Source organism: Pyxidicoccus caerfyrddinensis, assembly GCF_010894405.1.
In the GTDB taxonomy this organism is placed as follows: domain Bacteria; phylum Myxococcota; class Myxococcia; order Myxococcales; family Myxococcaceae; genus Myxococcus; species Myxococcus caerfyrddinensis.
Genome location: NZ_JAAIYA010000029.1, coordinates 115,343 through 170,911 on the forward strand (window position 1 = coordinate 115,343; position 55,569 = coordinate 170,911).

The 55,569-nt window shown below is 68.9% G+C and carries 51 protein-coding genes, 1 tRNA gene and 1 pseudogene (2 of these 53 only partly in view); 26 read left to right on the forward strand and 27 right to left on the reverse strand.

From position 1 onward, the window contains the following. Nucleotides 1–990: the 5' portion of a trypsin-like peptidase domain-containing protein gene (locus G4D86_RS43760; protein WP_164000842.1), read on the reverse strand. 357 nt of this gene lie to the left of the window's left edge; the window shows 990 of its 1,347 coding nt (coding positions 1–990); it begins with the start codon at nt 988–990; its stop codon lies beyond the left edge, outside the window. A 249-nt stretch (nt 991–1,239) separates the two neighbouring features. On the opposite strand from G4D86_RS43760, the gene G4D86_RS43765 reads away from it, so the two are divergent. Continuing rightward, on the forward strand, nt 1,240–2,253 hold the full coding sequence (locus tag G4D86_RS43765; protein WP_164000844.1) for an ATP-binding response regulator: 1,014 nt from the start codon (nt 1,240–1,242) through the stop codon (nt 2,251–2,253). 9 nt (nt 2,254–2,262) lie between these two features. Here the strand turns inward: G4D86_RS43765 and G4D86_RS43770 are convergent, their stop codons facing one another. Both G4D86_RS43770 and G4D86_RS43775 read right to left on the reverse strand, forming a co-directional pair. Next, nucleotides 2,263–3,300 carry an agmatinase family protein gene (locus G4D86_RS43770; protein ID WP_164000846.1) on the reverse strand — a complete coding sequence of 346 codons (1,038 nt, stop codon included), beginning with the start codon at nt 3,298–3,300 and terminating at the stop codon, nt 2,263–2,265. A gap of 92 nt (nt 3,301–3,392) precedes the next feature. Beyond that, on the reverse strand, nt 3,393–4,382 hold the full coding sequence (locus G4D86_RS43775; RefSeq protein WP_164000848.1) for an NAD(P)H-quinone oxidoreductase: 990 nt from the start codon (nt 4,380–4,382) through the stop codon (nt 3,393–3,395). An 88-nt stretch (nt 4,383–4,470) separates the two neighbouring features. Here G4D86_RS43775 and G4D86_RS43780 point away from each other — a divergent pair, with 88 nt between their 5' ends. From G4D86_RS43780 to G4D86_RS43790, 3 genes are read left to right on the forward strand one after another with little or no spacing between them, the layout of a single operon-like run. Further along, complete coding sequence (locus G4D86_RS43780; RefSeq protein WP_164000850.1) at nt 4,471–4,680, forward strand: DNA gyrase inhibitor YacG; 210 nt, start codon at nt 4,471–4,473, stop codon at nt 4,678–4,680. After that, complete coding sequence (locus G4D86_RS43785) at nt 4,677–5,408, forward strand: tyrosine-protein phosphatase (protein ID WP_164000852.1); 732 nt, start codon at nt 4,677–4,679, stop codon at nt 5,406–5,408. Before G4D86_RS43780 ends, G4D86_RS43785 begins: the two co-directional genes overlap by 4 nt. A 17-nt stretch (nt 5,409–5,425) precedes the next feature. Further along, nucleotides 5,426–6,493 carry a lysylphosphatidylglycerol synthase transmembrane domain-containing protein gene (locus G4D86_RS43790; protein WP_164000855.1) on the forward strand — a complete coding sequence of 356 codons (1,068 nt, stop codon included), beginning with the start codon at nt 5,426–5,428 and terminating at the stop codon, nt 6,491–6,493. A 73-nt stretch (nt 6,494–6,566) separates the two neighbouring features. Here G4D86_RS43790 and G4D86_RS43795 read toward each other — a convergent pair whose 3' ends face one another. The 3 genes from G4D86_RS43795 to G4D86_RS43800 form a co-directional block, all read right to left on the reverse strand. Then, nucleotides 6,567–7,034: a hypothetical protein gene (locus G4D86_RS43795; protein WP_164000856.1), complete on the reverse strand. Its 468-nt coding sequence runs from the start codon at nt 7,032–7,034 to the stop codon at nt 6,567–6,569. 84 nt (nt 7,035–7,118) lie between these two features. After that, nucleotides 7,119–7,289, reverse strand: a complete 171-nt coding sequence (locus G4D86_RS52375) for a hypothetical protein (protein ID WP_205520334.1) — start codon at nt 7,287–7,289, stop codon at nt 7,119–7,121. After that, the gene (locus tag G4D86_RS43800; RefSeq protein WP_164000858.1) at nt 7,286–7,543 is read right to left on the reverse strand and encodes a ribbon-helix-helix domain-containing protein; all 258 of its coding nucleotides are present in this window, start codon (nt 7,541–7,543) and stop codon (nt 7,286–7,288) included. Before G4D86_RS43800 ends, G4D86_RS52375 begins: the two co-directional genes overlap by 4 nt. Before the next feature lie 180 nt (nt 7,544–7,723). Between G4D86_RS43800 and G4D86_RS43805 the strand changes: the two genes are divergently transcribed. After that, entirely contained in the window at nt 7,724–9,973 is a 2,250-nt protein-coding gene (locus G4D86_RS43805; protein WP_164000859.1) for a TonB-dependent receptor plug domain-containing protein, read from the forward strand. Further along, nucleotides 9,973–10,353, forward strand: a complete 381-nt coding sequence (locus G4D86_RS43810; protein WP_164000862.1) for a hypothetical protein — start codon at nt 9,973–9,975, stop codon at nt 10,351–10,353. The genes G4D86_RS43805 and G4D86_RS43810 overlap by 1 nt, the downstream gene beginning before the upstream one ends. Before the next feature lie 33 nt (nt 10,354–10,386). On the opposite strand, the gene G4D86_RS43815 is transcribed toward G4D86_RS43810, so the two are convergent. Further along, complete coding sequence (locus G4D86_RS43815) at nt 10,387–11,664, reverse strand: hypothetical protein (protein ID WP_164000864.1); 1,278 nt, start codon at nt 11,662–11,664, stop codon at nt 10,387–10,389. A gap of 454 nt (nt 11,665–12,118) precedes the next feature. Beyond that, nucleotides 12,119–15,004: a YncE family protein gene (locus tag G4D86_RS43820; RefSeq protein WP_164000865.1), complete on the reverse strand. Its 2,886-nt coding sequence runs from the start codon at nt 15,002–15,004 to the stop codon at nt 12,119–12,121. Between the two features lie 298 nt (nt 15,005–15,302). Between G4D86_RS43820 and G4D86_RS43825 the strand changes: the two genes are divergently transcribed. Then, entirely contained in the window at nt 15,303–18,077 is a 2,775-nt protein-coding gene (locus G4D86_RS43825; RefSeq protein WP_164000868.1) for a winged helix-turn-helix domain-containing protein, read from the forward strand. Between the two features lie 188 nt (nt 18,078–18,265). Here G4D86_RS43825 and G4D86_RS43830 read toward each other — a convergent pair. From G4D86_RS43830 to G4D86_RS43840, 3 genes and pseudogenes are all read right to left on the reverse strand, one after another. After that, a pseudogene (locus tag G4D86_RS43830) lies at nt 18,266–18,445 on the reverse strand (IS5/IS1182 family transposase); the annotation flags it as partial. After that, nucleotides 18,444–20,096, reverse strand: coding sequence for an AAA family ATPase (locus tag G4D86_RS54180; RefSeq protein ID WP_164000870.1), 1,653 nt, complete (start codon nt 20,094–20,096; stop codon nt 18,444–18,446). The pseudogene G4D86_RS43830 and the gene G4D86_RS54180, both read right to left, overlap by 2 nt. A gap of 453 nt (nt 20,097–20,549) precedes the next feature. Continuing rightward, on the reverse strand, nt 20,550–21,398 hold the full coding sequence (locus tag G4D86_RS43840; RefSeq protein WP_164000872.1) for a hypothetical protein: 849 nt from the start codon (nt 21,396–21,398) through the stop codon (nt 20,550–20,552). A 592-nt stretch (nt 21,399–21,990) separates the two neighbouring features. Here G4D86_RS43840 and G4D86_RS43845 point away from each other — a divergent pair. From G4D86_RS43845 to G4D86_RS43855, 3 genes are all read left to right on the forward strand, one after another. Next, nucleotides 21,991–22,899: a DUF2381 family protein gene (locus G4D86_RS43845; RefSeq protein WP_164000874.1), complete on the forward strand. Its 909-nt coding sequence runs from the start codon at nt 21,991–21,993 to the stop codon at nt 22,897–22,899. Next, on the forward strand, nt 22,896–24,680 hold the full coding sequence (locus tag G4D86_RS43850) for a serine/threonine protein kinase (protein ID WP_164000876.1): 1,785 nt from the start codon (nt 22,896–22,898) through the stop codon (nt 24,678–24,680). The genes G4D86_RS43845 and G4D86_RS43850 overlap by 4 nt, the downstream gene beginning before the upstream one ends. A 181-nt stretch (nt 24,681–24,861) precedes the next feature. Then, on the forward strand, nt 24,862–26,016 hold the full coding sequence (locus G4D86_RS43855; RefSeq protein WP_164000878.1) for a serine/threonine protein kinase: 1,155 nt from the start codon (nt 24,862–24,864) through the stop codon (nt 26,014–26,016). Nucleotides 26,017–26,321: 305 nt separating this feature from the next. On the opposite strand, the gene G4D86_RS54040 is transcribed toward G4D86_RS43855, so the two are convergent. The 11 genes from G4D86_RS54040 to G4D86_RS43905 form a co-directional block, all read right to left on the reverse strand. Beyond that, nucleotides 26,322–26,444: a hypothetical protein gene (locus G4D86_RS54040; RefSeq protein WP_275899224.1), complete on the reverse strand. Its 123-nt coding sequence runs from the start codon at nt 26,442–26,444 to the stop codon at nt 26,322–26,324. Between the two features lie 510 nt (nt 26,445–26,954). Further along, nucleotides 26,955–27,028, reverse strand: a tRNA-Ile gene (locus G4D86_RS43860). A 348-nt stretch (nt 27,029–27,376) separates the two neighbouring features. Next, complete coding sequence (gene mnhG / locus G4D86_RS43865; RefSeq protein ID WP_164000880.1) at nt 27,377–27,733, reverse strand: monovalent cation/H(+) antiporter subunit G; 357 nt, start codon at nt 27,731–27,733, stop codon at nt 27,377–27,379. Continuing rightward, on the reverse strand, nt 27,730–28,008 hold the full coding sequence (locus G4D86_RS43870; protein ID WP_164000882.1) for a K+/H+ antiporter subunit F: 279 nt from the start codon (nt 28,006–28,008) through the stop codon (nt 27,730–27,732). Before G4D86_RS43870 ends, mnhG begins: the two co-directional genes overlap by 4 nt. Next, on the reverse strand, nt 28,005–28,493 hold the full coding sequence (locus G4D86_RS43875; protein WP_164000884.1) for a Na+/H+ antiporter subunit E: 489 nt from the start codon (nt 28,491–28,493) through the stop codon (nt 28,005–28,007). Before G4D86_RS43875 ends, G4D86_RS43870 begins: the two co-directional genes overlap by 4 nt. Beyond that, on the reverse strand, nt 28,490–30,130 hold the full coding sequence (locus tag G4D86_RS43880) for a monovalent cation/H+ antiporter subunit D (protein ID WP_164000887.1): 1,641 nt from the start codon (nt 30,128–30,130) through the stop codon (nt 28,490–28,492). The genes G4D86_RS43875 and G4D86_RS43880 overlap by 4 nt, the downstream gene beginning before the upstream one ends. Then, nucleotides 30,127–30,465, reverse strand: a complete 339-nt coding sequence (locus tag G4D86_RS43885) for a Na+/H+ antiporter subunit C (RefSeq protein WP_164000889.1) — start codon at nt 30,463–30,465, stop codon at nt 30,127–30,129. Before G4D86_RS43885 ends, G4D86_RS43880 begins: the two co-directional genes overlap by 4 nt. Beyond that, on the reverse strand, nt 30,465–33,356 hold the full coding sequence (locus G4D86_RS43890; RefSeq protein WP_164000891.1) for a monovalent cation/H+ antiporter subunit A: 2,892 nt from the start codon (nt 33,354–33,356) through the stop codon (nt 30,465–30,467). The genes G4D86_RS43885 and G4D86_RS43890 overlap by 1 nt, the downstream gene beginning before the upstream one ends. Then, on the reverse strand, nt 33,356–34,309 hold the full coding sequence (locus G4D86_RS43895; protein WP_420821887.1) for a universal stress protein: 954 nt from the start codon (nt 34,307–34,309) through the stop codon (nt 33,356–33,358). The genes G4D86_RS43890 and G4D86_RS43895 overlap by 1 nt, the downstream gene beginning before the upstream one ends. Before the next feature lie 139 nt (nt 34,310–34,448). After that, on the reverse strand, nt 34,449–35,093 hold the full coding sequence (locus tag G4D86_RS43900) for a DUF4349 domain-containing protein (protein WP_164000896.1): 645 nt from the start codon (nt 35,091–35,093) through the stop codon (nt 34,449–34,451). A gap of 131 nt (nt 35,094–35,224) precedes the next feature. Then, nucleotides 35,225–35,428 carry a hypothetical protein gene (locus G4D86_RS43905; protein WP_164000898.1) on the reverse strand — a complete coding sequence of 68 codons (204 nt, stop codon included), beginning with the start codon at nt 35,426–35,428 and terminating at the stop codon, nt 35,225–35,227. A gap of 141 nt (nt 35,429–35,569) precedes the next feature. On the opposite strand from G4D86_RS43905, the gene G4D86_RS43910 reads away from it, so the two are divergent. The 3 genes from G4D86_RS43910 (at nt 35,570) to G4D86_RS43920 (ending at nt 38,072) form a co-directional block, all read left to right on the forward strand. Continuing rightward, nucleotides 35,570–36,172 carry a hypothetical protein gene (locus tag G4D86_RS43910; protein WP_164000900.1) on the forward strand — a complete coding sequence of 201 codons (603 nt, stop codon included), beginning with the start codon at nt 35,570–35,572 and terminating at the stop codon, nt 36,170–36,172. Nucleotides 36,173–36,214: 42 nt separating this feature from the next. Further along, nucleotides 36,215–36,727, forward strand: a complete 513-nt coding sequence (locus G4D86_RS43915) for an FHA domain-containing protein (protein WP_164000902.1) — start codon at nt 36,215–36,217, stop codon at nt 36,725–36,727. A gap of 61 nt (nt 36,728–36,788) precedes the next feature. Then, nucleotides 36,789–38,072, forward strand: a complete 1,284-nt coding sequence (locus G4D86_RS43920; RefSeq protein WP_164000951.1) for a Stp1/IreP family PP2C-type Ser/Thr phosphatase — start codon at nt 36,789–36,791, stop codon at nt 38,070–38,072. Nucleotides 38,073–38,125: 53 nt separating this feature from the next. Here the strand turns inward: G4D86_RS43920 and G4D86_RS53465 are convergent, their stop codons facing one another. After that, nucleotides 38,126–38,461: a hypothetical protein gene (locus tag G4D86_RS53465; RefSeq protein WP_240360816.1), complete on the reverse strand. Its 336-nt coding sequence runs from the start codon at nt 38,459–38,461 to the stop codon at nt 38,126–38,128. On the opposite strand from G4D86_RS53465, the gene G4D86_RS53470 reads away from it, so the two are divergent. The 3 genes from G4D86_RS53470 to coaBC all read left to right on the forward strand — a co-directional run bounded on the left by G4D86_RS53470 (nt 38,460) and on the right by coaBC (nt 43,045). Then, nucleotides 38,460–38,678, forward strand: coding sequence for a hypothetical protein (locus tag G4D86_RS53470; RefSeq protein WP_240360817.1), 219 nt, complete (start codon nt 38,460–38,462; stop codon nt 38,676–38,678). The genes G4D86_RS53465 and G4D86_RS53470 overlap by 2 nt on opposite strands. A 108-nt stretch (nt 38,679–38,786) precedes the next feature. Continuing rightward, nucleotides 38,787–41,762 (forward strand): carboxypeptidase regulatory-like domain-containing protein, encoded by a 2,976-nt coding sequence (locus G4D86_RS43930; protein ID WP_164000907.1) that lies wholly within the window; start codon nt 38,787–38,789, stop codon nt 41,760–41,762. 62 nt (nt 41,763–41,824) lie between these two features. Beyond that, nucleotides 41,825–43,045, forward strand: a complete 1,221-nt coding sequence (gene coaBC, locus G4D86_RS43935) for a bifunctional phosphopantothenoylcysteine decarboxylase/phosphopantothenate--cysteine ligase CoaBC (protein ID WP_164000909.1) — start codon at nt 41,825–41,827, stop codon at nt 43,043–43,045. A gap of 15 nt (nt 43,046–43,060) precedes the next feature. On the opposite strand, the gene G4D86_RS43940 is transcribed toward coaBC, so the two are convergent. Next, nucleotides 43,061–43,492 (reverse strand): PaaI family thioesterase, encoded by a 432-nt coding sequence (locus G4D86_RS43940; protein ID WP_164000911.1) that lies wholly within the window; start codon nt 43,490–43,492, stop codon nt 43,061–43,063. 270 nt (nt 43,493–43,762) lie between these two features. Here G4D86_RS43940 and G4D86_RS52380 point away from each other — a divergent pair, with 270 nt between their 5' ends. Both G4D86_RS52380 and G4D86_RS43950 read left to right on the forward strand, forming a co-directional pair. Then, entirely contained in the window at nt 43,763–44,872 is a 1,110-nt protein-coding gene (locus G4D86_RS52380) for a uracil-DNA glycosylase (protein WP_205520336.1), read from the forward strand. A gap of 26 nt (nt 44,873–44,898) precedes the next feature. Continuing rightward, the gene (locus G4D86_RS43950) at nt 44,899–45,906 is read left to right on the forward strand and encodes an alpha/beta hydrolase (protein ID WP_164000914.1); all 1,008 of its coding nucleotides are present in this window, start codon (nt 44,899–44,901) and stop codon (nt 45,904–45,906) included. A gap of 31 nt (nt 45,907–45,937) precedes the next feature. Here the strand turns inward: G4D86_RS43950 and G4D86_RS43955 are convergent, their stop codons facing one another. Continuing rightward, a complete protein-coding gene (locus G4D86_RS43955) occupies nt 45,938–46,687 on the reverse strand; it encodes a hypothetical protein (protein WP_164000915.1) in 750 nt (249 codons plus the stop codon). A gap of 261 nt (nt 46,688–46,948) precedes the next feature. On the opposite strand from G4D86_RS43955, the gene kdd reads away from it, so the two are divergent. Then, complete coding sequence (gene kdd / locus G4D86_RS43960) at nt 46,949–47,980, forward strand: L-erythro-3,5-diaminohexanoate dehydrogenase (protein WP_164000917.1); 1,032 nt, start codon at nt 46,949–46,951, stop codon at nt 47,978–47,980. 25 nt (nt 47,981–48,005) lie between these two features. Here the strand turns inward: kdd and G4D86_RS43965 are convergent, their stop codons facing one another. Continuing rightward, nucleotides 48,006–48,617, reverse strand: a complete 612-nt coding sequence (locus tag G4D86_RS43965; RefSeq protein WP_164000919.1) for an ankyrin repeat domain-containing protein — start codon at nt 48,615–48,617, stop codon at nt 48,006–48,008. A gap of 150 nt (nt 48,618–48,767) precedes the next feature. Beyond that, nucleotides 48,768–50,303 carry a catalase gene (locus G4D86_RS43970; RefSeq protein WP_164000920.1) on the reverse strand — a complete coding sequence of 512 codons (1,536 nt, stop codon included), beginning with the start codon at nt 50,301–50,303 and terminating at the stop codon, nt 48,768–48,770. 260 nt (nt 50,304–50,563) lie between these two features. Between G4D86_RS43970 and kamD the strand changes: the two genes are divergently transcribed. The 7 genes from kamD to G4D86_RS44005 form a co-directional block, all read left to right on the forward strand. Next, nucleotides 50,564–52,114 (forward strand): lysine 5,6-aminomutase subunit alpha, encoded by a 1,551-nt coding sequence (kamD, locus tag G4D86_RS43975; RefSeq protein WP_164000922.1) that lies wholly within the window; start codon nt 50,564–50,566, stop codon nt 52,112–52,114. Beyond that, nucleotides 52,111–52,587, forward strand: coding sequence for a hypothetical protein (locus G4D86_RS43980; protein WP_164000924.1), 477 nt, complete (start codon nt 52,111–52,113; stop codon nt 52,585–52,587). Before kamD ends, G4D86_RS43980 begins: the two co-directional genes overlap by 4 nt. Nucleotides 52,588–52,591: 4 nt before the next feature. Further along, entirely contained in the window at nt 52,592–53,377 is a 786-nt protein-coding gene (kamE, locus tag G4D86_RS43985) for a lysine 5,6-aminomutase subunit beta (protein ID WP_164000926.1), read from the forward strand. After that, nucleotides 53,374–53,772 carry a 3-aminobutyryl-CoA ammonia lyase gene (gene kal / locus G4D86_RS43990; protein ID WP_205520343.1) on the forward strand — a complete coding sequence of 133 codons (399 nt, stop codon included), beginning with the start codon at nt 53,374–53,376 and terminating at the stop codon, nt 53,770–53,772. The genes kamE and kal overlap by 4 nt, the downstream gene beginning before the upstream one ends. Further along, nucleotides 53,769–54,596, forward strand: coding sequence for a 3-keto-5-aminohexanoate cleavage enzyme (gene kce / locus G4D86_RS43995; RefSeq protein WP_164000928.1), 828 nt, complete (start codon nt 53,769–53,771; stop codon nt 54,594–54,596). The genes kal and kce overlap by 4 nt, the downstream gene beginning before the upstream one ends. 147 nt (nt 54,597–54,743) lie before the next feature. Continuing rightward, complete coding sequence (locus tag G4D86_RS44000; protein ID WP_164000930.1) at nt 54,744–55,520, forward strand: SDR family NAD(P)-dependent oxidoreductase; 777 nt, start codon at nt 54,744–54,746, stop codon at nt 55,518–55,520. Then, on the forward strand, nt 55,510–55,569 hold the 5' end (the start) of the coding sequence (locus G4D86_RS44005) for a class I SAM-dependent methyltransferase (protein ID WP_164000932.1). It continues 726 nt past the right edge of the window; the window shows 60 of its 786 coding nt (coding positions 1–60); it begins with the start codon at nt 55,510–55,512; its stop codon lies beyond the right edge, outside the window. The genes G4D86_RS44000 and G4D86_RS44005 overlap by 11 nt, the downstream gene beginning before the upstream one ends.

The following is a 55,569-nucleotide window of genomic DNA, read 5'->3' on the forward strand; positions in this document are numbered from 1 at the left end:
GGGCGAGCGGGCAGGGTAGCCACGCACGCGGGTGTCGAAGTCCTCGGCGTCCTGGATGCGCGAACCGCCAAGCTCCGCCACCACGTCCCCACGCTTCACGCCGGCCTGGGCCGCGGGGCTGCCGGGCTCCACGGCCGTCACCAGCGCCCCGTAGGCGCGGTCCCACCCGAGCTGCCGGGCCACGCGCGGAGGCAGGTCCACCGCGTCGATGCCCACCCACGCCGGGCGCACCTTCCCGAAGCGCGTCAGCTCATCGACGATGCGCCGCACCTTGTCCGCGGGAATCGCGAAGCCGATGCCCTGCGCGCCACCGCCGAAGATGGCGGTGTTGATGCCGATGATTTCCCCGTCCACGTTGAGCAGCGGGCCGCCCGAGTTGCCGGGGTTGATGGCCGCGTCCGTCTGGATGAAGTCGTTGTAGACGCGGTCGTCCGCGCGGAACGTGCGCCCCACCGCGGACACCACGCCCGCCGTCACCGTCTTGCTCAGGCCGAAGGGGCTGCCGATGGCCACCACCGTCTCGCCAATCATCAGGTCCGAGCTGGTGCCCAGCTTCGCGGTGGGCAGCGGCTCGCGCGCGTTCACCTTCAGCACGGCCAGGTCATTGGCCGCGTCGCTGCCGATGACTTCCGCGTCGAACGAGCGCCCATCCGCCAGCACCACGTGGATGGCCGAGGCGCCGCGGATGACGTGGTCATTGGTGACGATGGTTCCGGACGCGTCGATGATGGCGCCGCTGCCCAGGCCCTCGATTTTCTGCCGCTCCTGCTCGCCGCCGCCCATGCCGCCGAAGAACTCCTCCAGCGGGGAGCGCCGGCCGCGGAAGCGCGACTCCACCTCCTGCTCGGTGCCGATGTAGACGACGGCCGGGGAGACCTTCTGCACCACCTCGACGATGGCGTCCCGGCGCCGGGCCAGGTCCGCGCTCGCGCTTCCCGAGGCCAGCAGGGCCACCCACAGCAGGCTCCACCTCATGACTCCAGGCTTCATTCCAACCCTCCATGCGCCACCAGGGAGTGTCCGGGGAAGGACAGCCCGACTGTCCGGAAGGCCGCAGCCCATCCCACGGTCTCTGGTGGCGGTGCTCGGCTCTTCATAAACCAGTCCGCCCATCCGTGAACGATTGCATCTCCAGGATGCACGCGCTGGCCCCGGTACCGCTGCACCGCCGGGGGAGGCCGTTATCCTGGCAGCACGCTGTCGAGTCGAGGCGCGCTGTAGCCGAGGGAGTGGAAGAGCATGAGTCTCGTCCTGGTCGCGGACGATGAGCCGGCGGTGTTGGAGGTCCTCAGCCAGGTGGTGGAGGACCTGGGCCACGACGTGCTGAGGGCCCGGGACGGCGAGGAGGCGCTCGGACTCGCGAGAGCCCGTCGGCCTCAGCTCGTGGTGACGGACCACATGATGCCGCGCCTGAGCGGCGTGGAGCTGTGCCGGCGCCTGAGGCAGGAGGCGCTGCTCAAGGACGTGCCCATCATCCTCCTGAGCGCGGTGTTGCCGCAGGGCGCGCCGGAGGCCTCGGCCTTCCTCCACAAGCCCTTCGAAATCACCGACTTCGAGTCGGTCATCCGCCAGTCGCTCGCCGCCGCGCCGCGCCCGGAGCCCGTGGACGTGGGCTCTCCGGTGGAGGTGCTGGGGCAGTGGGTGGCGCAGACGCTCCAGGGGCCCCTGGATGCGGCGCGCGCGCAGCTCAAGCAACTGGAGTCGGTGCCCACGGCGGACCGCGCGACGCTGGCATCCCTGGACGCGCAGCTCCAGGCCATGGAGGCGCTGGGCCGCAACCTGAAGGACGTGGCGCGGCTGGCGGCGGGCGGCGTGGCGCTCCAGCCGGTGGAGGCGGACCTGGCGCAGCACCTGCTTGGCGCCGTGACGGCCTGGAGGGCTCACGCGCCGGTGACGCTGGTGGCGTCGACGGAGCCGGTGTCCGTGCGGTTCGACCCGGAGCGCATCCGCCAGGTGTTCGACGTGCTGCTGGCGAACGCGGTGAAGCAGGACGGCGGCAGGGGCGAGGTGACGGTGGAGCTGCAGGCCTCGCGCTCGCTGGTGACGGTGCAGGTGAAGGACCGGGGGCCCGGCTTCCCGGAGGAGGAGGTGCCCCGGCTCTTCGCGCCCTTCCAGACGGGGTCCGCGGGCGCTGCGGGCCTGGGGTTCTACGTGGCCTCGGAGCTGGCGCGGCTGCACGGCGGCGCGCTGTCCGCCGTGTCCCGCCCCGGGCAGGGCTCCACGTTCAGCCTGCTGCTGCCTCGGGGCGGGTGACGCGGGCCCTCAGGCCTTCTGCGACTTCAGCATCCAGCCAATCATCTTGTAGAGCAGACGGGCGCCGACGTTGCCGTCCCACTCGCCGCCCTCCGGATCCGGAGACACCTCGGTCAGGTCGAAGCCGACGATGGTGCGACCGGAGCGGACGACGCCGGAGATGAGCGCCACGGCCTCGGGGAAGGACAGGCCGCCCGGCACCGGGGTGCCCGTGTGCGGGCAGAGCGTGGGGTCCAGCCCGTCGATGTCGAAGGACAGGTAGACCTGCTGCGGGAGCAGGGCGACGATTTCATCCACCTGCCGGTTCCAGGGGATGCCGTCGAAGCGCTTGTTCTGGAGGGCGGCGTCGAAGAAGCCGTGCACGCGGCCCTTGGAGTCCTCGATGTAGCGGTGCTCTTCCTGGCTCATGTCGCGCAGGCCCACCTGGACGAGCGTCTTCACGCCGGGGATGCGCTCGGCGACGTTGTACATGATGGACGCGTGGGACCAGGTGAAGCCCTCGTAGGCCACGCGCAGGTCGGCGTGCGCGTCGAGGTGGAGCACGCCCAGGCCGGGGTACTTCTCCGCGTGGGCGCGGATGATGCCGAAGGAGATGGAGTGGTCCCCGCCCACGGCGCCCACGCGCTTGCCGTGGTCCAGCCAGTGCTTCGCGGTGCGGTAGACGTACTCGTTCATCTGGTCGCAGAGCGCGTTGACGTCGTTGGCGGCCTGGATGAGCTCGGCCTTGCCGGAGTGGATGCCGCCGGCCTCGATGACGACCTGGGCGCGGTCCTTGGCGCGGGAGTTCCAGTCGCGCAGCTCCGGGGACTCGTCGAGCATGGCGATGCCGCGCTCGTAGGGGCGGCCCGTCTCCACGTCGAAGAGGTCCACCTGGCGGCTGGCGTCGAGCACGGCGGCGGGGCCCTCGGAGGTGCCGCCGCCGTAGCTGGTGGTGGCCTCGAACGGCACGGGGATGAGGACGACGTGGGCCTCGTCGGGCGAGTGCGGGAGGCCGAAGACGCCGGAGTCTGGCTGGGCGGCGGCGCTGGGGTCGAAGTGGGTAGCCATGGCCGCGCAGGATAGAGGCACGGGCCGGGGGCGCAATGGTCTTCCTCGCCGTGTGCCCGCCGGGATTACCTCCGCGGCGAGCCGAAGTAGCGTCACTCCCACCGCACCACGAGCTTGCCCACGGAGTCGTTGCGCTCCATGCGCTCCAGCCCCTGGCGCAGCTCCGCCATGGGCAGCACCGCGTCCACCACCGGCTTCAGCGCGCCGGAGCGGAACAGGGGCAGCAGGTGCCGCTCCGCGCTCTGCGTCAGCGCCATCTTCTCCTCCAACGGCCGGCTGCGCAGCACGGTGCCGGTGACGCGCAGCCGCTTCATCAAGAACATCCCCAGGTTCACCTCGGTGCTCATTCCCGCCACCAGGCCGACGAGCATCATCCGCCCTCGCGGCGCCAGCGCGTTCATCGACTCGGACAGGTAGTCACCGCCCACCAGGTCCAGGCACAGGTCCGCGCCCCGTCCGCCCGTCTCCGCGCGCACCGCGTCCGCGAAGCTCGGCGGTGAGGACTGACACAGCACCGTGCGCGCCACGCCCCACTCAGAGGCCCGCGCCAGCTTGGCCGCGCTGCGCCCCGTGCCCACCACGCGCGCACCCGAGGCCCGGCACAAGAGCGCCGCCGCCGAGCCCACGCCGCTGGCCACCGCATGAATCAGCACCGTCTCCCCGGGCTTCAATTCACCCTGGAGCACCAGCGCGTCGTACGCCGTCAGGTACGCCTCCGGCAGCGCCGCCGCGTCCGCGAAGTCCATGCCCTCCGGCATGGGCAGCGCCTCGCGCTCGTGCGTGATGAGCGACTCCGCCCACGCGCCGCCGCCCACCAGCCCCATCACCCTGTCACCGACCTTGAAGCGCCGCGTGCGCGGGCCCACGGCCGTCACCTCGCCCGAGTACTCCAGGCCCGGCACGTCGGGCGGCACGTCCGGCGGGGCGGCGTAGAGGCCGCGAATCTGCAGCAGGTCCGCCCGATTCAGCGCGGAGGCCCGCACGCGCACGCGCAGCTCGCCGGGGCCAGGCACGGGCTCGGGGCGCTCCTCGAGGGTAAGCACTTCGGGACCACCGGGCTCGGTGATGCGCTGGACCTTCATGGCGGGGACCTCCTCCGGAGCTGGAGGCCGGGCACGAAACATCCTGGCCCGCGCGAGCGTCAACGCTTATCTAGTGAACACGCCCATCATGCCTGCCTCGAAGTGTTCCATCTGCCAGAAGCCCGTTCCTCCCCGCGCGGAGAACGCCTCCTTTCCCTTCTGCTCCCGCCGCTGCCGCGCCGTGGACCTCGGCCGCTGGCTGGGCGAGGAGTACCGCGTGCCCGACCGTCAGGCGGATGAGCAGGAGGACGAGCTACCCTCCGCCCACCACCCTGACCGGCAGGGCGGAGACGCGTGAGCGGCTTCGTCGACCTGCACTGCCACCTGCTGCCCGGGGTGGATGACGGCGCCCGCTCCCTCGAGGATGCGCTGGAGATGGCGCGCGCCCTGGTCGACCTCGGCTTCTCCACCGTCGCCCCCAGCCCCCACGCCCGTCCCGAGTACGCCCCCGTCGACGTGGTGGACGCGAAGCGCGCGGAGCTGGCCGCCGCCCTGGAGCGCGAGCGCATCCCCCTGACGTTGGGCCGCAACGCGGAGAACGTGCTCGACGACGCCTTCCTGCGCGGCCTGGGCACCCCGTCCGCGCGCACGCTGGGCCCCGGGCGCTACGCGCTGGTGGAGTTGCCCTACACCGCCCCCGTGCCGGCCCTCCCGGACATCCTCTTCCGCATTCGGACCAAGGGCGTGGTGCCGCTCCTGGCGCACCCCGAGCGCTGCCTGGAGTTCGAGCGCAAGGGCCGCGCGGCGGAGGCCGTCCGGGCCGGGGCGCTGCTCCAGCTCGACGTGGGGGCGCTCACCGGCCGCTATGGCCCCATGCCGAAGAAGCTCGCCCGGGCCTTCCTGGAGGATGGCCTGTACGCGGTGGCCGCCACGGACCTGCACGCACCTGTAGGAGCCCGGGACTGGGTGGGCCGCTCTCTGGCGGAGCTGCGGAGCAGGGCAGGGGAGCAGGCCTTCGGCCGGCTCATGCGCGACACCCCGTCCCGGCTGCTCGCGGGAGAGTCGCTGGAGTCCGACCCGGACTGACGGTATACCCGGCCGCCGTGAAACGCGCCGTCAAGCTGCTGGCCAGTCTGCTGGTCACCTTTCTCTTCATGTGGTGGGCCTTCCGTGACACGGACTGGGCCACCCAGGTTGCCAGCCTCAAGGCGGCCAACTACGCGTGGGTGGTGCCGTACTTCGGCTGCCTCCTCGTCATCCACCTGCTCCGCACGCTGCGGTGGGGGTGCCTGCTGTCGGGCCTGGAGAAGGTGCCCTTCCGCAAGCTCAACGAGGCCTCCGGCATCGGCTTCATGATGCTGCTGGTGCTGCCCTTCCGCCTGGGCGAGTTCGCCCGGCCCTTCCTCATCGCGCAGCGCAGCTCCATCCGCCGCAGCGCCGCCATGACGTCCGTGGTGCTGGAGCGCATCGTCGACGGCCTCTTCGTCGCGGCGATGATGCGCGGGCTGCTCTTCTTCGTGCCCACCGAGACGCCCGAGGTCCGCTACGTCAAGTGGGGCTCCTGGGTGCTGTTCGGCGTGTTCGGCGGCGGGCTCGCGTTCCTCCTCTTCGGCCTCTGGCAGCAGGAGCGCACGGTGCGGCTGGTGCGCGCCACGGTGGGCCGCTTCGCCCCGGGCGTGGCCCACAAGGTCGCGGACATCGTCGACACCTTCGTCGGCGCCATGCGGCAGCTCCCCAACGGAAAGCAGATCGCGCTCTTCTTCCTCTACACGGCGCTGTACTGGGGCGTGAATGGGTTCGGCATGGCCCTGCTCGCCAACGCCTTCGACTGCTCGGGCGCGGCGGCGGGCACGGCCTGCCAGCCGATGACCCTGTCCTTCTTCCAGGCCTACGTCGTGCTCGGCGTGCTGGTAGTGGGACTGATGATTCCGGCGGCGCCAGGGATGATGGGCACCTTCCAGGCCGCCACCAAGGTGGGCCTCGGCCTCTTCCTCCCTGCGGCGGTGGTGAACGCCAGCGGGCTCGCCTACGCCAACGTCATGTGGCTGTGCCAGACGGTGCAGCAGGTGGCGGTGGGCCTCATCCTGCTCTCCGTTGGCCACCTGTCCTTCAAGGACATCGCCGGCAAGCTGGACGACAAGGAAGGCGAGGCCACGGCGCCCTCCGCCTGATGGCCCCGTGAAACGCCACGGGGCCGCGGCGAACCTTCGCGCGCGGCCCCGGGAGTCTCGAAACGAAGCGTGACTACGGCGCTGGCGTGGTGGCCTGCTCGGACTTCTCGGGCGCCGCTTCCTTGCCCGTCACCATGCCCTTCACCTTCTTCACGGCGGCGGACGGGTCGATGTTGCCCTTGTAGGTGCCGAAGGGCGTTTCGATTTCCTGCTCGCGCTTCTCCTTGGACGCGTAGCCCTCGGGCGCGCAGAGCGCCCTCGAGGTGTCGCGCACGGAGACGATGGGCGTGTCCACCGAGGCGGTGTCCTCGGAGGTGGCCTTGGAGACCAGCTTGTCCTCGCGCATGAGCACGCAGCGGTCCTCGCCGTAGTACCAGGCGGTGGACTTGTCGGGGAACTCCTGCGCGCGCGAGGGGCCGTTGCCCATCGCCTCGACGACCTGCTGGGACGACATGCCGGGGTAGAGCTTGTCGAAGCCACCCGAGGTCGCACAGCCGGCGGAGGCGAAGGCCAGGGCGGCCGTCAGGAAGGGAAGACGCATGGGGTGTGGGGGCTCCTGTGAGAGGGAGTCCCCAGCGTACCCCGGCTCACGGACCGGCCTCCAGGGAGGGGCCGGCCTCGGGGACTACAGCTCCTGGTCGAGCCAGCGGACGATGGCGTCGCGGATGGAGGCCGGCCGCTCGGCGGCCAGGCGGGTGCGCGGGGTGCGCACGGCGTCCGAGTCGCGCACGAGCGCGGCGGGCGCGGGCTCACGGGTGCGCGGCGACGAGCGGGGCGCGAGGGCGACGGCGCTCATGACTGGCCTTCCTCCTTGGCGGCGCCGCGGCCGTACTTGCCGAGCAGGTCCTCCACCGCCTCGCGGAGGTACTCGCTCTGGTGGATGCGGGTGCGCCGGGCCAGCTCGCGGAGCTTCTGGACCTGCTCCTCCGGCACCAGGACGTGGGTGGAGACGATGTCGGCCTCGGGGCCGCGCGCGTCGACTTGCGCCTCGGCGGCCGCCGGCGACGATGGAGCCTCGGGGCTCAGGGGGCTGGCGCTTCCATCCTGCATCGGACTTCCTCCGGGCGTGGCTGCTACAGGCCGCTACCGACCTGTCCGCGGCATTAGGCGGGCGGTCCGGACTTCCGTCAAAAAAAGCGTCGGAAGGCGGACAGGGTGCGGGTGCGACCGCGGCGTGGCGGGGGCGTCTTCCCTTGCACGGAACCGCTGTAGGAGACTCCCGCCCCCTCTATGCACCTTCGTCCCTTCGTCCTGATGGCGTGCTGTGCCCTGTCCGGCGCGCCCCTTGCCACGGCCCGCGCGCAACAGTCCCCCGCAGCGGAGCCTCCCGCCGCGCCGGATGACGCACAGTCCCCCGGCACCCCGGAGGCCCCCGCGCGGGACGCCGCCACCGAGCAAGAGACGGACGTGGAGCCGGTCATTCCCCAGACGGTGGTGACGGCCACGCGGAGTCCCCAGTCGACAGCCAGTCAGCCTCGCGCCATGTCGGTCGTGACGCGCGAGGACCTGTCGCACCGGCCCGCGCGCACCACGCCCGAGGCGCTCTTCGAGGCAGAGGGCGTCTTCCTCCAGAAGACGAACCACGGCGGCGGCGCGCCCATCATCCGTGGCCTGTACGGGCAGCACGTGCTGCTGCTGGTGGACGGCGTGCGGCTGAACAACGGCACGGTGCGCTCGGGGCCCAACCAGTACCTCAACACGGTGGACCCATTCCTCGTGGAGCAGCTGGAGGTGGTGCGCGGGCCGGGCTCGGTGCTGTACGGCTCGGACGCGCTGGGCGGCGTCGTCAACGTGCGCACCTTCTGGCCGCGCTTCGCGTCGGAGGCCGAGCCCATCGGCGCCGTGCGCGCGATGGCGGGCAGCGCGGACACGAGCCTCCAGGGACACCTGCGCGCGGGCGTGTCGCTCCAGGACACCGCGGTGGCCGGCGCCTTCTCGCTGCGCGACTTCAACGACCTACGCGGCGGAGACCGCGTGGGCGTGCAGCGGTACACGGGCTACCAGGAGGGGGACGCGGCGCTGAAGGTGCGCCAGCGCCTGCGGCCGGGGCTCCAGCTGTACCTCCAGTACCAGGGCGTGCGGCAGTCGGACGCGCCGCGCTTGGACCGCTCGGTGCCGGGAGACTTCCGGCGCTTCAGCGACCAGGTGCGCGACTTCGGGCACGCGCGGCTGGAGCAGACGGGCACGGGCTGGCTGCGGCGCGGCGCGGTGGAGTTCAGTGTGACGCGGCAGGGTGAGCAGGTGGACCGCTTCCGCGTGTCGCGCGACAGGTTGGAGCGGGACGACGTGGACGTGTGGACGGTGGGCATGCGCGCGGAGGGCGAAGCGCCGCCGGTGTCCGCGCTGCCTGGCGCGCCGGTGCCCCTCTTCGGGGCGGAGGTCTTCCACGACAAGGCGTCGAGTTCCTTCGGCCGCAGCGCACTGTCCGAAGCCGAGCTGGACTTCTCGCCCCGGCCGGAGGACGCGCGCTACCCGGGGGAGCCCACGGCGCTGGCGGCCGGAGTCTTCGGCCTGCTGTCGAGCGACGTGGCGCGGCCGTTCTCGTACCACGCGGGCCTGCGGGCGCAGCTGCACCGCGTGTCGCTGCCCGAGGACGGGCGGCTCGCGGCGCTGTTCCCCGACGCGAGCGTCCCGCTGCCGGTGCTGCCCGCCACCACGCAGACCGCGGTGGGCCTGGCCGGTGAATTGGGCGTGCGGCAGCGGGTGGTGGAGGGCGTCTCGGTGTTGGTGAACCTGGGCTCGGGGTTCCGGGCGCCGAACATCGACGACTACCTGCGGCTGGGCGCGGAGGGCCCGGGCTACCTCGTTCCCGGAAGGGATCTGCACCCCGAGCAGTCGTATACGGCCGAGGTGGGCACGCGCGTGGACCGGGGCCCGGTGGGCGCGCAGGTCTTCTATGCCTTCACGGTGGTGGACGGGCTGGTGGGCAACGTCCCGACGCTGCTGGACGGGCAGGAGTTCAATCCGGATGGGTTGCCGTACCTCACGCGGCAGAACCGCGAGCGAGCGGTCATCCACGCGCTGGAGGCCGCGGTGTCCGTGAAGGTGCTGCCGTCGGTGACGCTGGCGACGCACGCCACGTACACGCACACGCAGCAGAAGCGCAGGGACCTCACGGCGGAGGGCGAGCCGCTCATCCTCGAACCGCTGTCCCGCACGCCGCCGCTCAACGGGCTGGTGCGCGCGACGTGGGAGCCATGGGGGTTCCTCTTCCTGGAGGGTTCCGCGCGCTGGGCGCTGGCGCAGGATGCCTTCTCCGCGGCGGACCTGCTGGACATCCGCACCTGCGCGGAGGTGCCGGACTGCGCGCGCACGCCGGGCTTCATCGTCTTCAGCGCGAGGGCGGGAGCGAAGCTGGGCAAGCGCCTGTCCGCGGCGCTCACGCTGCAGAACCTGTTTGATGCGACGTACCGCACCCATGGTTCCGGCGTGGATGAGCCGGGCCGCTCCGCGGTGCTCGCCCTGGAGGCCTCGCTGTGATGCGCCGGATGGTGATGTCGTGGCTGTGCGTGGTGGTGCTGAACCTGGGCTGCGCGGAGGGGCTGGGAGATTGGTGTGACGCGCAGACGGCGTGCCCGGATGACCTGGTGTGCAGCTTCCCCAGCGGGGACGACGGCCCGGCGCCCCGAGGCATCTGTGACTACCCGCTGCGCGCCGAAGGCGAGGAGTGCACGGTGGCCGCCGAGTGCGAGGAGGCACTGACCTGCTCCAGCCACTTCACCCCGGGGGACCGGTACGGGACGTGCGTGAAGCAGCGCGCGGACGGTGAGGTGTGCTTCGAGGACCGCGACTGCGAGAGCGGCACCTGCGCCGGAGCTTCGGGCACCGCGCTGGACGGCGTCTGCGCGGTAGCGGACTGAGCAGCAGGGCACTGCATGTGGCGCCCATGGAGCTCAGTGCCGCATGGGCGCGGAGGCCAGGCGCAGGTACACCATGCCGCCGACGGGGAGCGTTGCGCCGTACACGTCGCGCAGCTGCTCCGGCACGGGGTTGACGCTCACGCGTGCGCCGACCCCGGGAACGAAGTCCCCCCACGTGCCCAGGTTGCGCAGGTAGCCCACTGACAGCCCCACGGTGTCGAAGGTGGAGCCGTGGAAGGACTCGGCGAGGACCAGGTCGTGGTCCGTCTTCTCCACGTACTCCGCGCGCCCGAAGAGGACATTGCGGCCGTCGAGGTCCAGGTTCGTCTCCACGAGGAAGGCGTTGGTGTCGCCCGAGTGCTCTCCGACGTTGCGGCCGAAGGCGGCGGTGCTGGCCCAGTGCCCCGCCGTGCCCACGGGCCGGTGGTACATGACCGAGGCCGTGAGCCGGTGCAGCGGCTCGTCGGGCTCCAGCGGGTCGTGGCTGGGCATATATCCATAGGACACCTGGGCGCTCACGTTGCGCGTGGGGTTGGTGGTGAGGCGCATGGCATAGGAGTCGGGGACACGCAGGTCGAAGTCCCAGCGGTCCTCATCGGGCTCTCGCCCGTTGAACCATGACAGCTCCAGCTTCGCGGTGGGCGTGAGCAGGGCAGCCGTCAGCACGCCGAAGCTGATGTGCGAGGAATCGAGCCAGTGGTGGCCGATGGCCGCCAGCGGGTCCGCGGCCGCGGAGGCGCGGTGCGGTGACGCGACAGGCCCGAGGGCCGGCTCTCCCACGGGCGCGGCGTAGAGCTGGAAGCCCCAGCCCGGCGCGAGCGCCTGGGTATACGTGACGGCCGCCTCCATGAAGAGGTCGTGCGGGTGCTGCCGGTCATGGAGCCGTTCGCCCGCGTACGTCTCCCCGCTCTGGAAGAGGAGCGGATAGCCCTTGCCGCCAGCGGTGAGCGGCTCGGGGCTGAGCATCAGCCGGAGCCCGAGCCGGCTGTCCGCCCCGAGTGGCCGCTGCGCCATGAGCATGAGCCAGCCCGTGCCCGCGAAGCGGTGGGCCCCTCGCGCTCCCCCCTCTCCCACGTACCCGCCGAAGAGCTGCTCGTGGAACATCAGGCTCCACCGGCCCGTGGACAGGTGGGAGCCGGAGTGCGGCGTGGCGTCCGGCTGCCAGGCGGTGCCGGAGGCCTCTCGCGCCATGGGCAGGGAGAGGATGCTCGGGGCGTCGGCCTCGACGGAGGACGTGGCGTCGTGGCCGTGATGCGAGTGCCCGGTGCCTGGGGCCGCGTCGTGTCCGGGCTCGTGGTCGGGCGCGGGCACTTCGTCCCTTGCATGGGCCCCCTGCGAGCCGGGCTCCGACTTCGGAGTGGGGGCCTCGCCTGCCGTCCCCGGCCCGGAGTCCCCGTGGGAACCGTGAGCGTGTTCCGGTGACGACTTCGCGCCCTGGTGCCCCTCTTGTGCATGACCGGCGTGGGAGGGCTGCGGCACTGCCTCCGAGGCACGGGCCTGCGAGGACAGGAGCACGGCGGCAAGGGTGGCGGCGGACAGCGTGGTGCGCATGGTGAAGCCCTTTCGTGTGTCGTGGCGTTTCATCCACGCGAACGAAAAGGGCCTCGGGCTCTTACAGGTGCCGCGAATGCAGCGGCGCCGGAGCAGGGAGCAAGCCATCGCCGGGACGCTGGCGGGAAAAAGAAACCCCGCCCCCGGAAGCAGCCGGGGACGGGGCGGGGTGCTCAGGAGCGCCGTGGGTTGTGGGCCCGGCGGCGCGTGCCGGCTACTGGCCGTCGAGCCTGCCGTCCAGGTTCCGGTCGATGGCGACGCGCGTACCGGAGCCCGGCGGGACGGCGGTGAACGTCACCTCCTGGCCCGCCGTGTTCGCCAGCGCGCGGAGTGCCGTGGTGGTGATGTTCACGGTGCCGTCGTCCGGCTTCCACGTCCCTGCGGCGCGGTCGTACAGGTAGCCCTTCACCCGGCCCGCCAGCGCCACCTTCGCGACCAGGTCGGCCTCGTACGTCGAGCCGCCGAGGATCTTCGACACGAACGGCGCGCGGGCACGAGCAATCAACAGGTCGATGCGCGCGCCCACGGCGGAGGCGTTGGTATTCGTGAGCGTGATCTGCTGGCCGACGATGGGCGCCAGGTCGGTATCGGACGCCAGCATGAAGTCCTCCACGTTGCGGCGCTGGGTGTCGCTCTGGAAGCCCACCAGCGGTCCACCGATGCTGGTGTTGGTGAATACGACGGCGCTGAAGAAGCGGAACAGCGTGTCCACCGCGCCGTCGTTCGTGAAGCCGAAGCCGCGAATCTGGTCTCCCATCTGTCCCGACTCGGGGTGCGTGAAGAAGCTGTTGTCCGGGAAGCCGAACATGCCGACCTTCGTGTACATGTTCCGCGTGTGGGGGATCTTCACGATCTGGGTGATGCCCTCGAAGCTCGACTTGCCGTCCGTGCCGAAGAAGCCCTGCGCCGCGTCGATGACATGGCAGCCGTTGCAGTTGAAGCCGTTGTCGGCGCCAATCGCGATGCCATCCACGCGGCGGCTGCCGAAGTAGAAGTCCTTGCCGGCCTGCTGCGCGGAGGTGAGCGAGTTGTCCAGCTTGCGGATGGGGCTCGGCGGCAGCTGCACCTGGAGCTGGAAGCTGGTGAACTTGTTCATCTCCGCCTCGGTCGGCAGGGACGCGCGGCCCAGCAGCCCCCCGAAGGCCACGATGAAGTTCTTGAACGACAGCTCCTCGTCGTACGCGTCGGCGCCGAAGAAGCCGTTCGCGCGGTCACCGCGCCAGTGCATGGCGCCCTGGTGCGTCATCCCGCGAAGGGTCTGTGTCGTCATGGGGCCCTTCATCGGGTGGAAGGTGTTCTGGTCGCCGGTGCCGTTGACATCCGAGCCCGGGTGACCGGTGAACGTGCGGAACAGGCCAATCTCGAGGCTGCTCGCGAGACGCTTGTCGATGGGGTTGGCCGTCACGACGTCATCCGGGTTGCCCAGGTCCCAGGCCAGCTCGTCCTTGTCGCCGAAGATGTGGCAGCTGGCGCAGGACGCCTCGCCGTTGGCCGACGAGAAGGTGGCGTCGTAGAGGAAGGGGCGGCCCTGCACGACGGAGGCGGGCTCCGGGTTGTACAGCGGCGCCGAGGCCACCTGGCCCTTGGTGGCGAGGTCGATGACCTTCACCGCGTTGTCGAAGCGGGTCATCACGTAGAGGCGGTTGCGCGCCTCGTCCAGCACGAGGCCGCTGGGGCCGCCGCCGCTGACGGGGATGTAGTTGGCGCTCGCGGTGCGCGGGTCGAAGGCGTTGCTCTCCAGCGCGGCCGTGTCGAAGACGCCGACCTTGCTGGAGCTGAACGCGGCCACGTACAGCTTCGTGCCGTCCTGGGAGACGACCATCTCCGTCGGCGTGGAGAGGCTGTGGTTCTTCGCCGTGGGGTCGAAGCCGGGCTTCCCGGCCAGCTTCGAGTAGTCGATGTGCTTGTTGAGGTGGCGCGGGGAGACGGTGCCACCGGAGATGACGGTGATGCGCATCTTCGCGAGGTTGCCCTGCACCGTGCTGCCGCCGAACACACCCGGGCCCTCGAAGCGGATCGGGTTGTTGGCGTCGCTGTTGGACGCGTAGAGGGCGCCCGACTTCGGGTTGGTGGCGAGGTTGAAGATGGTGGTGCCCACGCCCGTGTAGAAGGCCTTCTCCGTCAGGCTGTCCGCGTCGATGGCGAAGACGTCCTTGTCCGGCAGCCGCAGGCGCACGCTGTTGTTGAAGTTGCGGCCGAGCGTGTCCTGCCACTGTCCGGCGGAGGCGTTCCACTTGACGATGAGGCCGGTCTCCGGCGCCTTCTTGCCCTCGACATTCGTGGACGGTCCGGGCAGGCCGCCCGGGATGAGGTTGTTCCCCCAGGGGGAGGTGTCGGGGAAGACGAGACAGAAGCCCGACGTGTTGAAGCCGTTGCATACGCCTTCCAGGTTGACGGTGGTCGTCTGGTTGCCGGACTGGGCGATGGCCGCATAGACGGTCTTCTTGTCCGGGCTGACGGCCAGGCCGCGCGGCGTGTCACCGAAGAGCGTGACGATGCGCAGGGGCGTGCCGCCGAGCGTCGTCCCCAGGGCGGCGGGATTGAAGACCCAGACGTCCGCGCGGCCCACGCTCGGCGTGGTGAGCTTCGCGTCGCCCGCGCCGGGGACGCTGGCGATGGACGCGTCGGTGCGGTGCTGGCCGCGGTGCGCGGTGGTGATGAACGCGTAGCCATTGGTGCCGGCGAAGACGACGTCGCGCGGCTCATCGCCGACGAGCAGCGTGCGCACCACGCGCGGCGTGCCGCTCAGGCTCACCACGCTGATGCTGTCCGAGAGGTGGTTGACCACCCAGACTTCCGTGCTGCTGCGCACGGCGACGGAGACGGGCTCCAGGCCCACCGGCACCTCGGCGGCGAGCGTGAGCCCGGCGCTGCTCACCGAGAAGATCTCCAGCCGGTTGTCCGGCGTGTTGACGGCAAACAGCTTCGTCCCGTCGGCGGAGAGGGCCATCGGGCGGACGTGCGCGCTGTCGAACTCGAGGAACGAGGGCGACTGGGCGGCGGCGGTGAATGCGGCCAACAACGACACCGCGGCGCACAACGAAACAGCGCGAGCGCGCCAGCGGTTCCTGCTCGCGCCCACTTGCTGGGTACCCACCATATGGACCTCCTCGGGACGGGGAAGCGTTGCAGTCCCGGGATTACCAGGGGGTCCCGCGACATCGCCCCCACCGAAGGGAGGGGAAACGCCCCCCTCATGCGCGGGATTCGCTGACACGCTGCGTCGCCCGCCGCTGAGACGGGACGGTTACCGTGAGGGCGCGGAGTTTCGGCTGGATGACGCGTTGCAGTGTGGATTTCATGACACGCGTGGTGCGCTCATCTCGTTCTGGCCAGGGTCGATTTACGCGTCTTCCTGATCTACTTGCTGACGCAACCGGCCGAAGGGGAACGTGCGAATGCCGAGCCTTCGAAACGCAGCGGGGAGCCGTCGTGCGTCAGCGCCTGACCCGGCGGGCGAGGAGCGCGCGGCATCGTCGGGTGAGCCGCTCTCGCATCTGCTGCCGACGAAGCTCTCCCCGCCGCAGACGGCGTCGGTGTTGGTGACGCGGGGCGCCGCGCTGCGGAAGATCGACCAGGGCATCAGCGGGAAGCTGGTGCTGGTGACGGCGCCGCTCGGCTCGGGCAAGACGACGCTGCTGACGCAGTGGTGCCAGGAAGCGCGCGCGTCGCACCTGCTCGCGTGGCTGTCGCTCGACGAGCAGGACAACGCGCCCGAGCGGTTCTTCGCATACCTGGTCGGGGCGATTCGCCGGGCCGCTCCGGACTTCGACGCGTACAGCGCGAGCGAGCTGGACCACGCGACGTCCGTCCTCTTGCGGAGCCTGTGGAATCTGGGGCGCGAGCTCGTCGTGGTGCTGGACGACTTCCACGTGCTGCGTGAGCGCTCGCTGGTGCGGGCCTTCTCGTACCTGCTGGACCACTCGCCGCCGCACGTGCACTGGGTCGTCTCGTCGCGACACCTGCCCGAGCTGGATCTGGCGAAGCTGAAGCTCACCGAGCAGCTCGTGACGCTCGACGGGCGGGACTTGAGCCTGGACGGCGAGGCCATCCGCGAGCTGGGCCAGCGCATGTGTGGGGCCGCGCTCACGGCGGAGGACGTGGACTACCTGCGCTCGCGCACGGAAGGGTGGGTCGCCGGCGTGAAGCTGGCGCTGCTGTCCGCGGGCGAGCACGCGAGCGTGAGCGATGCGCTGCGAAAGGCCATCGGCTCCAACCACGACGTGGCGAGGTACCTCGCGGACGCGGTGCTGCGCGAGCAGGCGGACGAGGTGCGCGAGTTCCTGGTGCTCAGCTCGGTGGTGGAGCACGTCAACGGGGAGCTGTGCAACGCGCTGCTGGGCATCACCCACGGACCGGCGCTGCTGGCGAACCTCGAGCGGGCGCAGCTGTTCATCCAGCCGCTCGACACCGAGCACCAGTGGTACCGCTACCATCCGCTGTTCCTCGACGTGTTGCGGGCCCAGCTCGCGTGCGACTTCGGAGACCGCGTCCCGAGGCTGCACCGCGCGGCGAGCGCGTGGTTCGCCGAGCACCAGCTGCCGGACGAGGCGCTGACGCACGCGTTCGCTTCTGGAGACAGGAGCTGGTGTCTCGAGCTCACCGCGCGCTGCGTGGAGGCGTGGATGCGCGAGGGGGAGATTGCCTCGGTGCTCCACTGGACGGCGAAGCTGACGGCGGAGGAGGTCATCCGCTCTCCGGCCATCTGCGTGGGGCACATCGCGTGTCTCATCCTGTCCCGCCGCTTCGCGCATGCGACGTCGGCGCTGCAGGACGCGCAGCACCGGCTCGAGACGGCCTACGCGGCGGCGGACCCGGAGCGCGAGCGGTTGTCGAAGCGGCTCGCCCACCTCACGCTGCTCCACGCGGTGTTGTCTGAATCGGCGTCGGGCTCTGGCCTCGAGCTGGACGCGTCGCCGGGCTCCGAGGAACCGGACGTCTTCATGGCGGGCGCGGTGCTGGCGGCGAAGGCCTACCAGGCGCTCCGGATGAACCGGTTCGATGCGATGCGCCGGCTCGCGCTGAGCGCAAGGGAGACGCTGCAGGGGCTCAACAATCCCTTCCTGGTCGGCTACACGGACTCCCTCGTCGCGCTGGCGGACCGGGCACAGGGGAAGATGAAGGACGCGGCGGAGCGGTGCGAGGAGTCCTTCGCGCGCGCGAGCCGCGGACGGCGCAACCCGGTGTGGGTGAACGCGGCGACGGCACTGGCCAACGCCCGCTACGAGCAGAACCGGCTCGACGAGGCGGAGGCGCTCTGCGTCGAGGTCCTCCCGCTGCTGTCGCAGGCGCCCGTGTTCGAGACGTTCTCGCTCGCCTACTTCATGCTGGCCCGCATCAAGACGATTCGAGGGAAGTACGCGGAGGCCTACCGGCTCCTGGACTACCTCCACAGCGTCCTCGAGGTGAGTCACCAGACGCGCTTCCTCGCCCATGTCTGCGGCGAGAAGATCCGCCTCTTCCTGGTGGAGCAGTCTCCCGCGCGCATGAGAGTCGTGGCGCAGGAGTTCGAGCTGGGCGAGCGGATGCGGCGAGGGGAGTGGAGCGAGAAGCGCTTCTACGACGAGACGTGGGAGCGGCTCGGGCTGGCGCAGGCCTGGGTGCTGATGGCGCGTGGGAGGCACGGCAAGGCGCACGCAATTCTGGAGACGCTGCGCGCCAGTGCGCATGACGTGGGCTACGTGTCCCGCGAGACGGCGCTGCTGGCGGCGATTGCGGTGTGTCACTGGCGGGCCGGAGATGCACCGGCGGCCTTCGCCGCGCTGAACCGCGGCTTCGCGCTGGTGCAGCGGTTCGGCTTCGGGCGCAGCGTGTTCGACGAGACGCCAGGGTTGCAGGAGGTCATCGTCGCGGCCGCCACCCAGCGGAAGCTGAGCTACGCGATGCCGGCCCGGTACACCGAGCGGTTCCAGGACCTGCTGTCGGCGGGGGACAGCGTGCCGGCCGAGTTCGCGGCCCCACCCAGCGCGCCGCTGGAGCCGCTCACGGAGCGCGAGCTGCAGATGCTCAAGTTGCTCGCGCAGGGGTTGAGCAACCAGGAGATCAGCGAGCGCTCCAACGTGGCGCTCTCCACGACCAAGTGGCACCTGCGGAACGTGTTCGCCAAGCTGGAGGTGACCACGCGCACCGCCGCCATCGTGAAGGCCCAGGAGCGGCTGCAGCGGAACCTGTGAGGGCCCCGGAAACAACAAACCCCCGATTCTCCAAGGAGAACCGGGGGTTACCTGTGGCCAGGGTCGGCTTTAGTTTGAGCCCGGCCGCCTCTCCAACGTCCAGTTCCCTCTGAGAATGGGGCCTCGCGGGCAGATGCTGACTCTGCGGTACCTAGCAACGCGCCCCTCGTACCAAAGCGGTACCAACCTGGGCGGAAGTTCGACTCGTGCGTGGCGTTGCTTCGCTTCTGGCCATGGAAGTCCACCGTCGGATTGCCCTTGTCGTCCGGCGGAGACCTGTCGTCCGGGTCCTCGTCCTTCGGCTGGAAGGACTTCAGGCTCGCCCACGCCTCGATGAGCGTCCCGTCCACGCTGAAGTGCTCGCTGCTACAGCGGGAGGCCCTTGCGATTGGGATTGCCAATCCATCGAGCGATCCTCCGCATAAACTCCCACACATCCCCTAAAGATGGTTTCATGTAATCAGCACTAGCAGGATCGCTACCCATCTGACCAAACACCTCCCCCAGCCACAAATGCTTAGATTTGTTGACCTTGAGGTGCGGAAGCCAGCTTTCAAGCTCTCCGCCGGGAACTACAAAAACCCCATATTCCGCCAGCTTTTCGATAAAATCACGACAAGCGGCAGCATCATCTTTCCCGAGCGTGCCTATGCCACCCTGGATTTTCCAATTAGGATTGGCAGCATCCAGAGCGTCCTTCAGTTTGCCTCGAACATCTCCAAGCGACTGGCGCATGAGGCTTGGCACTCCGGCAGCTTCGAGAATGTTTGAGAATACTTTTCCGCCCTCCTTTACGACGTCCATGTCAACAATTGCCGCCGCCGGAATACCAAGCCGCCTTAGTGGCCGAAGGATGGTGTGGACTGTCTGCTTGTTCTGGGCAAAGAGAAATGACACACCCCGAGCCCCCTCATCCTTGGCGCCAATGAGCCTGTGGTTGACTTCATCATAAAATGCGCGATCCGCCTCTGACTCCGTCACAACGGCGCCAACATGAAAAAGGGCCCCAAGTACATTTGTGGTCCTCAACAGAGGAATCCTCATCAGGGTCGATAAATCATCTGCCGGCATATGTCGTGCCGTTGCCAAGCTATTTGAGTATGTGAGTCGAACAATCTGAGTTCCCGCTCCAGCCTCAATGCACCCCATTAGGAAATCCGCACTATGGGTTGCTGCTATTACGTTTGCATTCCGCTCCTTGGCGACAACGGAGATCTCGAACGCAAGCCGACGAGCCAAGGCCGGATGAAGAAATGCTTCCGGCTCGTCTATTATAATGATGCGGGACTTTCCGCTGAGCAATGCGGACAGGATGCCAGTATACGCCTTGACTCCGTCACTCAGGTCCTGAATATCTGTCGCCTGTGCATGAAATGTTCTTGCACGGACACTAAGAGACTGCTCCTCCTCGTCGTCGTCAGGCGGTCGCGGAGACATGCGTACTCGAAATTTCGAAAGACTGGTCGGATCAATTACGGCATAAAGGCCGAATGCCTCGCTTGTGAGCTTGCGCAACCGTTTTCGCGCAGCATCATCAATAAAAAGGGCGTGCAACAGGCTCGTAGGACGACCAACCAGATCGCCTGATTGCGTTGCAGAAACCAGCCTTAGCCGAGTCTCGCCATCCAGCACGATCATTGCTGTTTGGCCCAGCAGATTCAGCAACTCATCCTGCGATGGGTTGACTGGAATTTTGAACTGGACTCCCAATATGTGCACCCAGGTGCTGTATCCTTGGGTGGGCATAAGAAGATTGCCTTCTTCTTCAGTTGCGCCAAACCCAATCAAGGCCTGACGCAGATTGCCTCTCGATTCGGGCCCTTCAATTGATACGTCGGCGAGAATCTTCTGATGCCCCCGGACTTGGGGTGGATTCTTAATGAGGCTGGCGATTTCTCGAAGGAGGAGACTCTTCCCAGAGTTGTTCGGGCCGATGAATACAGTCATTGCACCCGGATTGAGTTCCAGCGGTGGCGAAGAAGGCGATGCGCCGAAGTTCAGCTTGATTGTCTTGATCATCGCTTGTAGGAGTCGTTGGAGGATTGGATGCAGGAGTGGCGGAAGAAGCGCTTGCAAATTACCCGATCAGGCTTCCGCTTTGAAGCGTGGTCGGAGATCCCCGAGTGCTGAAATAGGGCGATACACTGAACCGCGTTCGAGAACGCTGCCGTTAACGTGACAGAACGCCAATCTGAGTTAAGGTCGAGACCGCGAGGCATAAGCACATACATGAGATATGGGCTTGTAACAGGGAGCGCGCGTCCGTCGGCGGTCGCCCTGGCCGGTCCGCACGTTTCGGCGTCCGTGGCGGCAGCGGCTCGATGAGGCTCCATTGTTCGTTGGTCAGGCCCACTCGGCAGCTTCGACCATATGCATCGCCGGGTGTCGCGTACTGCCGGGCGGCCGAGCGGACCTCAGCTGGTCCCTTCGCGTAATTTCGAGACCAGCTCAAGATTCGAGCCAAGCCCGTTGTCAGGGCTTCGCGCGTGTCTGAGGCTGTCTCGGTGCTTTTCGACGCGTCTTCGGCGGACTCACTGCCTCCCCGAGTGCCTGCATGGCATTCCTGAACTCAGTTCTTGAGAATGCCATCTGCCATTCGACTTTCACATCGTGTAGGATTTTATCCTCGCGGTCTTTCTGCGCCCTGAAAGGGTCGCCCACGAGAGTGGGAGTTGGAGCGCGATCACGGTAACGGGCAACAGCAAGCGAAATGATGAATTCGCGTCCGAGGTGAATCGCGACTACGCGGTCTAGATCGTCAATAACGCCATCGAAGAGCGCTATCAGCGTTTTCCAATCGGCCTCTTGCACATGGTGCCGGCTGGATAGCACCTCACTGGATGAGTGAAAGACCTCGTCCGTTACGGCAAGCCCTTGGTCATGTGCAATGGCGTGTCGGATGCTGTGCCACTTATCCAAATCGCCTAGCGTGCTGGCAGCGAGATTTAACTTGATTCCAAAGCTATTCTCTAGGACAGCAAGACGCTTGCTGTAGGGGCCCTTGAGAACAGCCTTTGGGCCACTGACTTTGTTTTTGAGCGCAGTGAGAAGGCTTTGTACGTGCCCCGGTGTTCCCCTGAGACTGGGCCACGCGCCTTGAGTCCACCCAACCACTGCTCTGGGAGGATCCTTTAGCCCACAAAGCACGTAGAATCCGCTGAGCGCGTTCTCGAATGCAGAGCAGAGATACAGCACAGTGGTAGCCCTCAATATTCCTCTGTTGCCTTCGAGCAATATGTCGAAGTCAGCTAGACTCACCGTTGCAACTCCCTGCTCACCCTTGATGCTCGTAGGCCATATTTCAGAAACGCGGCGGGCCACCCCCCCAGTATTCGACTCTATCGCCTTCAATAGGGATTCGCAGCGAGTGTATGAATAATTTGTAGCCCAATAGAGTTGATTGATCCGCGTTGTTTCGTCGCGGAAGACTCGAAATGGTTGAAGCCGAAGGGGGTGTGTGCTCACGACGATCATTCTGATGCTGGTTAACGATAGATGGCTAGGTTTTTCAGAGGCGTGCAGGCAGTGCTAGTACCAAGGTGGACGCCCGCCTCCGCCGAGCGAGCACACTGGGGGGCGCACCTGCTATGGGGCCGGAGCGCTGGCGCGTATGCGCCCTCGGCCCTGCGCGAGCGTGACCAGCCAGGGGTGGCCGTGTGAAGGCCTCTGGCAGTTGCTCAGCGCTTGGCTTGGAGGACTGCCCCGTTCGGTCGAAGCCTGGATACTGGCCCCGCCTGGATGGGGCCGCGTGACGTGGGGCCGGGGCTTTGGCGGTGCGAGCTGATCCCGCGTCGCGTGCTGCCGGACCTGGGGCGTTGTCCGGCCACCCTCAAAGCCCCGGCCCCACGTGGGGGTAGTCTGACACCGCCACGCGTTCAGCATCTGTTAGGCTGACCCTGGAGGTCACCCCGCATTGTCGCAACTGTCCAGGCTGGTTCTGGTGCTCGCTCCTCTCTTGGCTGCAATGGTAACAGCGGAGCCGAATCCTGAGCGCGTACGCAAGGAGCGCCGCGTCACCCTCTCCAAGGCTCCGGCCGAGATTCGAGTGGCGCCGGGAACGATCACCACGCTGGCCTTCGACGCGACCCTCGACCGTGATTCCGTGGAGCTGGATCGAACACTCTTCGCCCTGGTGGATGTGGGCGAGCGGACCATTAACGTGGAGCCCCTCGCGCTGCTGAAGGGTGATGTCGTGCTGCGAGTTCGCTTCGCCGATGCATCTCAGCCCGAGGCAAAGTTCAACCTCACCACGCATCCCTCTGAAGTGGACAGCCAGGTACGAGTGTTCCGCGATGCGCGATCTCCCGAGGCGATGCAGGCGCAGATGGCGGAGCTGGAAGCGCGCGGTGCAGCCTGTGAAGCGGAGCTGGCCGCGCAGCGTGAGCGCATCAGGTCCAGCGGCCCAGCAGGGATGGTTCTCGCGAATCAACTTGGGACCAAAGGTGTCCGCGTTGATCGGCTCAAGCCGAGGTCCAGTGCTGGAGCAGGGGGCCTGCGCGCAGGGTTTGTCCGTCGCTTCATCTCGGAAGAGTGGGTGGTGCTCGATGTGGAAGTGGAGAGCACCTACGACCAACCATGGAGCGCGGACAAGGCATGGCTTGAGAGCGAATCCACCGGGGCGCGTGTGGAAGCACGTACTGTAGCCACGGCGCCAGAGGCATTGCCACCCGCCGGAAGAGGCCGCGTGGTGGTCGAGTTCAACGGACATCCCGGGCGCGAAGGAGAGGTCTTTCGGTTGATCGTGCATGCGGTGGATGAGCACCGAGCGCTCTCGGTTACGGGCGTGGTAATCAAGAATGGCGCGCAGGAGAAAGGCCAATGACTACGGCGGAGCCGCCTACCTTCCTCAAGCCCGGAGTCCGTCTCGACGCCTACCGCATCCGCAAGTGGGTTGGCGGTGGTGCTTACGGCGACGTGTATCGAGGCATGAAGGACGGCAGGCCTTACGCGCTGAAGCTCACCAAGCATCGGCAGTCCAGCGACGATCCCGCGAAGACGTACCTGCGCCAGTTACGTGAACTGGTGTGCCTCGTTCAACTGGACCACCCCAACATTGCGAAAGTCCATGGTTGGACGCGCACCGCCGATGGGCGCGGATATTTGGCGCTCGACTTCGTGGAGGGATGGACGCTGGCGGAATGGCTTCAGGAGATGCACCCCACGTTCCGGCAGGTGGCGCGCCTCTTCGCGAAGTTGGCCGATGCGCTGGAACACCTGCACAGCCGGGGCGTGCGACACCGGGACATCTCGCTCTCCAACGTCATGGTGCGGAAATCCGATGGTGAACCGGTCATCGTCGATTTGGGGGCGGGCGAATACTCCGGCGCGCTGGAGCTGACGGACGCCCCCCTCCCTCCGGGAACGAACCGCTATCGGTCGCCGGAAGCAGCGCTCTTCTTCAAAGAGCACCGGAATGAGCCGAGCGCTCGGTACGACTTCCCAGCGGAAGACGATTTCTACTCGCTCGCGGTGTGCCTCTACGACGCACTGACCGACGCGGAGCCCGCGAAGAACGCCGACGAGAGGAAGGTCCCGCGCATCAACGTGAACAGTCCCACGATGGCGCCATCGCCAGCGCGTACGGTCAATGCCCGCGTGCCCGAGGCGTTGAGCGTGCTGGTGGAGCGTCTGTTGGACCGCAACCTGGAGAAGCGGTGCCCCGCGCTCGCATCCATGCGCAGCAGCCTGGAAGAACTCGCCGCTCAGGAATGCGCGGAGTGGCACGCGGAAATCTTCGCTCCTTCTGGGGAGGGGGCCGCAGCTCCGGATGCAGTGAACCCCGCCCGCCCAAATGCACGGCGGCGCGTGCTTGCGTGGGCTGTGGCGGTGACAGTCGCTGTTCTCGTGGCAGCCGGTGTCGCCGTGTCGATGCGCGAGCATTCATCACCGGCAGGTCCGCCAGCTCAGGCCGTGTCGGAGTCTCCCAGCAGCCCACGCGCGAGTGCCCCGGAAGCGCCACCTTCCTCGCCCGTGCTGCCAAGCCTTGAAGTACCGTCTACCTCAGTGGCTCCCGTTCCGAAGGAAAGACCCTCTGTGAGTGCCTCCAAGAATCCGCTCCCGAGTCCGCCCGCTGCGAAGAATTCGAAGAAGGCCGCGCCCGTATTCAGCCCGGGGTTCTTGAAGCAATGCGCGGCGGCGGGGGCTTTGGCCGCCGCGACGATGGGCTGCCCCGCATCTCAGGTGATGCCGGAGCGGGAGAGCTGCCCTGCGGCGACGGTCGAAGCGATGAAGATTTTGGAGTTAGAAGACGGTCTGGTGATCCGAATCAACGTGGACGTGAAGCAACCCGATGGCAAGAACTGCAAGCGGGATGAAGATGGTTTCTGCGTGGCTGTGGTGGGCGACGGAGAAATTGTGAGCGAAACGCGGGAGCGGCTTGGACGAATGCCCAAGGGCACTCGTCTCTCCGGTCGATTGTGGACTGGGGGGAGCGACGTTGTCGGTCGCTACACTTGGGCGAGGCCACCGGGAGAGGATGGGTTCCCGGTCTGCATCGCGCTCGGCGACAACGGCGGCGTGGAGAAGCGACCGGGCTCCAAACCCGGTGCGGCCATGGTGGGGACTGTGGAGTCAGCGCGGCCCATCTTCGGCAAGTGGCCGTGAGTGTGGAGTGTAAAAGTCCTTTGCAGGAATGGGCCTGTTTTGAGGCCCATTCGCTTTCGCTACGGTGTTGCATTAACTCGGAGGCGCCACCCATAGCGTCGTTCCAATCCTGCCCTTCTGGTGGGTAGCTTCCTTCTGCATCCGCGCGGCGATCTCGCCCGCGCTAGAAGGAGATTCCGTCATGCCGTACTCTGGTGAGCCCTGGTTCCCGCAGGGCACGGTCCTCTTTTCTCGAAGCAGCGCCACCTATGAGCTTCTCGAAGACTTGGCGCCCGGTCATCACGGCGAGCGTGTGTTGCTGGCCCTCCGCCGCATGAAGGGCGAAGCACGGGGGAAGTTCATCCTCAAGGTTGTTCCTCTGCCCGCCGTCACCACAGCGCTGAAACTGGCGCGCAAGCGACTTGAGGAGGAGGTGGCGCTGGCTACGTATCTCCGGCATCCGAACATCGCCCGCGTGTACGGGATGCACAAAGCCAAGGGCGCCCTGTACGTCATCACGGAATCCGTGGCCGGCTGTTCGCTCAATACTTTGGTCGAAGTGGCCCTCACGCGAGGAAAACACTTCCCCGAGTCCTTCATGCTGTACGTCGGCGCTCAGATTGCCGGGGCCCTTGCACACGCGCACACGTGTCGAAGTGAGAAGGACGAGCCGCTGGATATCGTGCACCGTGCGATTGACCCGACGCGTGTCCGAGTGACGCTCACCGGCCACGCGAAGCTGACCGACTTTGGGCTCGCGTCCGCGCATTTACCGGGACGGAAGAGTGTCCGCCTTCCTCGCGCCAGAGGAGAGGTCTACTGGGCATCACCGGAGGCGTTGCTCGGCCAGTCCGAAGATGCGCGCTCCGACCTATTCGTGCTGGGTATAGTGCTGTTGGAGTTCGCCACTGGAAAGCACCTGCTCAGCGCGCCCAACATGCTCACGGATGAGCTGTGGGCGCTGATTCCGCAGGGAGCGCGCGACCGACTGAACGGCGCCATCACGCGGGCTCAGGACGAATGGAACGGCGTGGACCCGGAGGACACCATTCTTCGTGCGGCCACCTTCATGCCCGAGGACGTGGAACAGGTGACCGAGAAGCTCTCCGAACCGACGCGCGCCATCTTCCGCAAGTTGCTTAGGCGAAATCCGGCGGAGCGGTACACGTCCGCACTCGCGCTCCAAGAGGACCTGACGAAGGTTCTCCAAGCGCGCGGAAGTTACGACGGTACGAAGGCGGCTCAGGAGATTCGGCGGGCGTTACAGCGAGCTGGGGAGGCTCTTGCCGCGGATGAAGACGGCGCGGAGAGCGCGTTCTCCCAGGACGACATCACTACTGAGCCGGCTCCTGCGTAGACGCCAAGGAAGGCGCGAAGGGAGACGCGGCCATTCCTAGAGAAGACCTCCGCTACGAGTTCGCATTCCGTGTCCGGAGAGTCAGGTTCGACCGAGCTGACGCGGACCTGCGCAGCTGTGCCGCCGACTTGTGCCACTGTCACGCCACGGGGCGCTGCCACGTCGTTGTCGGCGCGAACTGACAACGCGCTGCCGTGCACGCCGGCACTGACACCCGCGCTCTTCATGGCTGCGCGGCGCTCCGCGATGGTGCGGACAGCGGAGACCTGGACCAGCGTGGCCGTACCGTCCGCCTTCGTCGGCAGCTACTTGCGCTCGATCCAGCGATACAGCGAGCGCACCGGCACATCGGCAGCCTTTGCCGCGTCAGGCACGGGCAGCCACTCAGGTACGGAGGGAGCCGCTGAAGCTTCATCGTTCGAGCTCATGGTGTCCTCCCTGGGACATGGGGCCGGGGCTTTGGTGGTGCCCGGCGAGGCCGAGTCCCTGGGCGGAGCTGGCAAGCTGCCTCAGCCTCCTCCGGGCTCCGAGTGCCACCGCCCTTGCCAACAAGCCGAACATGGGTAAATGACACTGTGCCGGTGGAAGCCCTGTGGCACGGCGCTGATGCCACGCCTCTCCCGGGAAGGCTTGAACCACCTCCCGGGCCCGTCGCCGCGCTCTGGTGCCCTCTAGCCCCGTCAAGGCATGCGCTTCATGGAGCACGATCGCCCCCTCCGATGGCTCGCCACGGGGCGGCCTCACCTCGGAGATCGTACGGATTTCACCGACCCCGCACAGCAGACGGGCAACCAGGGTCGGCAGCGGGCGAGCGAGGCTCTGGGCGGGGAGGGCGGCTCGATTCCGGTACCAAACCAGGACCAAATCGAGCGGACGCACGCGGACGTGAGCGGATACAAAAAACCCCCGGTTCTCGAGGGAGAACCGGGGGTTACCTGTGGCCAGGGTCGGACTTGAACCGACTACCTGCGGATTATGAGACCGCCGCTCTAACCAGGTGAGCTACCTGGCCGCAAAGTGACGCCCGTATAGCGGGACAGAGACGCCGCCGCAAGGGCTTCGAAGGGGGGTAACCCCAGATGGCGGCGGTCATCTTCCGCCCTCCGCAACGTGGACGAAGCCTCCCAGGCCGCCCGACAAGCCAGCAGGGGCCTTAGCGGCGCATCCCCAGGACCACTCCGGTCAGCGGACTAGGCTACAATTCATGCTATCCGTGTAAAGCGCGCCTTGCGACAAGAGGTGCTGACCCGGAGAAGATCCTGACGCCGCGCTGGAGCCTCATGGGGCTGCTGCTGGGGATGGGTTGTGCGAGCTCGCGGGGGGCGGACGTGGACGAGGACCGCTGACTCTCAAGGATCCGTCATCCCCGGGGAAGTTCATCCGCTCCGGGCACGGGAACCTCCTCGCCACGCATGCGTCCTCGGAACACCGCGGCCCGCATCAGGAAGATGGTGGTGATCGGCACGGTGAGCGCAATGAACACCGCGATGAGCAGCGTATGAAGGTAGAGCTGGCCGCGTTCGAAGGAGATCTGCACCGCCGCCGCGAGCGTGAAGCTCCAGGTCCCCAGCGTCGCGCCCAGGGTGGGCGCGTGGACGCGCTGAAAGAAGCTCTTCAGGCGCAGCAGCCCGAACGAGCCGAGCAGCGCCGCCAGAGCGCCCACCACCACGAGCCCCGCGGTCAACGCGTCCACCCAGAGATGCACCCACCCGCTCATTCGATGATCTCCCCGCGTAGGAGGAACTTGGACATCGCGGTGGAGCCCACGAACCCGAAGAGGGCAATCAAGAGCGCCGCCTCGAAGTAGGAGCTGCTGCGGTAGTTGAGCCCCAGCGCGAGGATGACCAGCATGACGTTCAAGTACAGGCAGTCGAACGCCAATACGCGGTCCTCCGCCCTGGGCCCGAGAATCATCCGTGCCAGCGCCAGCATCATCCCGAGTGCAAGACAGCCAAGGGCGAAGGCCAGCGCCCAGGAGAGCAGAGGGCTCATTCGAAGATCTCCTTGAGTGGGCGCTCGTAGCGCTGCTTGATGAGAGCTATCAGCTCCGCCTCGCTCTGGATGGCGAGCACATGCAGCAGGAGGACGCGATGGTCCGCCGACAGCTGCGCCCAGGCGGTGCCCGGCGTCAGCGTGACGATCATCGCCAGCACGGCCAACCCGTTCGGATCCCGCAGCTCGAGCGGAATGAGGACGAACCCGGAGCGAATGTCGCTCGAGCGCTGGGTGAGGATGGCCCACGCCACCTGGGCGTTCGACCGCAGCATCTCGAGCACCACCCGGCAGAACAGGCGTGCCATGACGAAAGGCTTGCGCATCCGCACGGGGGCAGGCCTGAGACGGGCGGTCACCGCGGGCCAGAACAGCGCCAGGGCAGCGCCCAGCACCAGCGTTCCCGCGCTCACCGACTGCATGAGCAATATCCAGAGCAGGAGCAGCGCCACCGAGAGCACGGGGGAAGGAATGAGCCTCCTCATTGCCTGGCCTCCCGCGCCGTGGCTGGCGGCCGCACCTCTGCTCCGAGGACCGCATGGATGTATTCGCTCCGGTCATAGAGAGACTTCGCCGTCGCGCGAGCGAGCTCCATCGTGGGCCCTGCCGCGAGCGTCAGGACTCCGCACGCGGCGAGGAGCGCGACCAGGGGAAGCCCTTCCGGTGTCCGGACCCGGGGGCGCGCGCGCTGCATCTCCGACCAGAAGGTCCGGATTCCCGTCCGCGTGAGCGCGATGAGGGTGAGCAGGCCGCAGCCCAGCAGCACGCCGGTGAACAGCCATGCCCGGGGGGGGACTGGCACGCTCGCTCCACCCGACCCGAGCGCCGCCGACAGCATGCCCAGCTTGCCGATGAAGGTTGGCAGGGGAGGCATGCCCGAGGTGAGCAGCGTACACGCGATGAAGGCCATGCCCATCAGGGCGGTGGAGGCGGGGAAGGGCAGGGCGACGAGCGGCGCCTCCTCGTCGTCGAGGTTGACCTCCTGCGCTTCGAGCGTCGCGCTGAGGAAGGGCGCCTCGTCCACGACAGTCGTACCCGCGCGCCAACGCTCGACGAGGTCCACGAGCAGGAAGAATGCGCTGGAGGCCAGCGTGGAGCCCACCAGGTAGAACACCGCGGCGCCGAGGGCGGCTTCCTCGCCCAGCCCCAGCGCGGCCAGGAGCGTCCCGGCGGAGACCATCACCCCCGCCGCCGCCTGGACCGCGAGCCGCTGCGAGGCGAGCATCCCCAGGGCCGCGAGCACCGCGGAGACCCCTCCGAACACGAACAGTCCGTCCGCGCCGAACCCCGCCAGCGGCCCCCCGGCGAACATCAGCGTCCACAGGCGAATCAGCGCGTAGACACCGACCTTCGTGAGCACCGCGAACATCGCCGCCACGGGCGGGGTCGCCGACGCATAGGCGGGGACGAGCCAGAAGTTGAGCGGCCAGGCCGCCGCCTTGGCCAGGAACGCCACCGCGAGGATGGCGGCTCCCGCGTCGATGAGATGCCGGTTGGCCACCTGCCCCTCCGACAGGCGCGCGGAGAGTTCCGCCATGTTGAGCGTCCCCGTGACGCCGTAGATGACCGACACGCCGATGAGGAAGAGTGACGAGGCGGCGAGGTTCACCGCCACGTAGTGCACGCCCGCGCGGACCCGCGGCTTTCCGGAGCCATGCAGCAACAGGCCGTACGAAGCGGCGAGCAGGATCTCGAAGAAGACGAAGAGATTGAAGACATCCGCCGTCAGGAACGCGCCCGAGAGCCCCATGAGCTGCAGCTGGAAGAGCGGGTGGAAGTGAATGCCCGCACGGTGCCAGCGCGCGGAGGCGAAGCAGAGCGCGCAGGCGCCCAGGAGCCAGGTCAGCACCAGCATTCCCGCCGAGAGGCGGTCCACCGCGAGCGTGATGCCGAACGGCGCGGGCCAGTTGCCGGGCAGATAGGCCACGGTGCCGTACGCGTCCACCCATGCGAAGAGCGCCGCCGAGACGGCGAGCCCCAGGAGCGCGGAGCTCATCCCCAGCACGAGCTTGGCGGTGCGCTTCCCCTCACCCATGAGGAGCATCACCGCGGCGCTCAGCATGGGCAGGAGGATGGGGGCCACCATCACGTGAGGCATCAGGCCCTGGATGAGCGCTCTCATTCTTCGGTGCCGTCCACGTGATCGGTCCCGGTCATCCCGCGCGAGGCCATGATGATGACCAGGAGCAGCGCCGTCATCGCGAAGCTGATGACGATGGCGGTCAGCACGAGCGCCTGGGGGACCGGGTCGGTGTAGTGGGCGAGGTCCGGCGGGACGCCGTCCGCGAGGATGGGCTCCTTGTCGATGGCCAGGCCGCCGATGCTGAAGATGAAGAGGTTGACCGCGTAGGCGAGGAGAGACAGGCCAACGACCAGCTGGAACGTGCGGGGCCGCAGCAGGAGCCAGACGCCCGAGCCGGTGAGGATGCCGATGGCAAGCGCAAGCACCACCTCCATCAGTCTTCTCCCGAGGCCCGGTGAGCGCGGATCGACTGGTGCGCGAGCGCCACGAGGATGAGCAACGTGGAGCCCAGCACCAGGCAGAACACGCCCAGGTCGAAGAACACCGCGCTTCCGATGTGGAGCTCGCCGAGCACCGGCACGCTCAGATGGAAGGTGTGCGAGGTGAGGAGCGGATACCCGGCCACGAACGCCCCCGAGGCTGTGCCGAGCACCAACAGGAGCCCGCCGCCCATCAGCGCGCGCGGCGCGAGGCGCAGCCGCTGCTCGACCCACTCCGTCCCGGAGATGAGGTACTGGAGCAGCAAGCCCACCGACATCACCAGCCCCGCCACGAACCCACCGCCCGGCGCGTTGTGCCCGCGCAGGAAGAAGAACGTCGCCACGACTCCCGAGACGGGCAGGAGCAGGCGGACCAGCACCGCGGGCACCATCAGGTAGCCCACCGCCGTGTCGCGCGCCAGGCGTGGGTTCACGAGGTCTGTTTGCAGGTCCTGCGACAGCGCCCGCTGCTGTGGAGGGAGCGCCATCACCTCGGGCGCCGGCCGGAAGCGCCGCAGGAGCGCGTAGACCGTGAGCGCGACGAGCGAGAGCACCACCCCCTCTCCGAAGGTGTCGAACCCGCGGAAGTCCACCAGCATTACGTTCACCACGTTCCGCCCGCCTCCGCCGCTCAGGGAGTTCTCGAGGAAGAAGGAGGTGCGCTCGGGGAGCTCGCGCGTCATCACCGCGTAGGCGAGGATGGCCATCCCGCCGCCCGCGCCCACGGCGACGATGAAGTCGCGGGCCCGCCGGCCCCTGGCGCGCCGCAGGGTGTGCGCGTCGTACACGCCGCGAGCCGGCTCCCTCGCCGGGAGCCACCTGAGCCCGAGCAGGATGAGCAGCGTCGTCACCACCTCGACGGTGAGCTGGGTGAGCGCCAGGTCCGGAGCGGAGAACCAGATGAACGTGACGCAGCTCACCGCGCCCGCGGTCCCCGAGAGCATGAGCGCGGCGAGCCGGTGGAACTTCGCCTGCCAGGCTGCGCCCACCGCCGCGGCGCCTCCGGTCACCCACAGCGCGATGAACACCGGCGAGAGCGGCACCAGCGGACGATCTCCCTTGCCGATGCCACCCCACAGCGCCGCGACGCCTACCAGCAGCGTGACCAGCACCATCGCCAGCAGCTGCCGCTGGAGCCCCGCGGTGAGCAGCCAGCGGCGCAGCCACCGGCTCGCCGCGGTGAGCCACGCCAGCAGTGACGTGAAGAGCCTCGCGCCATCCCACCGCTCCACGAAGCGGCCTCCGAGGCCCACCCGTCCAGCCTCCAGCCAGCGGCTCCCCCTGTACAACATCGCGCCCCCGCCGAGCGCCAGCGCACTCATGAGGAGCGGGGGCGTGAACCCATGCCAGAGCTCGAGGCTGTAGGGCGGAGGCTGTCCGCCGACGACCGGCCAGGACGCGGCCTCGAGGATGGGCCCGATGGACATTGCTGGCGCGATGCCCACCACCAGGCACGCGAGGACCAGCACCTCGACGGGGACGCGCATCCACCTGGGGGGCTCCTCCGGGACACGCGGGGTGTTCAGCGCGCTGGCGGGCCCGAAGAACACCTTCACCGAGAACCGGAGCGAGTAGGCGACGCTCCCCATGCCCGCCAGGGTCGCCGCGATGGGCAGGCCCCACTCCACGACGGGGTGGGCGTCGATGAAGACGGTCTCCGCGAAGAACATCTCCTTCGACAGGAAGCCATTGAGCAGGGGGACTCCCGCCATCGCCGCCGTGGCGACGAGCGCGAGCGTGCCGGTGATGGGCATCAGGCGGAAGAGCCCCGACAGCCGCCGGAGGTCCCGCGTCCCCGTCTCGTGGTCGATGATGCCCACCGCCATGAACAGCGACGCCTTGAAGGCCGCGTGGTTCATGATGTGAAACACCGCCGCGACCGCCGCGAGCGGGCTGTTGAGCCCCAGCAGCAGCACCACCAGTCCGAGGTGGGAGATGGTGGAGTAGGCGAGCAGCCCCTTCAGGTCGCGCTGGAACAGGGCCGCCCACGCGCCGAGCAGCAGCGTGACGAGCCCCGCCGAGCCGGTGAGCCAGAACCAGGTCTCCGTCCCCGACAGCGCCGGCCACAGCCGCGCCAGCAGGAACACGCCCAGCTTCACCATGGTCGCCGAGTGCAGATACGCCGACACCGGCGTCGGGGCCGCCATCGCGTTCGGGAGCCAGAAGTGGAAGGGGAACTGGGCGCTCTTGGTGAACACGCCAAGCAGGATGAGGCAGAGCGCCACCGGGTAGAGCGGGTGGCCCTTGATGACCTGTGCGCTCCCGAGGACGGTGTCCAGCTCGTAGCTGCCGGCCGCCTTGCCGAGCACCAGCAGCCCCGCGAGGAGGCACAGGCCGCCCATGCCGGTGACGGTGAGCGCCATCCGGGCCCCGCGCTGCGCGTCCTTCCGATGGTTCCAGTAGCCGATGAGCAGGAACGAGAAGACGGAGGTCAGCTCCCAGAAGAAGGCCAGCTGCAGCAGGTTTCCCGAGAGGACCACGCCCAGCATCGCCCCCATGAAGGCCAGGAGGAAGGCGAAGAACCTCGGCACCGGGTCCTGCGGCGAGAGGTAGTACCGCGCATACAGCATCACCAGCGCGCCGATGCCCAGGACGAGCACGCAGAATGTCCAGGAGAGGCCGTCGAGCCGCAGCACGAGGTCGAGTCCGAGCGAGGGTATCCACTCGAAGCGCTCGACACGCAGGCCTCCGCCCTGGACGCTCGGGAAGTGGAGCGCCACGCCCACCAGGCCCACCAGCGCGGTGAGGCCCGCGAGCCCCGCCGCGCGGTTCCGGGCGCTCGTGGGCAGCAGTGCCGCGATGACACTGGAGACCCAGGGAATGGCCAGGAGGGCAATGAGCGGCATCAGGACTTGCGGACCCCATGGCGCCTGGGAGGAACCACCAGGACGTCGCACGTCACATCCCGGAGGACGTCCCCGGCGACAGTCCCGAGGAGCGCGTGCGCGATTCCAGCACGGCCATGCGTTCCGAGCAGCAGGAGGTCCGCCCGGCTCTTCGCGACGACGTCCGGGATGACCGTCCTGGGCGAGCCGTACCGGACGTGGGACTTCCAGGTGAGACTGTCGTCCGGCGAGATCTTCATTTCCACCAACGCGGTGGAAATCATCCGCGCGAGCCCGTGAAGGGCCTTCTGGCGGTAGTACTTGCGGTACTCCTGGCCCTGCTCCGGCGAGAGGCTCGGATAGATCAGCCCGTGATACGGGGCATCGTAGGCATGGACCAGCCCGACTTGCGGGCGGGGCGGCGGGAGCACCCGGAGGGACAGGGCAAGCACACCACGGGCGGCCTCATCCATGTCCAGGGCGAGCAGGGGGCGGCGATAGGTCCCGTGAGGCTGGCGGCGAACGGCCAGGACAGGCAGCTGCCCCCTTCGGATGACGCGCTCCGCGGTCGACCCCAGGACGAGCTCGCGGAGCGTCCGGCCGTGGCCGCGACCCATCACGATGAGCTCGGCCTCGTGTGAATGCGCTTGCTTTGCAATCTCGGTCGCGGCGACGCCCACCACGACCTGCGGCACGGCCTTGGCACGCTCCGGGAGCCTGGGCGCCAGGCTCTTCGCCGCGAGCTCGAGGGCCTTCCTCGCATCGTGCTCCGCCTGGAGCCTGTCTTCTCGCGGGAGGCCCCTCGGCACCACGTGAAGGAGGGTGAGCCGGGCGTTCCTGGCGAGGGGGAGCAACGCCGCGCGCGCCAGGACCCGTCCCATCGCCGCTGAGAGGTCCACGGGGACGAGCAGCGAATGAAAGGCGTGGCGCCTGTCCTGCCCAGCCTCGTGCGAGGCACGGTGCTCCTGGGTCATGCCGGGAATTGAGCCAGCCTGCTCGTTCCCATGTCACGCCATACGGGGCAGGCGGCGGTCGTGTGGCGTTGGGTACGTGACGGATGGAGCGGTCGTCGCCGCTTGCGAGCCGAGAGCGGCTAACGGCCGAACCGCGCCGTCAGTCCCAGACGAACAGCCACTTCACGGCCTTCCCCAGGCCGTAGAACACCCAACCCACGGGGCCGGGGCGCACGGGGCGGCGGAACTCCAGGCTCACCGTGGCCAGCGTCACCTGGTTGTCCAGCGACTCCAGCCGCGCCTTGAGGGACTCGTACTCCGCGGTGACGCGCTCCAATTCCTTCTCCACCCGGAGCGTGTCCTCCACCGTGACGGCCCGCTGCAAGAGCTCCAGGTACCGCTCGCGGACGCGCTCCAGGTTGGCCAGCCGGACCTTCAGGTCCTGGTGTGCCTCCGTCACGTCGTCGGCGGTCACCGACTGCTCGGCCACGTGGCCCAGCCCGGGGACCTCCCCGAGGAACACGTCCAGGCGCTCCGCCGGCACCCGCACCGTGGCCGACTCGGAGGTGACGCGCTGGGCGTAGCCCCCGTGCGTCTTCGCCAGGGACACCGCCTGCGCGGGGCCCTTCTCGGGGTCCGCGCGCTCCACCTCCAGCATGGCCGTGCGGATGATGGAGCGGTTCGCCTCGACCGACCCCGGAGCCTCCTCCGAGACGGACATCATCCCGTCCCGGGTGCGCACCGATGGCGCCGCGGTGGAACAGGCGGCGAGGACGAAGAACGAGGCGAGGAGGAGGGGACGCACGGCTTTCCTTTCAGGTGAGGGCACAGGCGGCAGGTGCCCTCCAGGACGCGCGCGCCGGGCTCGTGGTTCCCTACCTTCCGCACGAGCCCGGGGGACTTCACTTCGGTTCAGCGAGACGGCGGGACTCCCTATCAGGAGGCCCGGACCGAGGGGACGACCGCGGCAGTCGCGACGTCACCCTCGTAATAGATGCTGGCGCTGCCCTTCTTATAGACGACGAGCACCCGATCACTCTGCTCCAGCAGGTCGGAAGCCTTCTCCGTGGCCTTGCGAACCAGGGCGTCGAACTCTCCCGAGCGTTGCTTGCTACCCGCCCGGACTGTCACGACTGGCATGCGGTGTCCCGCTCCTTGTGTCCCGCGGCGGGTGGCGCCAGGAAGACCTGGCCCCGCGCCCATCCGCGAGTAACGGACGTGTCATAGCCAACGGAACACTTCGTTGACAAGCGCCCCGCAGCATGGCGGGAAGGGACTCCCATGAACCGCAAGCTCCCCGTTTTGCTGGTTTTTTCGCTTGGTCTTGCTTCCGTCGCCCACGCGCAGTCGGAGCGGCCTCCCGAGCATGTGTCGCCGACGCCTGCATGGCTGCCCCGGGGTGTCTTCCTGGGAACCACCGTCCGTCAGGGCGCCGTCACCCCGCGGGTGAAGGTGCAGTGGCAGCTCACCTTCTTCCAGGACCGCAACGACGCCTTCGCGCTGCTGCTGGAGGGCGGGCTGGGGTGGGCCGCCGCCTTCCCGGACCCGGAGGCGGGCGCGCCGCAGACCCAGCTGGGCTCCTACTACGAGCACACCGCCCTGGTGGGCGTCGGCTACCGCAACCAGCGGACGGGCGGCGCGCACTGGGGCTTCCAGGTGACGGGCGGCCCCGTCTTCTACGGCGCCCACTTCGACGGGGGCGCTCCGGCGGACCACCGCACGACGGGCATCCTCGAGGGCCGCATCCACCTGGGCTACCAGTGGGGCGCGACGGGGGTGGGGGCCGCCGTGGGCTACTCCGAGCCCTTCGGCCTCAAGAAGCGCAGCCTCGGTCGCTACTTCGTGGGTGGCCCGATGTTCGGGTTGTTCATGGATTGGCGCTAGACTCCGCGCAAGGTTCGTGAGCAAAGCACCCGCACCCTCCGTATGTCCGAGCTGCTCAGCGCCCATGCATCGCGGTACCTGCGCAGCCGCGGCGAGCTTGAGCGGGGCCTGCCTCCGGCGCTGCTCGTCTTCACTCCCTCCCCCCAGGCGCCAGGGGTGCTGGGGGAGGAGGAGTACCGGATGAAGACGGTGACGAACGCGGGGGCGCCCACGCTGGGGGCGAGCGAGTCGCTGGTCTTCCCGGTTTTGAAGTCGCGGACGAATGCCTTCGGCCGGGGAATCACGGTGGGGCGCACGGGCAACAACGACGTGGTGCTGGACGACGGCAGTGTGTCCCGGTTTCACGCGTGGTTCTCCCGCGAGGAGGGTCAGGAGGGCTTCCTCCTGACGGACGCCGGCTCCAAGAACGGCTCCTGGGTGGGCGGGGTGCGGCTCACCCCCCGCCGGGCGGTGCCCGTGGAGGACGGCGCCCGGTTGCGTTTCGGTCAGGTGGAGGTGGCCTTCTACACGGCCAGCGGCTTTGTCCGGATGCTGGCCGTGAGGATGGCTCCCTGAGCCTTGCCACGTCTTCGGCGGCCTGCGTAACGTGCGGCGTCGCCTTCTGTCACACACGGGAGTGTTCGCGGTGGCCTTGACCACAGAAGCCTTCGGACTGACCGACGTCGGCCGCAAGCGGCAGCACAACGAAGACGCGATGCTGGTGGACTCACCGCTCGGCCTCTACGTCGTCGCCGACGGCATGGGTGGCCACGCGGCCGGCGAGGTTGCCAGCGCCCGGGCCACGGAAGTCGTCAAGCAGCACATCACCGCCAACCGGCACCTGCTGAAGGACTTGGGGAACAACCCCACGGCGGACAGCCGCTCGGCGGCCGCGGCGCTGGTGGAGGTGGCCGTACAGCGCGCCTGCGCGGACATCTACCGCATGGCCATGCAGGACGCGTCCAAGCGCGGCATGGGTACGACGTTCGTGTGCCTCGCGGTGGGCGGCAACAAGGGCGTCATCGGCCACGTTGGCGACAGCCGCGTGTACCTGGTGCGCCACGGCCAGTGTCACCGGCTCACCGAGGACCACACCCTGGTGGCCGCGCAGCTCAAGGCCGGCACGATTACGAAGGAGCAGGCCGCCGCGTCGCAGTACCGCAACGTGATTACGCGCGCGGTGGGCATCCAGGAGTCGGTCCAGGTGGACACGCTCATCGTGGACCTGGTGCCGGGCGACGTGTTCATCCTCTGCTCGGACGGCCTGCACGGCTACGTGGAGGACGAGGAAATCCTCCCGCTGGTGTCCGGCATGGCGCCGGCGGACCTGCCCAAGCGGCTCATCGACATCGCCAACGAGCGCGGCGGCAAGGACAACATCACCGCGGTGGTGGTGAAGGTGGCCGGCGAGGGCGCCGCGGTCAGCGAGGAGACGAGCGAGGCGCAGTCGCGCATGGAGGCGCTGCGCAAGATTCCGCTCTTCCGTCACCTCACGTACAAGGAGCAGACGGCGGTGCTGTCCATCGCCACGACGCGCACGTACCCGGCGGGCCGGGAAATCGTCGTGGAGGGGCAGCCGGGCGAGGAGCTCTTCGTCGTCATCCGCGGCCGGGTGGCGATTGAGAAGAACGGCGTGGAGATTGCCGAGCTGCGCGCCGGTGGCCACTTCGGGGAGATGGGGCTCATCGACAACGCGCCGCGCTCGGCGACGGTGCGGGCGACGGAGCCCACGCGCACCATGGTCATCTCGCGGCCTGACTTGATGGGGCTGATGAAGCGCGAGTCCATCCTCGCGGTGAAGATGCTCTGGAGCTTCGTCCAGGTGCTCAGCGACCGGCTGCGCGCCACCAACTCCGAGCTGAGCGAGGCCCGCCAGGAGCTCGCCGTGGCCCAGGCCATCCAGCCGTTCGCCGAGGAGTAGACCTTCATGAGCTCCCGTCCTCCGAAGACGCCTCGCACCGTGTCCACTCCGCGTCAGACCGCCCGGGTACGCTCGCGGCGTACTGTCTCTGGAGGGCGCATGGCGAGGGCGGCGGGTGGAGATGTGTTCGTGAAGCTGATCGGCGAGGTGGCGGAGCTGCGGGAGGAGATGCGGACGACCCGGACGGACATGAGGATCGTGTCTTCCAGTCTGGGCGTCGTCCTTCGCGACACGGCGTCCATGAAGGCGAGCGTGGAAGCCACGAAGGCAGGCATGGCCTCCATGCAAACCAACATGGCCTCCATGCAAACCAACATGGCCTCCATGCAAACCAACATGGCGTCCATGCAAACGAACATGGCTTCGATGCAAACGACCATGGCCTCCATGCAAACGACCACGGACTCCATGCTGGTGACCATGGAGTCCACGACGACGACCCTGGAAGCCGTGGTGGTGAGGCTGCGCTCCGTGGACGAGCGCTTCCTGCGCATGGAAACGCACGCGGGGCGCATGGCGCGGCTGCTGGGCACCCTGGCGGAGTCCACGAGCGAGCGCTTCGACAACGTGGAGAAGCGGCTGGACGCCCTTGAGGGCAAGCACTAACGCGCGTCGGCGGCACGGGGAGCGTCCGAGAAAGGACGCGTCCGGAATTTCCACCGGGAATTGCCCGTTCCGGGCCCCACCGCGGGCTATGGTCCTCGCGGCGTGCGCATGCGCAACTGGATTCTCATAGGGTTGACGGTGGCTCTGCTGGTGGCGGGGGCCGCGTGGTTCGCCTCGGGACCGGCCTCCAGCGCCCGGACGTCCGACACCTCCTCCGAGACGCCGAAGTCGGCGGCCCTGCCCACCTTCTCCGCGGTGGACGTGTCGTCCGGCGCCAACGAGGGCCTCGCCCTGGCGGGACGGGTGCTGGACTCGGCGGGGCGTCCGGTGGAGGGCGCCGAAGTGTCCCTGTCCGCCAGCGCCGAGAAGACGCTCGCGGACGTGCGCTGCGACGAGTGCGGGCAGGCCCTGCTGTCGTGCCAGGCGCGAGAGACTTCGCTGCAGACGCTGGCCTTCTTCGAGCACCAGCACGGCTTCCTCACCCCGCGCGCCACCGCGACGACGGACGCGCAGGGCCGCTTCCGCTTCGAGCACCTGGCGGGCGTGTCCTTCTCCGTCTGGGCGAAGGCGCCCGGGCTGGGCGTGGCCCTTCGAGATCGCGCCGCCCCCGGAGACCCGGTGGAGCTGTTCCTCCCGCCGCTGCGGAGCATTGGCGGGCAGGTGGTGGACGACGCGGGCCAGCCCGTGCGGGGCGCGCACGTCCACGCGGTGTCCCGCCGTGTCCCGCTACCCTTCGAGGCGACGGCGGGCGCGGACGGCGTCTTCTCCCTGGACGGGCTCGGAGAAGGGCCCTTCTACGTGCTGGCCACGGCGGAGGGCTTCCTGCCCGCGGTGGAGTCGCAGGTGGAAGCGGGCCCGCAGCCGGTGCGCCTGAAGCTGACGCCCGCGCGCACGCTGGAGGTGCGCGTCACCCGGAACGGCCAGCCCGCGGCGGCCACGGTGCGGCTGCGCGCCGACCACCTGTCGCGCGAGCTGAGCACGAAGGGCGAGCCGCTGCGCTTCACCGGCCTGTACCCGGACGCGGTGGTGGTGACGGCGGAGGCGCCCGGGCTGGGGGCCGCGCCGCGCACGCTGACGCTGGACGCGCGCGTCACCCAGGTGACGTTGGAATTGGAGGTCGCCGGCAAGCTGCTCGTCACGGTGGTGGACGAGCAGGGCGAGCCGGTGCCCCAGCCGGAGTTGCTGCTGCGCACGGCCCAGGGCGAGCTCATCCGGCGCGAGCGTGGGGGCACCGGGGCGCTGATGGAGTTGGGCCCCCTGGCCGCCGGCGACTACGTGCTGGAAGGCCACGCGGAGGGCTTTCGCGACGCGCAGCTCCCCGCGAAGGTGGTGGAGGGCGAGACGTCGCTCGAGCTGGAGATGGAGCGCGCCACGCTCATCAGCGGGCAGGTGCTGGACCAGTACGGCCGGCCCGCGCCGAGCGTCTCCGTGCTGGTGCAGCCCACCGGCGAGTCGGTGCTGGCCGACGCGGACGGGCGCTTCGCGGCGCAGGTGCCCACCGCGGGCCTGTACGAGCTGCACGCGCACCACTCGGAGTGGGGTGGCGGGCAGCTCAAGGTGACGGCGCCCGCCAGCGGGGTGCAACTGGCGCTGGAGCCTCGCGCGGCGCTGGAGGTGACGGTGTCCTCCGCCGGCCGCCGTGTGGAGGGCGCGGACGTGGTGCTGTGGGTGGAGCAGGAGGGCATCTTCCGGAGCGACCGCTCGTCGGGCTCGGACGGCATGGTGCCCATGCGCGGCATGCCGGCGGGGACGTACTGGATGGTGGCCTCGCACCCGGACTACCTGCCCTCGGACCGCAAGCAGGTGACGCTGGAGGACGGGCAGACGCTGAAGCTCGAGGTGGAGCTGAAGCCCGGCGCGCCACTGTCGGGTGACGTGGTGGACGGGCAGGGCGCCCCCGTGGAGGGCGCCACGCTGGTGGTGGTGCCTCGCGGCTCCGAGCCGGTGCAGAGCGACGCGCGCGGCCACTTCGAGTTCCGCTCGCTGCGCCCGGACCGCGGCTACCGCCTGGAGGCGAGGCACCCGAGCTACGACCAGGTGGAGCGCGCCGAGGGCAAGGCCGGCGGCCCGCCGGTGCGTGTGGTGCTCAAGCGTCGCGACGTCTTCCGTGGGCGCGTCGTCGGGAGCGACGGCGCGCCGGTGCGCCGCTACCACGTGGACGAGCACGAGGTGAACAGCCCGGATGGCCGCTTCGAGCTGCCGCTGGCCGCGGCGGGCGAGCGCATCATCGCCGCGGTGAACGCGCCGGGCTACGAGCCGATGATGGTGGACCGCCCGCTGGCGCCGGACCTGGGAGACCTGGTGCTGGAGAAGCTGCCCAGCATCTCCGGCGTCGTGCGCGACGCGGGCGGCGGGACGGTGGCGGACGCGGTGGTGACGTGCGACGTGTGCGACGAGTCGGTGATGTCGGGCCCGGACGGCAGCTTCACGCTGGCCAGTCCGCCGTACGTGCCGCGCTTCACCGTGTCCGCGCGCAAGGGCCGGCTGAGCGGGACGCAGTCGCTGGAGCGTGGCGCGCGCGGCCCGGTGGAGCTGACGCTGCGGCAGGCCACGCGGCTGAGCGGCCGGGTGTACCTGGCCAGCGGGCAACCCGCCGCGGGCTTCGAGGTGGAGGCGGTGAACGCCGACCGCAGCGAGCCGCTCACCATCGTCACCGGTCCGGACGGCGCCTACAGCGTGGAGGTGTCTCCGGGCAGCTACCGCTTCGCGCTCGGCGCCAACCGCGAGTTCTCCGGCGAGCCGACACTGGTGGTGCAGGTGGCCGGCGCGGAGATGCACCTGGACCTGGGGCCCGCGCCGGGCACTGCGTCCCTCACCGTGCAGCTCATGCCCGAGCGCGGCAAGGCGCTCTGGGTGGTGGCGGGGGAGGTGTCCGACGTGGGCAACCCGCCGTCCACGGCGATGATGCGCTCGCGCTGGGCGCAGCTCGTGTACCAGCCGCGCGGGGAGACGGTGGTCATCAACGGGCTGCCCCCGGGGCGGTACACGCTGGTGTGGGGCCACTTCCACGTGGAGACGCCCGGCGGGCCGGAGGTGCGCGTGGTGGACGTGCCCTCGCGTGGCGAGGTGGCGCTGGGGCGTTGAGGCGGCGGCACCGCCGTGCGGCGCGGGTTGCGAGCCAGCGGGCGTGCGCATTAGGAAGCCGCATGGACGTGACGGCACTGAAGGGCCGCCGGGTGGTCGTCGGCGTGGGCGGCGGCATCGCGGCGTACAAGGCGTGCGACCTGGTGCGCGAGCTGGGACGGGCCGGGGCGGAGGTGCGCGTGGCCATGACGGAGTCCGCGCGGCAGTTCGTCACCCCGCTCACCTTCCAGGCCCTCAGCGGCCACCCCGTCCTCACGGACTACTTCGACCCGGCCCAGGAGGGGAACTTCGGGCACCTGGACCTGGCCCGCTGGGCGGAGGCCTTCGTGGTGGCTCCGGCCACGGCGGACCTGCTGGCGCGCATCCGCGCGGGCATGGCGAACGACGCGGTGACGACGTCGCTGCTGGCCTTCCGCGGCCCGGTGGTGCTGGCCCCCGCGATGAACGTGGCCATGTGGGACAACGCGATGACGCAGGAGAACGTGGCGGCGCTGCTGGCGCATCCGCGCTTCAGCCAGGTGGGGCCGGGCGCGGGGCTGCTGGCCTGCGGTGACGTGGGTGAGGGGCGGCTCGCGGACGTGCCGAGGATTGCCGAGGCGGTGGCGGCGCGCTTCGGCGCCGGGCCGCTCGCGGGGAAGAAGGTGCTGCTGACGGCGGGCCCCACGCGCGAGTTCCTGGACCCGGTGCGGTTCATCTCGAATCCGTCCACGGGGAAGATGGGGCTGGCACTCGCGCACGCGGCGCGGAGCCTGGGCGCCGAGGTGACGGTGGTGCTGGGCCCGGTGGGGCCGGTGGAGCGCGGCGGGCTGACGGTGGTGGACGTGGTGAGCGCGGACGACATGGCGCGCGAGGTGCTCTCGCGCGTGGAGGCGGTGGACGCGTTCATCGCCACCGCTGCGGTGAGCGACTGGCGGCCGGAGGCGCGCGCGCCGCAGAAGGTGAAGAAGGGGACGTCCCCCACGCCGGAGTCGCTGCGGCTGGTGCGCACGCCGGACGTGCTGGCGGAGGCGTCGCGGAAGGTGGCGGGGAGCGCGAAGCGGCCGCTCCTGGTGGGCTTCGCGGCGGAGACGGAGCGGGTGCTGGAGCACGCGCGGGAGAAGCTGGAGCGCAAGGGGCTGGATGCCATCGTTGCCAACGACGTGACGGCGCCCGGCGCGGGCTTCGGCACGGACACCAACCGCGTGACGCTGCTCACGCGCGCGGGACTCCAGCAGGAGATGCAGGGCAGCAAGCACGAGGTGGCCCGCGCCATCCTCGAGCTGCTCCTGGTGCCCCGTCGGTAGGGCTCCAGGTCCAGGCTACCGGGGCTCCATCACCGCGAGCGTGATGGTGGCCTTCGAGACGAGCTTCGTCTGTCCGCCGGAGACGGCATGCACCTCGGACTCGGCGACGATGAGTCGGCGTCCGGCGCGCAGCACGCGCCCCTTGCAGCGCAATTCCTCCCCCATGGCCGCCTGGAGCAGGTGGACGGTGAAGCTGGTGGTCAGCACGCGCTGCCCCTTCTTCACGGCGGTGAAGCCCGCGGCGCCCGCGGTGTGGTCCGCCAGCGTCGCCTGTACGCCCGCGTGGATGACGCCGTCCTGCTGGAGGTGGCGGGGTTGCACCACCAGGCGCGTGTCGACTTCACCCGGGAGGATGGAGGTGGGCTGGATGCCCAGCTCTACGACGAACGCGGCCGAGCGGAAGAGCTCTTCGGTGTCCTGGCGGTAGTCCGGATTGAGAGGCTCCATGGGTGCGGCTCCTTCCGTGCGAGGCCTCGAAGCGGACGCCAGGGTCGCGCGGCGAGGCACGGAGGACTCATCGAGCACGGCGCGGCGCGTCCGTCCACTCCGTGACGAAGAACCCGGGACGTTCCGCCCACACTGTGAGCCCGCCTGGAGCGACAGAGTGAGGGTGACTCCGGGAGTGACGCCGGGCTCGGCGCCGAGGTAAGCGTACTGCCGAGGCCACCGGTCGCTTCCTTGCGCTGGACCCCTTCCTCCGCTACCGATCCAGTCAACGTGAACGACGACTTGCCCGACTCCTCGCAGGAACTGAGCGCCGTGCTGGACGAGGTGCGACGCCACCTGCTCTGGCAGGAGGAGGCTTCCGGCCGCGTCCTGATGATTGACGCGAAGGCGGCGTCCGAGCTCCAGCGCTCCGCGCCCTCGCTGCGCTCGCTCCTGTCCCGGGGCAACGGCACGTCGGAAGCCGCCGCTCCGGCGCGTCCGCCGCCCGCCGCCCGGCCTCCGAGCGCGCCTCCGATGGCAAGGCCCCCGCTTGCTCCCGAGAGCACAGGCGCGCCGGTGGCCGCGCCGGCCGCGGGCCTGACGGGCCGTGGCGGGCCTGCCCCGTCGCCGATGGCTGCGCAGAGCCCCTCCACACCGAACGGCCACACCGGCGCGCCGATGCGCCCCGCGGTAACGGGGCCCACCGGGTCTCCTCCGTCCGCCCGGGCGCCGGCTTCGCGTCCTGCCCCGGCGGGGAGCGCGGGCATGCTCCTGGACGTGCCACAGCAGGCGCCCCGGCCTCCCGGACAGCTTCCGGGGATGGCGAACGGCGAGCGTCCGACGCTGGATCAGATCCGCCGCGAGCTGGGCGACTGCCAGCGCTGCAAGCTGTGCAGCACGCGAAAGAACATCGTGTTCGGCTCGGGCAACCCGCGCGCGGAGCTGGTCTTCGTGGGCGAGGGCCCGGGCGAGACCGAGGACCTCCAGGGCGTTCCCTTCGTTGGCGCGGCGGGTGAGCTGCTGACGAAGATGATTGAAGCCATGGGCTTCCGGCGCGACGACGTCTACATCTGCAACGTCGTGAAGTGCCGCCCGCCCGGCAACCGCAACCCGGAGCCGGATGAAATCGCGGCGTGCGAGCCCTTCCTGCGCGCGCAGCTCGCGGCCATCCAGCCGAAGGTGGTGGTGGCGCTGGGCAAGTTCGCGGCGCAGACGCTGCTGCGCGACAGCACGCCGATTACCCGCATGCGTGGCAACTGGCGCACGTACGAGGGCATCCAGCTCATGCCCACCTTCCACCCCGCGTACCTGCTGCGCAGCCCGGCGGAGAAGCGCAAGGCGTGGGAGGACCTGCAGGCGGTGATGAAGGTCCTCGGCAAGCAACCCGGCTCGCGCGCCTAGCGGCGGGCCCTCGGAGGGGGAAACTCATGAAGGGACAGCTGGAGACGCGCGAGCTGCAATCGCCCGCGCTGGAGGCCAACCCGCTGGGCGACCCGGCCCGGCGACGGCTCACCGTGTACCTGCCACCGGGCTATGGCGAGGGAGACCGGCGCTACCCCGTCGTCTACTTCCTGCACGCCTTCGGCAACAGCGGCGGCACGTGGACGAACGCCGCGGGCTTCGGCCCCACCGTGCCCGAGCGCATGGACGCGCTCATCGAGTCCGGCGCGCTGCCCCCCGCCATCGGCGTGTTCCCCGACGGGTGGACCTCGCTCGGCGGCAGCCAGTGGGTGAACAGCGACGCCATCGGCCGCTACCGCGACTACCTGGCCAAGGACGTGCTGGGCTTCGTGGACCGCACCTACCGCACGCTGCCCAAGGCGGCCTCGCGCGCGGTGGTGGGCCACAGCTCCGGCGGCTACGGCGCGCTCGTCATGGGCCGCTACCACCCGGAGCTCTTCTCGCACCTGGGCGCGCACGCGGCGGACTCGTATTTCGAGTACTGCTACCTGCCAGACCTGCCCAAGGCGGCGGCCTCGCTGCTGAAGTCGGGCGGCGTGGACGCGTGGCACGGCGAGTTCCGCAAGCGCGTGCGCGAGACGAAGATGCGCGGCGACGACTTCCCGGTGGTGAACACGCTGGCGATGGCCGCCGCGTACTCGCCGAAGAAGGGCGAGCCGCTCAACGTGGAGCTGCCCTTCGACGCGAACACGGGCCGCATCAAGCTGGACGTGTGGAACCGCTGGCTGGTGCACGACCCGGTGCGCTTCGTGCCCAAGTTCCTGGACTCGTTCCGCAAGCTCAAGACGGTGTTCCTCGATTGCGGCACCCGCGACGAGTTCAACATCCGCTGGGGCACGCGCATGCTCGCCGAGGACCTCAAGGGTGCCGGCGTCGAACTGGTGCACGAGGAGTTCGAGGACGGGCACTCCGGCGTGTCCTACCGCTTCGAGCGCTCGCTGGCGGTGCTGGTGCCGAAGCTGGCGCGCGACTGAGCCGTCCGCGCGGAGGCGCGTCGCACGGGCTTCAGCACCCGTGCGACGGGTAGTTGGCGGGCCAGAGGAGCAGCGTGCCCTGCGCGTCCACCAGCCGCACCCAGCCGCGATGCCGCTGCTGCTGGCTCTCCTCGTCGAACACGATCACCTCAGCGAAGTCCCCCACGCGCTTGCCCAGGGAGACCTGCTCGTAGTGCAGGGAGACCTGCACTTCGCTCGCGTCATCCCGGGGCTCCGCGAGGAAGACGAGGGGCGGTTGGTCCTCGCGGCGGAGCTTGTCGAACTCGACGCCCATGTCCTCGAAGGCCTCCAGCGGGCGCAGGCTCTCGATGGTGACCCACACCGCCTTCGCATCGTCCGCTCCGCCGTCGCGGAGCCAGGCCTTCCGCCCGGTCTGGATGTCGAGGATGACGTGGGCGTACTGGACGGGCACGCCGTGCTCGTTGGCGCGCTCGTACGCGAAGGCGGGGTAGCAGTCCGTTTGTGAACCACCGGGGTCCACCCAGCGGCTCAGTGGCGCGGTCCGTGCGCGAGGTAGGGTGCCGGCCGGCTGGAAGCCGAGGCTCCGGCGCTCGTACTGGGGCACCTCGGTCACACCGTCCTCGGGGAAGGTGGCGCAGACCACGTGCGTGACGCCGCGCAGGTGGGCGTCGGGAATGTCGGCGCGCCGCGCGAAGACCTCCTGGGAGACCGAGACGGCACCGCAAGGCAGCGGAAGCAGCGTCAGGGCCAGGGCGCTCGCGATGAGGACCCGGGCGCGGGAGGTGAGGTGGGAGTCCATGCCTGCTCCCTATTGCATCGCACGGGCCAGCCCTCGCGGACGGTGATTCCCTCGGAAGCTCGCGGGCTTGGCGGGACGGGGTGGGTGGCGGCCGTGGCAGGAGTGCCACGGGGGTGTGGCAGCGGCGCCAACCTGCCACTCCGGGACGGAAGGGGGCGGGGTGGGTTGACGTGGTGCTGGCCTTTGCCTGGGGGGAGCGGATAGACGCAGCACCGTGCGCGCCTCGTGGCATGGCGCTCGGACCTTCAGGGAGACGGGAACATGGGCATCGACCTCTATGGGCTGTCCCGCGTCGTCGGAGAGACTGGCGTACTGCCGCAGCGCGCGCGGAAGCTGGACCCCTCGCTGCCGTGCCGCGAGGCGGAGCTGCTCATCGACGTGGAGAGCCTCAACATCGACGCGGCCTCCTTCAAGCAGATCAAGGGCGAGGTGGGCGGAGACCCGGCGCGCATCGGCGCGCGCATCCAGGAAATCGTCCGCGAGCGGGGGAAGATGCAGAACCCCGTGACGGGCTCGGGCGGCATGTTGATTGGCCGCGTGAAGGAGATGGGCCCGCGGCATCCCGCGCGCGAGCTGCTCAAGGTGGGCGACCGCATCGCCACGCTGGTGAGCCTCACGCTGACGCCGCTGGTGATTGAAGAGGTGAAGGCGGTGCACGCGGACATCGACCGCGTGGACATCCGCGGGCACGCGCTGCTGTTCGCCAGCGGCATCTACGCGAAGCTGCCGTCGGACATGCCGGACACGCTGGCGCTGGCGGCGCTGGACGTGTGCGGAGCGCCCGCGCTGGTGGCGCGTCACGTGCGGCCGGGGATGACGGTGGCGGTGCTGGGCGCGGGCAAGAGCGGCGCGCTGTGCCTGGCGCAGGCCCGGCGCAACCTGGAGAGCCGCGGCAAGCTGATTGCCCTGGACGTGTCGCAGGGCGCGCTGGACTTGCTGTCGTCCATCGGCCTGTGTGACGTGGCGCTGAAGGTGGACGCGACGCAGGGCGTGGACGTGATGGAGGCGGTGAGCAAGGCGACGGGCGGTCAGCTCTGTGACCTGGTGGTCAACTGCGCCAGCGTGGGCAACACGGAGATGGCCACCATCCTGTCCGTGAAGGACGGGGGCACGGCCATCTTCTTCTCCATGGCCACCAGCTTCACCGCCGCGGCGTTGGGCGCGGAGGGCGTGGGCAAGGACGTGAGCATGATTGTGGGCAACGGCTACGTGCCCAACCACGCCGCGCTGACGCTCGACTTGCTGCGCACCGAGCCGGCACTGCTCCAGCTCTTCGCCACGCGGTACGTCTGACGCGTCCTGATTCCGCTTCGTCGCCTCACCGCGCCGAAGCGGAGGGCTCCAGAGGGGCGGGGGCCACGGGCGCCGCGGGCTCCTGCGTCGCCGCCCAGTCGCGAGCGGACCGGCCGCTCGCATCGCGCACCTCGGCCGAGGCGCCCTGCTTGCGCAACTGCTCCACCACCTCCTTGCGGCCGAAGAGCGAGGCGAACATCAGCGCCGTCTGGCCGAAGCGGTTGGTCTGGTCTACCGCGCACTGCTGCTGGTTGAGCAGCCCGACGATGTCCGCGTAGCCCTTGAAGGCCGCGCCCATCAGCGCGGTGTTGCCGCGGTTGTCACCGGCGCAGGCATCCGCGCCCGCGGCGAGCAGCGCGCGCACCGTGTCCGTGTGTCCGTGGTACGCGGCGAGGATGAGCGGCGAGAAGCCCCGCGCGTCGCGAGCCTCCACCGGCGTGCCGGCCTTGATGAGGCCGGTGACGACCTCCACGTCCCCGGCGCGAGCGGCCTCGAGCAGGTAGCGCTCCGCCTCGCTCGTCGCCAGCAACCGTCCCTCGGGCGCGGGCGCCGAGCGAAGGGAGAGCCACGACGCGGTGAGCACCGCGCACACCAGCACCACCAGACCGAGCGTTCCGAGCAGCAGCTTGCGAACCATGGAGTCCTCCAGAAGCCGCGCTCCACGTGAGAGAGAGCCGGGATGAGGGTTACCCGGGTGTGTCCACCACGGCCCTCTCTCAGACAGAGCAGCGGGAAACAGCGGGCCCCGGCCGGAACAGCGCGCCGGGGCCCGGTACGACAGCGACGTTCAGCGAGACGCCAGAGGAGCCACGGCCGCCTTCGCGTCATCCACCTTCACGCCCACCAGCTTCGCCAGGCGCGTGCCGTAGTCGGCGTTGGCCATGAGGAAGTGCCCCACCATGCGGGCCTTCACGCGCGCATCCTTCACCTGGCCCAGGTCCGCGGCGATGTTCTTCACCAGCCGCTCCTTCGCCCCCGCGTCGAGCGCGGAGTAGAAGGCGCCCGCCTGCGAGAAGTTGTCCGTCTTCTCGATGCCGCGCTGCTGCGTCGTCCCGTTCAGCGGGGCGCTCGACAGCAGGTAGGCCGGCGCGTCCTGCGTCTCACGGGTGACGCTCGGCTCGTAGTTCACGTCCGACTTCGTGTTGGCGAAGTTCATGGAGCCGGCCTGGCTGTTGCTGTTCACCGGGGCCTTGGCGCGGTTGACGGGCAGCGACTGGTAGTTGGCGCCGATGCGGTAGCGCTGGGTGTCCGCGTAGGAGAAGAGGCGGCCCTGCAGCAGCCGGTCCTCGGAGGGCTCGATGCCCGGGGGCATGACGCCGGGGGAGAACGCCGCCTGCTCGGTCTCCTCGAAGAAGTTGTCCGGCATCTTGTTCAGCGTGAACTTCCCCAGCTTGACGGCGGGCACCTTGTCCTCGGGCCACACCTTCGTCGCGTCGAGCGGGTCGAAGCTGAACTTCTCCAGGTCCTTCGGGTCCAGCACCTGCACCGACAGCTCCCACGAGGGGAACTTCCCGGCGCCGATGGAGCCGTACAGGTCCGTGGTGGCGTGCTGGAAGTCCTGCGCGACGGTGCGGGCGACCTCGTCGGGGGTGTTGAGACCCTTCACGCCCTGCTGCGAGGCCCAGTTGAACTTGACGTACTTGTACTCGCCCTTCGCGTTGACGAACTTGAACGAGTGCACGCCGTGCCCGTCCATCTGCCGGTAGCTCGCCGGAATGCCCAGGTCCGAGTAGACCTGCGTGAGCATGTGGGTCGACTCGGGCTGGTGCGAGAAGAAGTCGAAGAAGCGGTTCGGGTCCTGCTTGTTCGTAATCGGCGACGGCTTGAGCGAGTGCACCATGTCCGGGAACTTGATGGCGTCCCGGATGAAGAAGACGGGCAGGTTGTTGCCGACCAGGTCCCAGTTGCCCTCGTCCGTGTAGAACTTCAGCGCGAAGCCGCGTGGGTCGCGCAGCGTCTCCGGCGAGCCCGACGGGTGGATGACCGTGGAGAAGCGCACGAACATCGGCGTCTTCTTGCCCTTGGCGGAGAAGATGGACGCGCGCGTGAGGTTGGAGAAGTTGTCGTAGCTCTCGAAGGTGCCGTAGGCGCCGGTGCCACGCGCGTGGACGACGCGCTCGGGGATGCGCTCCCGGTCGAACCGGGCCAGCTTCTCGATGAGGTGGAAGTCCTCCAGCAGCACGCCGCCCCGGGGGCCGGCCGTCTTGGAGCTCTGGTTGGTCCCCACCGGGGAGCCGGAGTCGGTGGTGAGGGGGGGCGGAGTCTCGGCCAAGGCCGGACCGCCAAGGAGCGTCGCCGTCAGCAGCAGGGAGCGGAATTGCACGGGGTCTTCCTCGTTGTCGGGGGTGAGACGCCGCGCTCCACAGCACGGCCCGTGCCGGCCATATAGGCCCAGTGTTATCAATGGGTTGGTTGTCGAGACGAGTCGCTTTCACCGAAATGCCGGTGAATCACCGATTTGCCGGTGGAGGCTCGCACCGTTCCGCCGGTGCGAGTCTCCGTGAACCGATAATGCGGTGCGCCAGGGCGCTGCTGGTACGCTTCGCCGCTTCCGGTGGGCGCTTGGGCGGGTAATGTGCGCGCATGCCAGGCCCGTTCATTGAAGACGCGCAGATCGACCACGCGCGCAAGCTGGCGGAGGAGATCGTCAACCCGATCTTCGACCTCATCCGCCGCAACACCACCGTATCCACCGAGCGCACCGTGCTGCGCTTCTTCGGCATCTCCGGAGCAGGCGCGCGAGGCGTGCCGCTCGCCAACCTGATGGTCGACAAGCTCAAGGCCGCCGGGGTGCTCAACAAGGGCGCCGCCTACTGGTACGGCCGCGCGCTGCACCTGGGCGCCAAGAGCCCGCTGGAGGCCGTGGAGAAGCTGACCGCGCTGCCCACGGACAAGCTCGGTGCCCTGCCGCCCGAGCAGGAGCAGAACCTCCGCGAGGAGGTCCGCGCCGAGGCCCGCGCCGCGATGGAGGACATGAAGTCCCGCATCGCCCAGCGCGAGGAGCTCCGGAAGCAGTTCCCCATGTCGCCCGCGCCGCACAAGTACGTCATCGTCGCCACGGGCAACATCTACGACGACGTGGACCAGGCCCGGGCCGCCGCCCAGGCCGGCGCGGACGTCATCGCCGTCATCCGGTCCACCGCGCAGTCGCTGCTGGACTACGTGCCCCACGGTGCCACCACCGAGGGCTACGGCGGCACGTACGCCACCCAGGAGAACTTCCGCATCATGCGCGAGGCCCTGGACGAGGAGAGCCGCAAGCTCAAGCGCTACATCCAGCTCACCAACTACTCGTCCGGCCTCTGCATGTCCGAGATCGCCTTCTGCGCGGCCTACGAGAAGCTGGACATGCTCCTCAACGACGCGATGTACGGAATCCTCTTCCGCGACATCAACATGCGGCGCACGTTCATCGACCAGTATTTCAGCCGCCGCATCTGCGCCATGGCCGGCATCATCATCAACACCGGCGAGGACAACTACATCACCACCGCGGACGCGTACGACGCGGCCCACACCGTCATCGCCAGCCAGTTCATCAACGAGTGCTTCGCCAAGCGCGCGGGCCTCAAGGACTGGCAGCTGGGCATCGGCCACTCGTACGAAATCGACCCGTACCGCGACGACACGCTGCTGCTGGAGCTGTCGCAGGCCATGCTGGTGCGCCGCTGCTTCCCGGATGCGCCGCTGAAGTACATGCCGCCCACCAAGCACAAGGAGACGGACATCTTCTTCAGCCACGCGTACGACGTGATGGCGGACCTGGTGGCCATCTGGACGCGGCAGGGCATCCAGCTGCTGGGCATGATGACCGAGGCCATGCACACGCCGCTGCTCGCGGACCGGTACGTGGCACTCAAGTCGGCTTCGTACATCCACCGCGCGGCGCGCGGCATCGACGAGGAGTTCACCGTTCGCGAGGACGGGAAGATCGCCAACCGGGCCCGCGAGGTGTTCGGCCAGGCGATGAAGCTCCTCCAGGAGTGCCGTGACGAGGGCATGGTGGCGGCCATCGGCAAGGGCCACTTCGGCGACGTGAAGCGCGAAGAGACTGGCGGCAAGGGCCTGGATGGCGTGCTGGAGAAGGCGCCGGATTACTTCAACCCGTTCCTGGAACTCCTGGAGGCAGCGTGATGCTCGGTACGATTCTCGCCGTGGTGGTGGCTGCTGGTGGCTCCGCGGATGCACTGGCGCAGTTCCAGGTGAAGAACGTGTCCCTCCAGGTGCCGGCGGCCTGGACCCGCTCGACGGAGGACGGCACGAACAAGTTCACCGCGCCCAGCGGTGACGCCTACTTCCTGCTGGACGTGGGCGCGGTGCAGACCGCGGGCATGAAGGGCGACACGTGCGTGGACAAGATCGTCAAGTCCATTGGCGGTGCCAACTGGGAGCGCATGAAGGTGGGCGGGCAGCCGGCGGCGAAGCGGCTGGACTCAGACACAGCGCCCTCTGGCGGCGTGGTGGACACGGTGACGTACGTGGGCTGTGACGGCCGCACGACGTGGTCCGTCGTCTTCTACCTGGAGCAGGGGAAGAAGGAGCGGTTCGGTCCGCTGGCGGACAAGGTGGGCACCAGCGTGAAGCTGCAGCGAGCCGGGGGGAAATGAGCCGATGGTGAAGCCGAGCAAGCAGATCATCCGTCCCTACGGCGACCGGCGCGACGACGGCGTGGTGCAGCTGTCGTTCACCCTGCCGGTGCCGCTGTCGGAGAAGGCCAAGGAGGCCGCCGCCGTCTTCGCGAAGAAGATGGGGTTCTCCGACGTGAAGGTCGCCGCCGCCGAGCGCGCGGCCGACAACTACACGTTCTTCGTCGTCTACGCCCGCTCGGGCATGTACCTGGACTACGCCGAAATCGACGTGCCCGAGGTCATCGTCAAGAAGATGTCCTTCGACGACCTCAACGCCTTCATCAAGGAGAAGGTGGGCCGGCGCATCGTCGTGTTCGGCGCGTGCACCGGCACGGACACGCACACGGTGGGCATCGACGCCATCCTCAACATGAAGGGCTACGCGGGCGACTACGGCCTGGAGCGCTACCCCGGCTTCGAGGCGTACAACCTGGGCAGCCAGGTGCCCAACGAGGACCTCATCAAGAAGGCGCTGGCGAAGAACGCCGACGCGATTCTGGTGAGCCAGGTCGTCACGCAGCGCGACGTGCACAAGGACAACTCGCGCCAGTTCATCGACGCGGCGAAGGCGGCGGGCATCCACGGCAAGGTGCAGTTGCTGCTGGGCGGGCCGCGCGTGGACCACAAGCTGGCGCTGGAGCTGGGCTTCGACGCCGGCTTCGGTCCGGGCACGAAGCCGTCGGACGTGGCCAACTACATCGTCCATGCGCTCCTGAAGAAGGAAGGCAAGGAGCCGCACGGCATGCACTACCAGGGAGAGCCCACGTGAGCACGGGGACCAAGGCCATCATCCGCCTGCGCATGAGCAGCCATGACGCGCACTACGGCGGCAACCTGGTGGACGGCGCGCGCATGCTGGGCCTCTTCGGCGACGTGGCCACGGAGCTGTGCATCCGCAGCGACGGCGACGAGGGGCTGTTCCGCGCCTACGACTCGGTGGAGTTCCTCGCGCCCGTGTACGCCGGGGACTTCATCGAGGCGGAAGGGGAGATTGTCAGCGCGGGCAACACGTCGCGGAAGATGCGCTTCGAGGCGCGCAAGGTCATCCGGCCGCGCACGGACGTGAACGATTCGGCGGCGGACCTGTTGCAGGAGCCGGTGGTGGTGTGCCGTGCTTCGGGCACCTGCGTGGTTCCGAAGGACAAGCAGCGAGGTCAGCGATGAGCACTCCCATGGTCATCACCGCGGCGATGGTCGGCGCGGAGACGACGCGCGAGCAGAACCCGAATCTGCCCATCACCGCGGAGGAGATCGCCGAGGACGCGGTGCGCTGCCGCGAGGCCGGCGCCGCCATGGTGCACCTGCACGTGCGCACGGCGGACGGCAAGCCGTCGCAGGACGCGGAGCTGTTCCGCGCCGCCATCCGCGCCATCCGCAAGCGCACGGACGTGCTCATCCAGACGTCCACCGGCGGCGCGGTGGGAATGACGGTGGACCAGCGCTGCGGCCCGCTGACGCTCACCGGGCCGGACAAGCCGGACATGGCCACGCTCACCACGGGTACGGTGAACTTCGGCGAGGACGTATTCTGGAACCCGCGCCCGCTCGTGCGGGACATCGCGAAGCGCATCCGCGCCATCGGCCTGAGGCCGGAGCTGGAGTGCTTCGACGTAGGCATGATTGACGAGGCCCGCTACCTCGCGAAGGAAGGGCTGGTGGACCTGCCGGCGCACTTCGACTTCGTGCTGGGAGTGCCGGGCACGCTGCAGCCTCGGGCCGAGGTGCTGGACCTGATGATTGCCTCGCTGCCGGAGGGCTCCACCTGGACGGTGGCGGGCGTGGGCCGTCACCAGCTGCCCTACGTGGACGAGGCGGCGAAGCGCGGCGGCAACGCGCGCGTGGGCCTGGAGGACAACATCTACGTGTCCAAGGGCGTGCTCGCGAAGGGCAACTGGGAGCTGGTCGCCGAGGCCGCGAAGCGCGCCCGGGCGAATGGCCGCGAGCCGGCCACGCCCGAGCAGGCCCGCAAGCTGCTGCGCCTCGCCTGAGCGAAGCAGGGACCCGGGCCATGCCCGGCCCGGGTCCACCCCCCGAATCATCGTCAGGAGCCACCGTCCCGTGCTCGCTGGAGCTCCCGGGCACGCCACGGGTATGTCTGGCCTCCAGCGCACGCAGGGCCCAGGAAGGTTGACCGAATGGACACGGAGCTGAAGGGCAGGGGCGTTCTTGTCACGGGCGGAGCGGGGGGCATTGGCACGGCGCTGACCCGCGCCTTCCACGAGGAGGGCGCGAAGGTGGCGGTGCACTACCACTCCAACGCGAAGGGGGCGGAGGCGCTGGCGCGCGAGGTGGGCGGCGCGGCGGTGCGGGCGGACCTGACGGTGGAGGCGGACGTGGACGCGCTGGTGCCCGCGGCGGTGTCCGCGCTGGGGCGGCTGGACGTGCTGGTGTGCAACGCGGGCGTATGGCCAAGGCCCGACGAGCCGGTGTGGCAGATGTCGCTGGAGCGCTGGCGCCGCACGCTGGCGGAGAACCTGGACAGCGTGTTCCTGAGCTGCCGCGCCTTCCTGCGGCACGTGGCCACCACGGGCACGGGCAACATCGTCATCATCAGCTCCACGGCGGGGCTGTTCGGCGAGGCGGGGCACTCGGACTACGCGGCCGCGAAGGGCGCGCTGGCGGGCGGCTTCGTGAAGAGCCTGAAGAACGAATTGGGGCGCATCGCTCCGCTGGGACGCGTCAACGTGGTGTGCCCGGGATGGACGGCGGTGGAGCGGCACGGCGACAAGATGAACGACCCGGCGTTCGTGAAGCGGGTGACGCGCACCATGCCGCTGCGCAAGGTCGGTCAGCCGGAGGACGTGGCGCGCGTCGTGGTGTCGCTCGCCTCTGACCGCATCTCCGGCCACGTCACGGGCGAGGTCATCACCGTGGCCGGTGGCATGGAAGGACGGGTGCTGCATGACACTTGACGTCGACGTGAGGCAGTACAATCGCGAGGCGTGGAACCGGCAGGTGGCG

What these genes read in the sequence shown, in the direction of transcription:
- G4D86_RS43765 (WP_164000844.1), top strand. Translation starts at nt 1,240, where the DNA reads ATGAGTCTCGTCCTGGTCGCGGACGATGAGCCGGCGGTGTTGGAGGTC.
- G4D86_RS43770 (WP_164000846.1), bottom strand. Translation starts at nt 3,300, where the DNA reads ATGGCTACCCACTTCGACCCCAGCGCCGCCGCCCAGCCAGACTCCGGC.
- G4D86_RS43775 (WP_164000848.1), bottom strand. Translation starts at nt 4,382, where the DNA reads ATGAAGGTCCAGCGCATCACCGAGCCCGGTGGTCCCGAAGTGCTTACC.
- G4D86_RS43780 (WP_164000850.1), top strand. Translation starts at nt 4,471, where the DNA reads ATGCCTGCCTCGAAGTGTTCCATCTGCCAGAAGCCCGTTCCTCCCCGC.
- G4D86_RS43795 (WP_164000856.1), bottom strand. Translation starts at nt 7,034, where the DNA reads ATGCGTCTTCCCTTCCTGACGGCCGCCCTGGCCTTCGCCTCCGCCGGC.
- G4D86_RS52375 (WP_205520334.1), bottom strand. Translation starts at nt 7,289, where the DNA reads ATGAGCGCCGTCGCCCTCGCGCCCCGCTCGTCGCCGCGCACCCGTGAG.
- G4D86_RS43800 (WP_164000858.1), bottom strand. Translation starts at nt 7,543, where the DNA reads ATGCAGGATGGAAGCGCCAGCCCCCTGAGCCCCGAGGCTCCATCGTCG.
- G4D86_RS43805 (WP_164000859.1), top strand. Translation starts at nt 7,724, where the DNA reads ATGCACCTTCGTCCCTTCGTCCTGATGGCGTGCTGTGCCCTGTCCGGC.
- G4D86_RS43810 (WP_164000862.1), top strand. Translation starts at nt 9,973, where the DNA reads ATGCGCCGGATGGTGATGTCGTGGCTGTGCGTGGTGGTGCTGAACCTG.
- G4D86_RS43820 (WP_164000865.1), bottom strand. Translation starts at nt 15,004, where the DNA reads ATGGTGGGTACCCAGCAAGTGGGCGCGAGCAGGAACCGCTGGCGCGCT.
- G4D86_RS43825 (WP_164000868.1), top strand. Translation starts at nt 15,303, where the DNA reads ATGCCGAGCCTTCGAAACGCAGCGGGGAGCCGTCGTGCGTCAGCGCCT.
- G4D86_RS54180 (WP_164000870.1), bottom strand. Translation starts at nt 20,096, where the DNA reads ATGATCAAGACAATCAAGCTGAACTTCGGCGCATCGCCTTCTTCGCCA.
- G4D86_RS43850 (WP_164000876.1), top strand. Translation starts at nt 22,896, where the DNA reads ATGACTACGGCGGAGCCGCCTACCTTCCTCAAGCCCGGAGTCCGTCTC.
- G4D86_RS43855 (WP_164000878.1), top strand. Translation starts at nt 24,862, where the DNA reads ATGCCGTACTCTGGTGAGCCCTGGTTCCCGCAGGGCACGGTCCTCTTT.
- G4D86_RS54040 (WP_275899224.1), bottom strand. Translation starts at nt 26,444, where the DNA reads ATGAGCTCGAACGATGAAGCTTCAGCGGCTCCCTCCGTACCTGAGTGG.
- mnhG (WP_164000880.1), bottom strand. Translation starts at nt 27,733, where the DNA reads ATGAGCGGGTGGGTGCATCTCTGGGTGGACGCGTTGACCGCGGGGCTC.
- G4D86_RS43870 (WP_164000882.1), bottom strand. Translation starts at nt 28,008, where the DNA reads ATGAGCCCTCTGCTCTCCTGGGCGCTGGCCTTCGCCCTTGGCTGTCTT.
- G4D86_RS43875 (WP_164000884.1), bottom strand. Translation starts at nt 28,493, where the DNA reads ATGAGGAGGCTCATTCCTTCCCCCGTGCTCTCGGTGGCGCTGCTCCTG.
- G4D86_RS43880 (WP_164000887.1), bottom strand. Translation starts at nt 30,130, where the DNA reads ATGAGAGCGCTCATCCAGGGCCTGATGCCTCACGTGATGGTGGCCCCC.
- G4D86_RS43885 (WP_164000889.1), bottom strand. Translation starts at nt 30,465, where the DNA reads ATGGAGGTGGTGCTTGCGCTTGCCATCGGCATCCTCACCGGCTCGGGC.
- G4D86_RS43890 (WP_164000891.1), bottom strand. Translation starts at nt 33,356, where the DNA reads ATGCCGCTCATTGCCCTCCTGGCCATTCCCTGGGTCTCCAGTGTCATC.
- G4D86_RS43895 (WP_420821887.1), bottom strand. Translation starts at nt 34,309, where the DNA reads ATGACCCAGGAGCACCGTGCCTCGCACGAGGCTGGGCAGGACAGGCGC.
- G4D86_RS43905 (WP_164000898.1), bottom strand. Translation starts at nt 35,428, where the DNA reads ATGCCAGTCGTGACAGTCCGGGCGGGTAGCAAGCAACGCTCGGGAGAG.
- G4D86_RS43910 (WP_164000900.1), top strand. Translation starts at nt 35,570, where the DNA reads ATGAACCGCAAGCTCCCCGTTTTGCTGGTTTTTTCGCTTGGTCTTGCT.
- G4D86_RS43915 (WP_164000902.1), top strand. Translation starts at nt 36,215, where the DNA reads ATGTCCGAGCTGCTCAGCGCCCATGCATCGCGGTACCTGCGCAGCCGC.
- G4D86_RS53470 (WP_240360817.1), top strand. Translation starts at nt 38,460, where the DNA reads ATGCAAACGACCACGGACTCCATGCTGGTGACCATGGAGTCCACGACG.
- G4D86_RS53465 (WP_240360816.1), bottom strand. Translation starts at nt 38,461, where the DNA reads ATGGAGGCCATGGTCGTTTGCATCGAAGCCATGTTCGTTTGCATGGAC.
- G4D86_RS43930 (WP_164000907.1), top strand. Translation starts at nt 38,787, where the DNA reads ATGCGCAACTGGATTCTCATAGGGTTGACGGTGGCTCTGCTGGTGGCG.
- coaBC (WP_164000909.1), top strand. Translation starts at nt 41,825, where the DNA reads ATGGACGTGACGGCACTGAAGGGCCGCCGGGTGGTCGTCGGCGTGGGC.
- G4D86_RS43940 (WP_164000911.1), bottom strand. Translation starts at nt 43,492, where the DNA reads ATGGAGCCTCTCAATCCGGACTACCGCCAGGACACCGAAGAGCTCTTC.
- G4D86_RS43950 (WP_164000914.1), top strand. Translation starts at nt 44,899, where the DNA reads ATGAAGGGACAGCTGGAGACGCGCGAGCTGCAATCGCCCGCGCTGGAG.
- G4D86_RS43955 (WP_164000915.1), bottom strand. Translation starts at nt 46,687, where the DNA reads ATGGACTCCCACCTCACCTCCCGCGCCCGGGTCCTCATCGCGAGCGCC.
- kdd (WP_164000917.1), top strand. Translation starts at nt 46,949, where the DNA reads ATGGGCATCGACCTCTATGGGCTGTCCCGCGTCGTCGGAGAGACTGGC.
- G4D86_RS43965 (WP_164000919.1), bottom strand. Translation starts at nt 48,617, where the DNA reads ATGGTTCGCAAGCTGCTGCTCGGAACGCTCGGTCTGGTGGTGCTGGTG.
- kamD (WP_164000922.1), top strand. Translation starts at nt 50,564, where the DNA reads ATGCCAGGCCCGTTCATTGAAGACGCGCAGATCGACCACGCGCGCAAG.
- kamE (WP_164000926.1), top strand. Translation starts at nt 52,592, where the DNA reads ATGGTGAAGCCGAGCAAGCAGATCATCCGTCCCTACGGCGACCGGCGC.
- kce (WP_164000928.1), top strand. Translation starts at nt 53,769, where the DNA reads ATGAGCACTCCCATGGTCATCACCGCGGCGATGGTCGGCGCGGAGACG.
- G4D86_RS44000 (WP_164000930.1), top strand. Translation starts at nt 54,744, where the DNA reads ATGGACACGGAGCTGAAGGGCAGGGGCGTTCTTGTCACGGGCGGAGCG.